Source organism: Streptomyces aurantiaciflavus (assembly GCF_049808595.1).
GTDB lineage: Bacteria > Actinomycetota > Actinomycetes > Streptomycetales > Streptomycetaceae > Streptomyces.
On the sequence record NZ_JBNCAQ010000038.1, the window covers coordinates 1 to 56,416 of the forward strand.

The following is a 56,416-nucleotide window of genomic DNA, read 5'->3' on the forward strand; positions in this document are numbered from 1 at the left end:
GCGTCGGCCCCCCGCGGGTGTGTCAGCCCCCGGCGGGCCGACGCGCGGGAGGCGGGGCATCTCCCGCCTCACCCATCCAGCAGTTCCTGCCTCGGTCCGGGCTCGCCCCGTCCCCGTCGGGAGAGCAGTCGTGTCACAGAGGGCCTCAGGGTCAGCGCCACCAGTGCTCCGGCCGCCGCGCCCGGCAGGGCCCACCACCATTGCGTGCCGTCCGCCGGGGCGGCGGCCCGGACCGATGTCTTCGGCGTGGCCGCGGCGCTCGGCGAGTCCTCCGGTGCCGCGCCGCCCAGTGCCCCACCGGCCCAGTCCGCCCCGGCGTCCTCGGGGAGGATCCCCGGGCCTCCCTCCGCGGAGGGCTTGCCCAGCAGACCCAGCTTGTCGAGCAGGGAACGGAGCTCCGGGGGCCGCTGCGCGCGGTGCCACACGCCGGTCCCCGACCCGGGGACATCGCTGATCGTGTGGATCCACACGGCGGAGCTGTCGGAGTCCGGGAAGACCCGGTCATAGCGCCACGGCGAGATGTCGTGCACCATCCAGGTGACGTTGATCTGCCGGGCGCCCGCCAGGTCGGCCGCGGGAGGCTTGCCCGGCGTGCCCGTGCCGGCATTGTCCGTGTCCGTCGCGCCGACCAGCAACTCCAGCTCTCTGTACTCCTTGTCCGTGGAATACAGAGCCGCCGTCTCCGCGCTCTGCGGCGAGACCAGCAGCACGCTCGTCGGCCCTCCGGCCGCGGCGGGCGGCGCACCCCACACCATCAGGGCGAGCGCCGCCGCCAACGCCCACGCCGGAGCCGACCTTCCCCGGATCCGGCCACCTGGTGTCCCGCTGCTCCACCTGTCCATGCGAACCCCTGACCCACAGTCCCCGTGCGGCCCGTCCCGCGAGCCGCCTGTCACTTCTGGTACACCGCCCGATCCGCCGGGGTTCCCACTCCGCCGGCGTCATTTCGAGGAATCCGCAGCGACTTGCGGTGTCTCCAGAGACCGGGCGATCTCCACGGCCCGCTCCTTCGACGCGACCCCCTCCAGCCGCAGCGTCAGGTCACCCTGATCCGGGCCCGAACCGGCACCAGCGCCCCCCGCCCCGTCCCCGCCCCCGGTATGGGTCCACAGCAAGGTGGGCCCGGCCGTCCGCGTCTCACGGACGTATCGCTCACCGCTGCCGTCGACCAGCCAGAAGCCCAGCAGATGGGGCCGCGGGAACCACAGGGCCTGGTCGCCGTCGGACAAGCCGCCGGATGCCTCGCCCTCGCCCAGCCGCAGCCATTCCGGCTGCTCGCGCAGGGTCTTGGTGAAGCCGGCGTCCAGGTGCGCCCGGTACTCGTCCAGCCGGATCGTGCGCCCCTCCTCAAGCCAGCACAGGCTGATCAGGAACCGCCCTTGCGGCTCCGCGGTCACCGTCGCCACGTCAGGGACCCCGAGCGCCCGCGGCACCAGCGGATCGAACCCGGCCCGCCGCTCGACCTCCGCGAACGGCACGGAGGGGCCGCAGCCGGGCACCTCGGCGCCGGGCGACGGCACCGCCGATGGGTCGTACCGCACCTCGACGCCGGCGAACTCGAACCAGTCCAGCACCGCGGCCCGCACCGGGGGTGTGAGGGCGAGGACCGCCAGCAGGCCGCACAGCGTCGCCGTCAGTGAACGCCACCGCAGCCGCGCCCAGCGCCGCGCCGCCCGCCACCGCTCCCCGAGGCCCGGCGGCTCGGGCTCCGGGACCGGCACCTGCTCGGCGAGTATCTGCGCCAGCACCCGCTCGACCATCGTCTCGGTCCCGTCGGCCGCACCGGCCCCGGACCCGCTCAGCGACCGGCCCAACGCCCGCAACTCCTCCGGCAGCCCGGAGGCGCCCCCGTGCGCGTCTTCACCAGCGCCGTCACCGTCGTATCCCTCGCCGTACGGCTTCTCGCCGTTCCGCTCACTCATGCTCGTCACCCCCTTCCCGAGGCTCGAAATCCGGCAGCAGGCGGCCCAGCTTCCGCAGAGCGCGGTTCAGGCGGGACTTCACCGTGCCCCGGGGCCATCCCAGGGCCTGGGCGGTCTCGGACTCGTCCATCTCCAGCAGATAGCGGTAGGTGACGACCAGGCGGTGTTCCTCGCTCAGCTTCTCCAGGGCCGCCAGCAGTGCCGCGCGGCGCTCCGCCGCGAGCGTTGCGACCGCCGGGTCGGCCGCGTCCGGTATCAGCGGCTCCGCCTCCACGAACGCCGCCTCGCGGCCTGCCAGCGTGCGCTGCCGCGCCGCGGTGCGCACGGTGTTCCTCGTCTCGTTGGCGACGATCGCGAGCAGCCACGGTTTGAACGCCGAGCCCTCCCTGAACCGCCCCAGCGAGCAGTAGGCCTTCACGAAGGCCTGCTGCACCACGTCCTCTGCGTCCGCGCCCGCCCCGAGTGCCGCGGCCGCCCGCAGCGCGATGCCCGTGTGGGCCCGCACCAGCTCCGCGTACGCCTCCGGCTCTCCGGCGCGTACGCGTGCGATCACCGCGGCCTCATCGACGATGCGGCCCCCCTCCCGCGTCCTCACATTCTTGGTACACCGCCCGCGCCCGATCGGTTCCCACCGCGTGACATCTGTTTCCGGCCGTGTCCGAAGCGGTGCCCCAGACCTGAGAGAATGGTGAGCATGGCCTCTGATCGACCCCGGGTGCTCTCCGGAATCCAGCCCACCGCAGGCTCGTTCCACCTCGGCAACTACCTCGGCGCCGTCCGCCAGTGGGTGGCCCTGCAGGAGTCCCACGACGCGTTCTACATGGTCGTCGACCTGCACGCGATCACGGTCCCGCAGGATCCGAAGGAGCTCAGCGCCAACACGCGACTGGCCGCCGCACAGCTGCTGGCGGCCGGGCTCGACCCGGACCGCTGCACGCTCTTCGTGCAGAGCCACGTCCCCGAGCACGCGCAGCTCGCCTGGGTCATGAACTGCCTCACCGGCTTCGGCGAGGCGTCCCGCATGACGCAGTTCAAGGACAAGTCCGCCAAGCAGGGCGCCGACCGCGCGAGCGTCGGCCTCTTCACCTACCCGATCCTCCAGGTCGCGGACATCCTGCTGTACCAGGCCCACGAGGTGCCCGTCGGCGAGGACCAGCGCCAGCACATCGAGCTCACCCGCGACCTCGCCGAGCGCTTCAACGGCCGCTTCGGCGAGACCTTCACGATCCCGAAGCCGTACATCCTCAAGGAGACGGCGAAGATCTACGACCTGCAGGAACCGTCGATCAAGATGAGCAAGTCGGCGTCCACGCCGAAGGGCCTCATCAACCTGCTCGACGAGCCGAAGGCGACCGCGAAGAAGGTCAAGAGCGCGGTCACCGACACCGACACGGTCATCCGCTACGACACCGAGAACAAGCCGGGCGTCAGCAACCTGCTGACCATCTACTCGACCCTGACCGGCACGAGCATCCCGGAGCTGGAGCAGCAGTACGAGGGCAAGCTCTACGGCGCGCTCAAGACGGACCTCGCCGACGTCGTCGTCGACTTCGTGACGCCGTTCCGGGACCGCACCCAGCAGTACCTGGACGACCCCGAGACGCTCGACTCGATCCTGGCCAAGGGAGCCGAGAAGGCGCGCGCCGTCGCCGCCGAGACGCTCTCCCAGGCGTACGAGAAGGTGGGCTTCCTGCCCGCGAAGCACTGAGCGGGCGGTGCGCGCTGCTCCGCAGGCGCACCACCGCACACAAGTTCCTCGGGCAGAGCGCTGCACATCACTCCGCTCGCGCCTGCCCACAACACGGCCGTGGCCGTACAGTCGATAGCCGTACGACTGAGTACGAACCCGGCACGGCATCCGGCAGCACAGCAGACAGCCCTTCCGGTACGACGACAGGAGACGACGTGGGGACCGTAACGATCGGCGTGTCGATCGCGGTCCCGGAGCCTCACGGCAGCCTGCTCCAGGAGCGGCGCGCGGGCTTCGGCGACGCCGCTGCTCACGGCATCCCCACGCATGTCACCCTGCTCCCGCCCACCGAGGTCGACGACACCGAGCTGCCGGCCGTCGAGGCGCATCTCAGCGAGGTCGCCTCGGCCGGCCGCCCGTTCCCCATGCGGCTGTCCGGCACGGGTACCTTCCGGCCCCTGTCACCGGTGGTGTACGTCCGGGTCGTCGAGGGCGCCGAGGCCTGCACCTGGCTGCAGAAGCAGGTCCGCGACGCCTCCGGGCCCGTCGCCCGCGAACTGCAGTTCCCCTATCACCCGCACGTCACCGTGGCGCACGGCATCGACGAGGCGGCGATGGACCGCGCGTTCGAGGAGCTCGCCGACTTCGAGGCCGAGTGGTCCTGCACCGGCTTCGCCCTCTACGAACAGGGCGCCGACGGCGTCTGGCGCAAGCTCCGCGAGTACGCCTTCGGCGGCCCGGTGGTACCCCCGCAGGCCGCCCACGTGGACCGCGGCTCCCTGCCCACCCGCTGAGCCCGAAGCGCTGGGCAGCCCGAAGCGCTGGGCCCAAGGCCTCCCGCGCCGTCCTGCCGCACGGTTGGACCCAGAGCGCTGGACGCTAGGCGTCAGACCGAAAGCGTCAGATCGGCAGCTTGCGGAACACCGGCCGCGGCATGTGCCGCAGCGCCGACATCACCACGCGCAGCGCTCCCGGCACCCACACCGTCTCCGAGCGGCGCCGCAGCCCCAGTTCGACGGCCGTCGCGACCGCCTCGGGGGTGGTCGCCAGCGGTGCCTCCGCCAGCCCGGCGGTCATCTTCGAGCGCACGAACCCGGGGCGTACGACCATCACGTGGACGCCCGTGCCGTGCAGCGCGTCGCCGAGGCCCTGGGCGAAGGCGTCCAGGGCGGCCTTGCTGGAGCCGTAGATGAAGTTGGCGCGGCGGGCGCGTTCGCCGGCGACGGAGGAGAGGACCACCAGGGAGCCGTGGCCCTGGGACCGCAGGGCGCCGGCGGCGACCAGTCCGGAGGAGACCGCGCCGGTGTAATTGGTCTGCGCGACTCGGACGGCGGCCACCGGCTCGCGCTCGTCGTGGGCCTGGTCGCCCAGGACGCCGAAGGCGAGCAGCACCAGGTCGATGTCGCCCTCCGCGAAGACCTTGCCGAGCACCGTCTCGTGGGACTCGGGGTCGAGGGCGTCGAAGGCGACGGTGTGCACGTCGGCGCCGAGGGTCCGCAACTCGGCGGCCGCCGACTCCAGCGCGGGCGAGGGGCGTCCCGCGAGCCACACGGTGCGGGTGCGGCGGGCGATCAGGCGGCGCGCGGTGGCCAGCGCGATCTCGGACGTGCCGCCGAGGACGAGAAGGGACTGGGGGAGACCGAAGGCGTCCTTCACGACAGCTCCTGGGGGCTCTGGGGCACTGGGGCTCTACGACTTTGGGGGTTCTGCGGCTTTGGGGCTCTGGGCTTGGGGGCTCTGGGCTCGGGGGTTCTGGGGCTCTGCGGGGCTCTAGAGGGAGAGACGGCGGGCGAGGTCGGACACGAACACCCCGCGCGGGTCCAGCTCCGCGCGCAGGGCGCGGAAGTCGTCCAGGCGCGGGTACATCGCGGTGAGCAGGTCGGGGCGCAGCCGGGAGTCCTTGGCGAGGTAGACGCGCCCGCCGGCCGCGGCGACCTCCTCGTCCAGTTCGTCGAGGAAGGCGCCGAGGCCGGGCAGGGCGGCCGGGATGTCCAGGGCCAGGGTCCAGCCCGGCCGGGGAAAGGAGAGCCAGCCGGGGTCGGCCTCCCCGAAGCGCTTGAGGACGGCAAGGAAGGACGGGCACCGGCGTCGCGCGATGCGGCCCACGATCCGGCGCAGGGCGTCCTCCTCGCCGTAGCCGACGACGAACTGGTACTGCACGAAACCGCTGCGGCCGTAGACGCGGTTCCAGTGCGGGACGCCGTCGAGGGGGTGGAAGAAGGCGGAGAGCTTCTGGAGTTCGCCGGTGCGTGCGCGGGGGGCCTTACGGAACCAGATTTCGTTGAACAATCCCACGGTCCTCCGATTGAGCAGTCCTCCCGGGACGAACGAGGGGGCAGGCGGGAGCTGTGAGGGGCGGAAGGACAGCGGGGCTCTGTGCGCGCGTGCGGGCAGTGCGCCGAGGGGTGCGTGGTCGCCGCGGGTCAGCACGGCGCGTCCGGTGGCCGCTCCGCGCGCGAGGAGGTCGATCCAGGCGACCGAGTAGCGGTAGAGGTGGTCGCCGGTCGTCAGGCGGGCCATGAGGTCGTCGAGGTCGCTCGCGCGCTCGGTGTCGACCGCCACGTAGGTCGTCTCGACCGGCTGGAGGCGGACGGTGGCCGCGAGGATCACCCCCGTGAGGCCCATGCCGCCTGCGGTCGCGTCGAACAGGGGGGTGCCGGGGGCGACCGTGCGGACCGAGCCGTCCGCGGTGAGCAGCTCCAGCGACAGGACGTGACGGGAGAAGGAGCCCGACACGTGGTGGTTCTTGCCGTGGATGTCGGCGCCGATCGCGCCGCCCACGGTCACATAGCGGGTGCCGGGCGTCACCGGCACGAACCAGCCGAGCGGCAGCAGGACCTCCATGAGTCGGTGCAGGGAGACGCCCGCGTCGCACCGGACGGTCCCGTCGGCCGCGTCGACGGCGAGGACGCGGTCCAGGCCCGTCATGTCGAACACCGCCCCGCCGGCGTTCTGCGCCGCGTCCCCGTACGCCCGCCCCAGGCCCCGGGGGATGCCTCCGCGCGCCCCGCATTCCCGGACGGCGCCCACGGCCTCCTCGTACGACCGGGGGCGGACCAGGCGGGCGGCGGAGGGAGCGGTGCGGCCCCATCCCGTGACGGCAACGGTCTCGGAAGCGGTCGCGGAAGCTCTCTCGGCAGGCATGTCGGCGACCGTATCGCCCCTGTATAAGCGATTACTTGCGAAACATTCCACTCTCCCCGAAATGGGTGATTAATTGGATGTCGCTCAATATTGCCGGTGTTCCGGCGGGCTCGGCATGAACAGTGAGTCCACATGGACCACCACCTGGACCACCACACGGACGACATCGATCACCGCATCCTGGCGGCGCTCCGCGCGCGTGGTGCGGATCCGCGCGTGGCGGGCGTCGCGCGCGCCCTGTCCTGGGCGGGCGAGCACGGCGCGCTGTGGCTCGCGGCGGGGCTCGTGGGGGCAGTCGTGGACGGCGCCCGGCGCGGCGCGTGGCTGCGCGCGACGGCGCTCACGGCGAGCGCGCACGCCGCCAGCATGGGCGTGAAACGGATTGTGCGCCGTCCGCGCCCCGCGCACGTCGAGCCCCTGGTGCGCACCGCCGGCCGGCACTCCTTCCCCAGCTCGCACGCGACCTCCGCGGCGGCCGCCGCCGTCGCCTACGGCGCCCTCGGGGCGCACCCCGTGCCCCCGCTCGCCGCCGCGATGTGCCTCTCGCGCCTGGTCGTCGGCGTCCATTACCCCTCCGACGTGGCGGCGGGCGCGGCCCTGGGGGCGCTCACGGCGCGCCTGGGAGCGCGCTGGATGAAAGAGGGCGCGCGCGGCGTGCACGGCGCGCCAAGGGGGCGTGCATGACTGAGGCCGCGCCCCTGACAGACATCGCCGGCGTCCCGGAAGCCCCCCTCCACGAGCAAGCCCCCCTCCACGAGCAAGCCCCCCTCCACGAGCAATCCACCCACCATGGGCAATCCACCCACCATGGGCAAGCCACCCACCATGGGCAAGCCACCCACCATGGGCAAGCCACCCACCATGGGCAAGCCACCCTCCACGAGCAGCGCACCCGGCGCGCCCGGTCGCGCCCGCCCCGGCTCGCGCCCCCGCGCAGGAGCCCCGGCGCCCTCCTCACGGGCCTTCTGCGCACCGCCCGCCCCAAGCAGTGGGTCAAGAACGTCCTCGTCGTGGCCGCACCCGCGGCCGCGGGCAAGCTGTTCTCCTGGCACGTCCTCACCGAACTCGCCCTGGTCTTCGCGCTGTTCACGGCCTGCGCCGCCGCCGTCTACCTGATCAACGACGCCCGCGACGCCGACGCCGACCGCGCCCACCCCACCAAACGGCACCGCCCGGTCGCCGCCGGACAGGTCCCGGTGCCCGTCGCGTACGCCGTGGGAGGCACCCTGGCGGTCCTCGCGCCGGCCGCCGCGGCCTGGCTGACCCAGCCCCTCGTCGCGGCCCTCCTGACGGCGTACCTCGGCATGCAACTGGCCTACTGCGTCAGCCTGAAGCACGTCCTGGTCGTCGATCTCGTCGTCGTCACGACCGGGTTCCTGATGCGGGCGATGGTCGGCGGACTCGCGCTCGGCATCCCGCTGTCGCGCTGGTTCCTGATCACCACCGGGTTCGGGGCGCTGTTCATGGTGTCGGCCAAGCGCTACTCCGAGGCCGTGCAGATGGCCGGTAAACGGGGCGCCACGCGCGCGTTGCTCACCGAGTACACCACCGGATACCTGCGCTTCGTGTGGCAGCTGGCGGCCGGGGTCGCCGTGCTCGGCTACTGCCTGTGGGCGCTGGAGGAGGGCGGTGTGCCGCACGCGAGCCTGCTGCCCTGGCGTCAGTTGTCGATGGTCGCCTTCATCCTGGCGGTCCTGCGCTACGCCGTCTTCGCCGACCGCGGCACCGCCGGCGAACCCGAGGAGGTCGTCCTCGGCGACCGTGCCCTCGCCCTCATCGGGCTGGCGTGGCTGGCCATGTACGGGCTGGCGGTGGCCAATTGGTAGGTGGCCGACGCGAGTTCCTGGGCTTCGCCGGTGTGGGACTCCTCGCCTACACCGCCGACCTGGCCCTCTTCACGTACCTGCGGGGGCCGGCCGGTGCCGGCCCGCTCACCGCCAAGGCCGTGTCCTTCCTCGCCGGCTGCACGATCGCGTACGCGGGCAACGCGCTCGGCACGTACCGGCACGCGCGCGTGAAGGGACTACGCCCCTACGCCGTGTTCGTCGCGGTGAACATCGCCGGGGCGCTCGTCCAACTCCTCTGTCTCGCCGTCAGTCACTACGGCCTCCGCCTCACCTCACAGCGCGCGGACACCGTCTCCGGCGCCGGGATCGGCATGGCACTCGCCACTGTCCTGCGGTTCTGGGGTACACGAACATGGGTGTTCGGCGGCGGCCGGAGTGCCGATCGAACCGTCGACAGGAGTGCCGAGCGGACTGCCGACGGGAGTGCCGAGCGGACTGCCGACGGGAGTGCCGAGCGGACTGCCGATCGGAGTGCCGAGCAGACTGTCGACCGGAGTGCCGAGCAGACTGTCGACCGGAGTGCCGGCCGGAGTATCAGTCGGATCTAGCGAGGGCAGGGTCTGATCATGGACTGGCTGAAAAAGCTCCCCGGAATCGGGCCGTACGCCACGCGACTGATGGCCACGCACGCGTGGCGGTCGTTCGAGCGGCTGGACCGGGTGAAGTGGACGCGGCTGGCCGCTGCGATGACGTTCACCAGTTTCGTCGCGCTCTTCCCGCTGCTGACCCTGGCCGCCGCGATCGCCGCCGCCACACTGAGCACGGAGCGCCAGCACACCCTGGAGGACAAGCTCGCCGAGCAGGTCCCCGGCATCTCCGACCAGTTGAACATCGACGGCCTGGTGCAGAACGCCGGCACCGTCGGCCTCATCGCCGCCACCGCTCTGCTGTTCACCGGCGTCGGCTGGGCGGGCTCGACGCGCGAGTGCCTGCGCGCGGTGTGGGAGCTGCCGGACGAGGAGGAGAACCCGGTCCTGCGCTACGTCAAGGACCTGGGCATCCTCGTCGGACTCGGCGGCGCCGTCCTCGTCACCCTCGCCGCCTCCACCGTCGCCTCCGCGCTCGTCGGCTGGATCACCCGGCAGCTCGGCGTCGACGAGGCCGGCTGGGGCGGGGTCCTGCTGCAGATCGCCGCCTTCGTCGTCGCCGTCCTCGCCGACCTCCTGCTGCTCCTCTACGTCCTGACGCTGCTGCCCGGCGTCGAGCCCGGGCGCCGCCGTCTGATCGTGGCCGCGCTGATCGGCGCGGTCGGCTTCGAGCTGCTGAAGCTGCTGATCAGCGGCTATCTGCAGGGCGTGGCCGCGAAGAGCATGTACGGCGCGTTCGGCGTGCCCATCGCCCTGCTGCTGTGGATCAACTTCACGGCGAAGCTGGTCCTGTACTGCGCCGCCTGGACGGCGACGGGCAGCAAGGACACCGAGGACACCGAACACACCAAGGACACCGAACACACCAAGGACACCGAAGACACCGACGAGGACGCCGCCGACGTCAGCGACGACGGCGTACCAGATCCGGCAGCGGCCAGCGGCGGTTGACCAGGAACGCGGCTCCCGCGAGCAGCACCACCACGCCACCGGTGATCGCCAGGGCGATGCCCATGCCGCCGGAGCCCTCCTCGGTCACCGCGCTCGCCACGGGCTTCTCGGACACGTTCCCGGCGCCCCCGGCCTGCCCGGAATCCTTGGCCCCCTCGGTGGAGTCCTTCGCGCCGGGCTGGGCGCTGACCTGCGCGCTCTTCGGCGGGACCAGCTCGCCCACTGGACGCACCTTGCCCGCGGCCTGGAAGCCCCAGTCGAACAGGGCGGCGGTCTCCTTGTAGACCTCGTTGTGGTCCGGCTTCTCCGGTTTCATCACGGTGACCAGCAGCACCCGGCCGTTGCGCTCGGCGACGCCGGTGAAGGTGGCGCCGGCGTTGGTGGTGTTGCCGTTCTTGACGCCGGCGATGCCCGGGTACTGCGAGATGTCGTAGTCGCCGGTCAGCAGCCGGTTGGTGTTCTGGATCTCGAAGGAACCGCGGGTGGTCTTGCCCTTCTTGTTCTTCGTCGTCGCGCCCGGGAACTTCGCCCGCAGCGTCGAGCAGTACTCCCGGAAGTCCTTCTTCTGCAGCCCGGAGCGGGCGAACAGCGTCAGGTCGTACGCCGAGGACACCTGGCCGGAGGCGTCGTAGCCGTCGGGGGAGACCACGTGGGTGTCGAGGGCCTGGAGCTCCTCGGCGTGCTCGTTCATCTCCGCCACCGTCTTGCCGACGCCGCCGTTCATCGACGACAGGACGTGCACGGCGTCGTTGCCGGAGCGGAGGAACACGCCGAGCCACAGGTCGTGGACGGAGTAGGTCTCGCCCTCCTTTATCCCGACCATGCTGGAGCCGGACCCGACGCCCTCCAGGTCCTTCGGCGCGACCTTGTACTGCTGGGTCCTGGGGAACCGCGGCAGCACGGTGTCGGCGAAGAGCATCTTCATCGTGCTCGCCGGGGGCAGCCGCCAGTGCGCGTTGTGCGCGGCGAGCACGTCGCCGGACTCGGCGTCCGCGACGATCCACGACCGGGCCGTCAGGTCCTTCGGCAGCACCGGCGCACCGCCCGCCAGGTCCACCTGCGTCCCGGCCTGCCCCAGGCGGGTGCCGCCGACGCTCGACATGTTCGCCGGAGGAGCGGCCGTCGGCTTGGCCGAGGCCGACGGTTTGCCCGACGGCGACGGTGACGGCTTGGCCGAGGCCGGCGCGGACGGCGACGGGCTCGGGGCCGCCAGGGACACGGGCGCGGTCAGCGCGAGGGACGCGAGGGTCGCGGAGGTGACCAGCAGGGTTCGCCTGGCGGTCTGCTTCAAGGGTGCGGGCACGACGGAGAAAGTACCTGGCAGCCGACGGGAAGTCGCGCGCCCCTCCCCACCCCCGTCACGGAACCGGACACCCGGCGGAGATACTGAAACCATGAAGCTCAGCCGCCCGGTGTCCTGGTTCCTGCTCGCCTTCGGGGTGTGGAGCTGGGTCATCTGGGTCACTTTCGTCAAAAACCTGATCAAGGACAGCAGCGGGCTCGCGTTCGAGGACGGCGATCCCACGGCGTACTTCTGGGTCCACCTGACGCTCGCTGTCGTTTCCTTCGTATTGGGGACGGCCATCGGGGTCATCGGGTTGCGTGGACTGCGCGCCCTGCGCCGCAAGTCATAGCCGGACCCATCGAGTCGACAACGGGGATTACGACACCGTGGCCATCCTTTTCGTGCTGCTCGCCCTGGCCGTCCTCGTGGCGGCCAACTGGTACCTGTGGCGTCGCCTGTTCCGCGACACCACCCGCGCGCCCGGCTGGGGCCGTCGCGGCGGTGCCGCGCTGGTCGCGGGCGGCTGGGCCATGGCCGTGGGCGCCCTCGTCGCCGAACGCACGGGCGCCCCCTTCTGGCTCCAGCGCACGCTGGCCTGGCCGGGCTTCCTGTGGCTGGCCCTGTCGATCTACCTGCTGCTGGCGGTGCTCGCGGGCGAGCTCGTACGACCGTTGCTGCGGCGGTACCTGGAGCGACGCGGGCCGGCCGGCGTGGCCGTGCGCCGTCCCGCGCCGACGCCGTCGGGCGCGCCCGACGAGGAGGCGCGGCCCGTGCCGGCGGACCGGCCGGGTGAGCAGACGGCGGCGGGAGCGGGCGGGACGTCCGGGGGAACCGTTTCGGCGGCCGGGGCGCCCGAGCAGACTGTTCCCGCGGGCCGGACGGTGCCCGAGGGAACCGTTTCCGCGGCCGTGGCGCCGGAGGAATCCGCCGCGCCGGGCGCCCGGTCGGCGTCCGGCGGGACACCCGCGGCGCGCGAGGGAGCCGCAGCCGCAGGCCCCGCGCCCGAAGGGGCCAAGGGGCCCACGGAGGCCAAGGGCGCGGAGGACTCCGCATCCGACGCCGACGCCGACGCCGACTCGGACGCCGACTCGGGCTCGGGCTCCTCCCCGCTGCTGGTGGCCGCACCCTCCCGTCGGCTCTTCGTCTCCCGCGTCGTCGCCGGTGCCGCGGCCGTGGCCGCCGCCGGGACCGTGGGCTACGGGACGTACGGCGTGCTGAGCGGGCCGAAGGTGAAGCGGGTCACCGTTCCGCTGGCCAAGCTGCCGCGGGCGGCGCACGGCTACCGGATCGCGGTGGTCAGCGACGTCCACCTGGGCCCGGTCCTCGGCCGGGGCTTCGCCCAGAGGGTCGTCGACACGATCAACGACACGCAGCCGGACCTGATCGCGGTCGTCGGTGACCTGGTCGACGGCAGTGTGAAGGACCTGGGCCCGGCGGCCGCCCCGCTCGCGCAGCTGAAGGCCCGTCACGGCAGTTTCTTCGTCACCGGCAACCACGAGTACTTCTCCGGCGCCGAGCAGTGGGTCGAGGAGGTGCGCCGGCTCGGCCTGCGCCCCCTGGAGAACGCCCGCACGGAACTCGACTGGTTCGACCTCGCCGGTGTCAACGACGTCGCGGGCGAGAGCGAGGGCCGGGGCCCCGACTTCGCCAAGGCGCTCGGCGACCGCGACACCACGCGCGCGTGCGTGCTCCTCGCCCACCAGCCGGTCCAGATCCACGACGCCGTCGACCACGGCGTCGACCTCCAGCTCTCCGGCCACACCCACGGCGGCCAGCTCTGGCCCGGCAACTTCCTCGCGGCCGCCGCGAACCCGACCGTGGCGGGCCTGGAGCGCTACGGCGACACCCAGCTGTACGTCTCCCGCGGCGCCGGCGCCTGGGGACCGCCCACGCGCGTGGGCGCTCCGTCGGACATCACGGTCATCGAACTGGCGTCGAAGCAGGCCTGACGGACACCCAGCCGAAAGCCGATCCGACGGACCGTCGGATCGGCTTTCGGCGGCGCGCTCATGACGCTCTTTGACTCCCCTTGGAAACAACCTGAGAACGAGCTGTGAAACCCACCCGAAACAGCCGATCGGTAAGGTCTTTCCCATCTCACCAGAATCCTCTTCCCCGGGTGAAACACGTGTGATTAGGTGAGCCCGCCGCCAAGGGGAGCGGCACGTGAAGTACTGGGCCCCGTGGGCCCCGGAAGGGCAGGGCACCACCATGCGCTCGGTTCGCATGCGCATTCTCGTGACGCTTCTGGTTCTCGCGGTCGTCGCGGTGGGCGGCTGGCAGTTGCTGCCGTCGCAGAGCAAGTCCGGCAAGACCATCAGGGTCGGCACGACGGACACCGTCACCTCGCTCGACCCCGCCGGCGCCTACGACGCCGGTTCCTGGGCGCTGTTCAGCAACGTCTTCCAGTCGCTGCTGACGTACGAGCCGGGTGGCGCCGACCCCGTGCCGGACGCGGCCAAGAGCTGTTCCTTCGAGGGCGGCGGGCTGACCACGTACGTGTGCGAGCTGCGCGACGACCTCACCTTCCCCAGCGGCCGCAAGCTCGACGCGCGGGACGTGAAGTACTCCTTCGACCGGGTCAAGAAGATCAACTCCGATGTCGGCCCGGCCTCTCTGCTCTCCACCCTGAAGTCGGTGGACGCCAAGGGCTCGACCGTCACCTTCCACCTGTCGGCGCCGGACGCCACCTTCCCGTTCAAGGTGGCCACCGGGGCGGGCTCGATCGTGGACCGCGAGCGCTACCCCGCGGACGCCCTGCGCACCGGCAACCGGGTCGACGGCACCGGACCGTACGAACTCACCGGGTACAGCAAGGGCAAGCGGGTCGATCTCACGCCCAACTCCCGCTACAAGGGCGCCGTGAGCACCGGCCGGCCCGTCGAACTGCGCTACTACTCCGACCCGGAGGCGCTGGAGAAGGCCTGGAAGGCCAAGGACGTCGACGCCGCCACGCGTCAGCTCCCGCCGAGCGTCCTCGCCGCACTCAACCCCAGCGACACGTCCCAGCGCGTCGCCGAGGCCGACAGCTCCGAGACCCGCAACCTGTACTTCAACACCCGCGCGGGCTCCCCGCTGCACAACACCGCCGTCCGCAAGGCGATGGCCTGGCTGATCGACCGCGAGCAGTTGGCCGCCACCGTCTACCAGGGCACGGTCGACCCGCTGTACTCGCTGATCCCGACCGGAATCACCGGCCACACCACCTCGTTCTTCGACGACTACCCGGACCAGAACCCCGAGAAGGCCCGCAAGCTCCTCGAGAAGGCCGGCGTCAGCATCCCCGTCAGCTTCACCTACGGCTACGGCCTGGGCAGTGGCGCCGCCGCCGCCGAGGCCCAGGAGCTCAAGCGGCAACTGGAGGCCGGCGGCCTGTTCAAGGTGACGGTCAAGGGCTACGAGTGGACCGACTTCCAGAAGCGCTGGGCGACCGGCAAGCTCGACGCGTACGCCGTCGGCTGGGTCGCCGACTACCCCGACGCGGACACCTTCGCGGGCCCGCTCGTCGGCACCGACTCCACCATGAACACCGGCTACAGCAGCAAGGTCGTCGACAAGTACATCCAGAGCAGCCGGCAGTTCGCCGATCGCGGCAGCGCCGCCGGTGACTTCCGCGACGTGCAGGAGGTCGTCGCCGAGGACGTGCCGGTCATCCCGCTGTGGCAGCGCAAGGAGTACGTGCTGAGCAGCGTGGACGTCGTCGGCGGCCAGTATCTGGTGGACGGCAACGGCGTGTTCCGGCTGTGGAAGCTGAACTGGATCTGAGCCGGCCGGGGCATGCCCCCGCGCGACACCGGGCAGTCACCCGACGGGGCACCATGTGGCGGAGGTGTGGAGGGGGTGAGGAGCAGACGTGTTGCGACGCAACTCCTTCCGGTTGCCCCGGCACCCGGCGTCCGTCGGCCTGGCCCGGCACCGGGTCCGTGACCACCTGTCCGACTGGGGCCACGCCCCCGAGGACCCGGCCCTCGAGGACACGGTCCTGCTCGTCTCCGAACTCGCCACCAACGTCGTACGCCACGGCCCTCTGCGCGAGCGCGAGTTCGAGGTGGCCGTCACCGCCCTCGCCGACGGCTCCTGCCTCATAGAGGTCTCCGACGAGGGCCGTCACGAACCCCGCCCGCGAGCCGTGGCCGACTGGGAGGAACACGGCCGGGGCCTGCACCTGGTGGAGCACATCGCCGCCGCGTGGGGCGTGTGGAGCCGGGGCCGCCACGGAAAGACGGTGTGGGCCCTGGTGACCGCGGCGAACGCACCCTGACCGCGGCCGCGGGAGCGAAGGGGAGCCCCTACGGGCACTTCTCCACCCGCCCCGGCAGCTCCACCGTCACCGCCATCCCCTCACCCGGAGCCGTCTCCACCCGCACCTCGCCGCCATGGGCCTCCACCACGCCCTGGACGATCGCCAGCCCCAGCCCGCTGCCCGCGCCCCCGCCTGCGCGGAAGAAGCGGTCGAAGACACGTGCCGCGTCCTCCGACGGCAGCCCGGGCCCCTTGTCCGCCACCAGCAGCCGTACGACACCGTCGGCGCGCTCCACGGCGAGCCGCACCGGCACATCGGCGGGCGTGTGCGTGCGCACATTGGCCAGGAGGTTGCCCAGCACCTGCCGCAGCCCCGACTCGTCGGCGCGGACCAGGACGGCGCCGTCGGCGTCGACGGTGAGCGGCCGGCCGGGCTGCTGGGCGCGCAGATCCTCCGCCGCGTCCCGCACCAGACGGCTCACGTCGACGTTGCGCAGCCGCAGCTCGGGCCGCTGGTCCAGCCGGGCCAGCGTGAGCAGCTCGTCGACGAGCCGGCCCATCCGGTCCACCTCGCCGTTCATCCGGTCCCAGGCGCGCCGCCGCTCCCCGGGCTCGCGCAGCATCCCCTGGTCGTACAGCTGGAGGTAACCGCGGATCGCGGAGAGCGGGGTGCGCAGCTCGTGCGAGGCGTCGGCGACGAAGCGGCGCAGCTGGGCCGCGCTGCGCTCGCGCGTGCGGTACGCCGTCTCCACCTGGTGCAGCATGGAGTTCAGGGCGAGCCGCAGCTGCTCGACCTCCTGGGTGGGATGGTGACGGGAGGGCACCCGCCGGGTCAGATCGCCCTCGGCTATCGCCGACGAGGTCTCCACCATGTCCTCCAGTGGCCGCATGTGCCGCCGCACGCTGAACAGCGTCACGCAGGCGAGCAGCGCCAGCAGCATCGCGCCGACGGCGACATCGAGCTTCAGCGCCTTCGCTATGCCCTTGTGCAGGGCGTCGGTGGAGGTGGCCAGCAGGACGTACGTGCTGTCGGAGAGCGATGTCGCGGTCGCCCGGTAGGTGGCGCCGTGCACGCTGACGTCGTGCGGGTCCTCGTCGCGGGCGAGAGCGGCGGGGTCGCCGACGGCCTCGGCCAGCCCGGTCTGGGCCTCGGTCGGCTGGACGCCGAAGACGGCCACCGCCCTGCCGCTCCCGTCGACGGCGGCGAAGACGGAGTCCGGCGCGGGCCGCTCGTCGGCGTACTCGGGTATCAGCCGGTCCCGTACGAAGCTCAGGACGCCGACCGAGTCGATCTGCCGCAGGGTCAGCCGCGAACCGCCCAGCGAGTCACGGGTCTTGAGCAGCTCGGAGTCCACCTGGTCCAGCAGGTAGTGCCGCATGCCCATCAGGCTGATGGCGGTCGCGGCGACGATGCCGAGCGCGAGCAGCGCCACATTGGCCGCCGTCAGCTTCCCGCGCAGGGAGTGCGCGCCGTGCCGGTGCAGCCGCCTCATGCCAGCCCGTACCCGACGCCTCGCCGCGTGGTGATCAGCGGCGGCCCCAGCACGTCCAGTTTGCGCCGCAGATAGCTGATGTAGGTCTCGACGACGGTCGACTCGGGCGGGGTGTGCTCGTACTGCCAGACGTGGCGCAGGAGTTGTTCCTTGGGCACGATCCGGCCGCCGTTGCGCACCAGGAAGCGCAGCAGCGCGTACTCGGTGGGGGTGAGCTCGACCGTGTGGCCCGCGCGGCGCACGCTGTACGTCGTCTCGTCCAGCTCCAGGTCGCCGTAGCGCAGTGGCGGCCGCTGCGGGAGGACGTCGGCCAGGGGGGCGCCCCCGCGCGGGTCGGTTCGAGCGTGGGGGAGCGTACGCCGCAGGACCGCCGTGATCCGGGCGACGACCACGTCGATGTCGAACGGCTTGGTGATGTAGTCGTCGCCGAAGCCGAGAGCGCCGACTATCTCGGCCGGCGCGTCCCGCGCGGTGAGGAAGACCAGGGCCAGACCGGGCCGCCGCGCGCGCAGTTCACGCCCCAGCGCCCGCCCGTCCCCGTCCGGCAGCATCACGTCCAGCAACGCCACGTCGGGCGGGGTCCGCCCGGCGAGGGCGAGGGCCTCGCGGACGGTGCCCGCGATCATGACCTCGAAGCGGTGGAAGCGCAGGGCGATGGCGAGCACGTCCGCGATGCTCGGCTCGTCCTCCACGAGCAGCACGGTGCCGGGAGCCGTCGTCATGCCCCCAGTATCGGCGGGCCCACTGACAACGGGGCCGATTCGCACTTTGGAGTTCCTTGAGAGTCATGGCCGTTCGGCACCACGCGTGCGTGCCGCCGCCAATTCTGGTGTCCAGGACCTGGGGGACCGACCGATCCGACTTTCGACGAAGGAGCTCGAGCGTGGCGGCATTGGCGCGATGGTGCTATCGGCACCGGCTGGTGGTCCTGTTGCTGTGGGTGGGGGCGCTGTTCGGCCTGGGATTCTCGGCCTCGACGGCGGGCACGGACTACGCGAACGTCTTCTCCCTCCCGGACACGGACTCCAAGAAGGCGTACGACCTGATGGAGAAGGCGTTCCCCGCACGCGCGGGCGACACCGACACGGTCGTCTGGAAGGTCGACGAGGGCTCGGTCCGGGACGAGGACGTACGGTCCCGGATGCAGCCCGCGCTCGACGAGATCGCGAAGATGAAGGGCGTCGGCAGTGTCGCCGGCCCCTACGCCGGGCCCGAGGGCGCGGCGCAGATCAGCCGTGACGGGCGGATCGCCTACGCCCAGGTCACCTTCACCGACCAGGCGAACGCCGTCCCCAAGGAGCTCGTCGAGGACGTCGTCGACACCGCGCGGGGCGCCGAACGCGACGGCCTGGAGGTCGAGCTCGGCGGCCAGGCGATCCAGCGTGTGCAGGAGCCGCCCACCGGCCTCGCCGAGATGGTCGGGCTCGCGGCCGCCGCGGTCGTGCTGTTCCTCGCCTTCGGCTCGCTGTTCGCGATGCTGCTGCCGATCGCCGTGGCGATCTTCGGTGTGGGCATGGGCCTGTTCGGCACCCAGCTCCTCAGCCATGTCACCGACATCCCCGACCTGGCCCCGCTGCTGTCCTCCCTGATCGGTCTGGGCGTCGGCATCGACTACGCGTTGTTCATCGTCACCCGCCACCGCAAGGGCATCCTGCGCGGCGCCGACCCCGAGGAGTCGGCGGTCACCGCCCTCAACACCTCCGGCCGGGCGGTGCTGTTCGCGGGCGGCACGGTGTGCATCGCCCTCGCCGGGATGCTGGTGACCAACCTGCGCTTCCTGGACGGCGTGGTCATCGGCACCTCGCTCACCGTCGTCCTCAGCGTGCTGGCCGCCACGACGCTGCTGCCGGCGCTCCTCGGCTTCCTCGGCCCGCGCGTGCTGAGCCGCAGGCAGCGCCGCCGGCTCGCGGAGCGGGGAGGGACCCAGGAGGAGACGGCGAGCGGCCCCGCGGCCCGCTGGTCGGCGGGCGTACAGCGCCGGCCCCGGACGATCGCCGCGCTCGCCCTGGCCGTCATGGCCGTCCTCGCCCTGCCCGTGCTCTCCCTGCGCCTCGGCGCCACCGACCAGGGCAACGACGACACCACCACGACCACCCGGCAGGCCTACGACCTGCTCGCCGAGGGCTTCGGGCCGGGCTTCAACGGCCCCCTCCAGGTGGTCGTGTCCGAGGGCGACACCACGGCCCTGGTGAAGGACATCGAGGACACCCGGGGCGTCGCCCGGGTCGCCGCGCTGCCGCCCGCCCAGGGCGTCACCGTCATCCAGGTCGTCCCCACGACCTCACCCCAGTCCGAGGAGACCGACACCCTCATCGACCGGCTGCGCGACGACGTGATCCCGCAGGCCGGGGCCGAGGCGCACGTCGGCGGCGTCACCGCAGTCTCCAAGGACTTCGCGACGGTCACCGGCGACCGCCTGCCCCTGTTCATCGCGACGATCATCGGCCTGGGCTTCCTGCTCCTGCTGGTCGCCTTCCGCTCCCTGGTGGTGCCGCTGACGGCCGCCGTGATGAACCTGATCGCCGCGGCGGCCTCCTTCGGCGTCCTCGTCGCGGTCTTCCAGTGGGGCTGGGGCCTGGACCTGCTCGGACTCGGCAAGGAGGGCCCGATCAACGCCTTCCTGCCCGTGATCATGCTGTCCCTCCTCTTCGGCCTGTCGATGGACTACCAGGTGTTCCTGGTCAGCCGGATGCACGAGGAGTGGGTGCACACGCGTGACAACGCGCGCGCGGTGCGCGTCGGCCTCGCCGAGACCAGCCGGGTCATCAACTCCGCGGCGCTCATCATGGTCTGTGTGTTCCTCGCGTTCGTGCTGAGCGGCGACTCGGGCGCGGCGATGGCGGGCGTGGGCCTCGCGGCCGCGGTCGCCCTGGACGCCTTCATCCTCCGCACGGCCCTCGTGCCGGCCGCGATGCATCTGCTCGGCAACTCCAACTGGTGGCTGCCCGAGGGGCTGGAGAAGCGGCTGCCGCATCTGGCGGTGGAGCCCAAGGAGGAGGAGCGGACGACGCCGGCGGAGGCCGCGCGTGGGGAGGACGGCGCCGCCTCGGCCGTCCACGGCTTCGTACGGGACCTGGACGGCCGTCCCGTCGAGGGCGCGGCGGTCACCCTGATGTCCAAGGGCGGACGCCAACTGGACGGCGTCACCACCCTCGCCGACGGCTCCTACATCGTCTCGGTCCCGTCCCCGGGCACGTACCTGCTGGCGACGACGGCCCCGTCGTACGCCTCCCGTGCGCGCCAGGTCCGGGTCGCCGACGAGCCACTGGTGTACGACGTGGAGCTGACGCAGCTCTCGGGGGACGAGGTGGACGCGGTCAACTAACCCTCCTGCGGACGGTCTCGGCCCTCCGGATTCGGCGTGTTCCTCTTCGCCGGGTCCGGCAGGGCCTTCGTCATCCCGGGCAGGAAGTCCGTGAACAGCTCGTGCACCTCGTGGACGAGCGGCCGCAGCACGCGGAAGCGGGACAGGGCGACCCCGCGCGCGGTGAGGCGCGCGCCCCGCTCCGCGAGCCGGTAACTGCGCTCACGCCCCGGCGTGCGGTCGAAGATCCAGTACAGGACGAGACCCATCTGGGAGAGCCACATCAACTCGGGCAGCGCCTCCCGCAGTTCCTCCGGCACCTTCGCCCTGGAGCCCGCGAGCACCTCCTTGTGGACGCCGATCGCCTCCACGCGCGCGTGCTCCGACTCCGGGGAGAAGGGGCTGAGCGGGCTGTCCGGATCGGCGGCGTTCTTGAAGAACTGCACGGCGAACTCGTGGTACGGCGTGGCCACGTCCAGCCATGTCCGCAGCACGCCCGCCAGCCGCGCCTCCAGGCTCGTCTCCCGCGCCAGGACCTCCCGGACCGCCTCCCCGTGCTCGGCGGCGAGACGGTCGTAGAAGCCCTGGATGAGGTGCTCCTTGCCGGCGAAGTAGTAGTACGCGTTGCCGACGGAGACACCGGCCTCCTGCGCGATGGCCCGCATCGTGGTCTTGTCGTAGCCGCGCTCCTGGAACAGCCGCATCGCCGTCTCCAGGATCAGCGCGCGGGTCTGCTCCGACTTGGACCGGGCGGCGGCCTCGTGGGGCTCGTTGGGGGGACCGGCCTCGGCGGGGCCGTCGTTGTTCGCGGGCACGGACAGAGAGCCTAGTCAGTGGCTACGCGCGCCCCAGCTCCGGCCGCTTGGAGTAGTCCGTGAAGCCCAGGACGTTCCCCCAGGGGTCGGCGACCTCGACGGTCCAGCCGGTGGCCACGGAGAACGGCTCGTCCAGCGGCGTGACACCGGCGCCCGCCAGCCGCCGCGCCGCCGCCCGGGCGTCCGGCACCTCCAGCCAGACGCGCGGGGAGGGCCACGGCGGCGGCCGGTGCCCCAGCCCGTCCTCCTCACGCAGCAGGATCCCGGGCGTCTCGCCCCCGACTCTCAGCAGCGCGATCCCGGCCTCGTCGAAGCGGAACGCCACCGCGAACCCGGCCCGCTCGTAGAACCCCACGGCCTCACCGAGATCCCCCACAGGCAGCAGCACATTGTCGAAACCGAGCAGGTCGTACGACTCGTCATCTGACATGTTGTCAGGTTAGGTAGGTCGCCGCGTGCCGCCGGCGGGCCTGCCCGACGGGGTCACCCGCCCGGCGGAGAAGCACCTCGACGGCATCCGGACCCCAAGCCTCCGGCCGCCGTTCCGCCCCGCGTCATCAGCCCGGCTTCTCACAGACCGCCCTTCTCCTGCAAGATGACCTGCACTCACCTCTTTGTGCAGTACATCCGATCATCTGGCCTCGGGAGAAACCACCTTGTCCGAACAGCCGCAGCAGCCGCAGCAGCCCCCTCAGCCCGGGTACGGGTACCCCCAGTCCGGTCCCAACCCGTACGCGGGCGGCCAGCCCGGCCCCTACGGGTACCCGCAGGCCGGCCAGCCCGGCCAGCCCGGCCAGCCCGGCCAGCCCGGTCAGCAGCCGGGTTACCCGCAGGCCGGTTACCCCGCCCCGGGGGCCTACCCGCCCCCCGGAGGCGGCTATGCCGGCGGGGACCCCAACGCGCCCTACGGGTACGACCCGTACGGGCGTCCCTACTCCGACAAGTCGAAGATCGTCGCGGGCATCCTCCAGCTCTTCCTGGGGACCTTCGGCGTCGGCCGGTTCTACATCGGCCACGTCGGTCTCGGCCTCGCCCAGCTGTTCACCTGCGGCGGCCTCGGCATCTGGGCGCTGGTCGACGGCATCATCCTGCTGACCAGCAACGACAAGACCGACGCCCAGGGGCGGATCCTGCGTGGCTGACGCGGTGGGCGGGGCGCGTACGTCCCCGCTGCGGCACCCGGCGGCGGCACCCCTCGCGGTGCTCGCCGCCGGGGCGGCCGGCTCCGCCTACCTCTACGTCACCGATCCTCACGACCCCGGGCATCTGCTCCCCCAGTGCCCGTTCCGGCTCGTCACGGGCCTGCTCTGCCCCGCCTGCGGCGGCACCCGTATGGCCTACGACCTGATGCACGGCCACTTCGCCGAGGCCTGGCTCGACAACCGGGCCCTGCTGCTCGCCTCGCCCTGGGCGCTGGCCCTCCTCGGGCGGTGGATGTGGGAGGGGCTGCACGGCCGCAGCTGGCAGCCCCGGCTCGGCCGGCCCGCCCAGGCCCTGATCCTCGGGCTCGCCGTGACCTGGACGGTCGTCCGCAATCTTTTCTAGAGGCGGTACGTCAAAGGGCCGAAACGGCCCTCAGGTTGGCGCGATTTGATCACGGAATCGGAACGATCGTTCCCTCGTACTCCCTTTCGCCCCACCGGCCTCTCTAGGCTCACGGCCACAGGGGGGCGTCCCCGCATGGCCGAGGCCGTGTGCGGACGTTGTCGACGCATGGCCGGCGCGAGCCCGGCACGGCCTCGGCGTACGTGCACTTCTCGTCGCGTCCCTCCTGGACTCCCCATTCCGGAGCAGGCCGCTCCGGTCTCTCGAAGTCATCCAGGAGCAGTACTCATGACCGTCCCCACCCCTGAGGCCCCCTACGGCGTCGACCCGCTGGGCCGCCCGTACTCCGACAAGTCGAAGATCGTCGCGGGCATCCTCCAGCTCTTCCTGGGCACCCTCGGCATCGGACGCTTCTACGTCGGTTCCGTCGGCGTGGGTGTCGCCCAGCTCCTGACCTGCGGTGGCCTCGGCTTCTGGGCGCTGATCGACGGCATCCTGTTCCTGACCAGCAACGACCGCACCGACAAGCAGGGCCGCATCCTGCGCGGCTGACGCCGGCGCGCACGGCGCGCGGCAACGCCGTCACCGGCGCTGTGCGCCGACGCCGCGCACCGACGCCGTGCAGCAACGGCGAGGGCCCCACTCCCGACCGGGAGCGGGGCCCTCGCCGTTGGCGTACCGGGCTCACCCGGCGGACGTCAGTAGCGGCGCGTGATCAGCGCCCGCTTGACCTCCTGGATCGCCTTGGTGACCTCGATACCGCGAGGGCAGGCGTCCGTGCAGTTGAACGTCGTGCGGCAACGCCACACGCCGTCCTTGTCGTTGAGGATCTCCAGGCGCTGCTCGCCGGCCTCGTCACGCGAGTCGAAGATGAAGCGGTGCGCGTTGACGATCGCGGCCGGGCCGAAGTACTGGCCGTCGTTCCAGAACACCGGGCACGAGGAGGTGCAGGCGGCGCACAGGATGCACTTCGTGGTGTCGTCGAAGCGCTCGCGGTCCTCCGCGGACTGCAGACGCTCGCGCGTCGGCTCGTTCGTGTCCTTCGTGATGAGGAAGGGCATGACGTCCCGGTACGCCTGGAAGAACGGCTCCATGTCCACGACCAGGTCCTTCAGGACCGTGAGGCCCTTTATGGGCTCGACCGTGATCGGCTTCTCGGGGTTGATGTCCTTGATCAGCGTCTTGCACGCGAGGCGGTTCTTGCCGTTGATCCGCATCGCGTCGGAGCCGCAGATGCCGTGCGCGCAGGAGCGGCGGAAGGTGAGCGTGCCGTCGACGTCCCACTTGATCTTGTGCAGGCCGTCGAGGACGCGCTCCTTGGGGTCGATCTCCAGCTGGAAGTCTTCCCAGGTCGCCTCCGCCGAGACCTCCGGGTTGAACCGGCGGACCCGGAAGGTGACGGTGATGTACGGAGAGGCCGCGGAATCCGCCTCGACCTTGTCCATGACAGGGGTAGCCATCAGTACTTACGCTCCATCGGCTGGTAGCGGGTCTGGACGACCGGCTTGTAGTCGAGGCGGACGGTCTCGGTGCCGTCGTCGCCGACCTCGCGGTACGCCATGGTGTGGCGCATGAAGTTGACGTCGTCGCGGTTCGGGTAGTCCTCGCGGTAGTGACCGCCGCGGGACTCCTTGCGGGCCAGCGCCGACACGGCCATGACCTCGGCGAGGTCGAGCAGGTTGCCCAGCTCGATGGCCTCCAGCAGGTCGGTGTTGAACCGCTTGCCCTTGTCCTGGATCGCCACGTTCTTGTAGCGCTCGCGCAGCTCGGCGATCTTCTCGACGGCCGTCTTGATCGTCTGCTCGGTGCGGAACACCATGACGTTGGCGTCCATGGTCTCCTGCAGCTCGCGCCGCAGCGTCGCCACCCGCTCGGTCCCTGTCGAGGTGCGCAGCCGCTCGATCTGCTCCTCCACCAGGGACGCCGGGTTCTCCGGCAGCTCGACGAAGTCGGCCTTCTGGGAGTACTCGGCGGCGGCGATGCCGGCGCGGCGGCCGAACACGTTGATGTCCAGCAGCGAGTTGGTGCCCAGACGGTTGGCGCCGTGCACCGACACACACGCGACCTCGCCGGCCGCGTACAGGCCCGGGACGACCGTGGTGTTGTCGGAGAGCACCTCACCCTCGACGTTCGTGGGGATGCCGCCCATCGCGTAGTGCGCGGTGGGCTGGATCGGGATCGGGTCGGTGTACGGCTCGATGCCCAGGTAGGTGCGCGCGAACTCGGTGATGTCCGGGAGCTTGGCGTCCAGCTGCTCCGGCGGGAGGTGCGTCAGGTCCAGGTAGACGTGGTCGCCCTCGGGACCGCAGCCGCGGCCCTCACGGATCTCCGTGTAGATGGAGCGGGAGACGACGTCACGGGACGCGAGGTCCTTCATGACCGGCGCGTACTTCTCCATGAAGCGCTCGCCGTCCTTGTTGCGCAGGATGCCGCCCTCACCACGGGCGCCCTCCGTCAGCAGGATGCCCATGCGCCAGATGCCGGTCGGGTGGAACTGGAAGAACTCCATGTCCTCCAGCGGCAGCCCGCGCCGGTACACGGCCGCCTGGCCGTCACCGGTCAGCGTGTGCGCGTTGGACGTCACCTTGAAGAACTTGCCGCAGCCGCCGGACGCGTAGATCACGGCCTTCGCCTGGAAGACGTGGATCTCACCGGTGGCCAGCTCGTAGGCGACCACACCGGCGGACTTCTTGACGCCGTCCTCCTCGGTGATCAGCTGGTCCAGGACGTAGAACTCGTTGAAGAACTCCACGCCCTCCTTCACGCAGTTCTGGTACAGCGTCTGGAGGATCATGTGGCCGGTGCGGTCGGCCGCGTAGCAGGAGCGGCGGACCGGGGCCTCGCCGTGGTTACGGCTGTGACCGCCGAAGCGGCGCTGGTCGATCGTCCCGTCGGGCGTCCGGTTGAACGGCAGGCCCATCTTCTCCAGGTCGAGGACGGAGTCGATGGCCTCCTTCGCCAGGATCTCGGCGGCGTCCTGGTCGACCAGGTAGTCACCGCCCTTGACCGTGTCGAAGGTGTGCCACTCCCAGTTGTCCTCCTCCACGTTGGCCAGCGCGGCGGCCATGCCGCCCTGCGCGGCGCCCGTGTGGGAGCGGGTGGGGTAGAGCTTCGTCAGGACCGCGGTGCGGCTGCGCTTCGTCGACTCGATGGCCGCGCGCATACCGGCGCCACCGGCGCCGACGATGACGGTGTCGTACTTGTGGATCTTCATGATTCTCGCAGCCCCGTGCCTAGCGGATGTTCGGGTCGAAGGTGAAGATCACCAGCGTGCCCAGCAGGATGGTGAACACCGTGGCGGTGTAGAGCAGGCCCTTCAGCCACAGCCGGGTGTTCGCGCGCTCCGCGTAGTCGTTGATGACCGTGCGCAGGCCGTTGGCGCCGTGCAGCATCGCGAGCCACAGCATCAGCAGGTCCCAGACCTGCCAGAACGGGGAGGCCCAGCGGCCGGCCACGAAGGCGAAGCCGATCTTCGAGACGCCGCCGTCGAGCACCAGCTGGATCAGCAGGTGGCCGATGACCAGGACGACCAGCACGATGCCGGACAGGCGCATGAACAGCCAGGCGGCCATCTCGAAGTTGCCCCGCGTGGACTTCGGGGTCTTCTTGGTGCGCTTGCGCGGGGCCTCGATCACGGGCGCCGGGTTGTCGACGTTGTAGACGGAACCGCCCTCGACGGGGCCGATCCCGGACGCGGTGGTTTCAGTGGTGGCCATCTGCCTCAGCTCCCGAAGACTTCACGAGCGGCGTGACCGAGGACGGGGTAGATCGCCCCGAGCATCAGCACGATCCAGACGATGGCGACGGCCCAGAACATCTGCTTCTGGTAGCGCGGCCCCTTCGACCAGAAGTCGACGGCGATGACGCGCAGGCCGTTGAGCGCGTGGAAGAGGATGGCGGCGACGAGGCCATACTCCAGCACGGCCACGATCGGCGTCTTGTACGTGGCTACGACCTTGTCGTAGTCCTCGGGGGAGACACGCACGAGAGCGGTGTCCAGCACGTGTACGAACAGGAAGAAGAAGATGAGGACGCCGGTGACTCGGTGAGCCACCCAGGACCACATTCCTTCCCGGCCGCGGTACAGCGTTCCAGCCGGCACGGAAGAACCCTCCGGGAGCGGGGACTGGGGCCTGCCGGCTTCGGTGTCGGACGGGCCCGGCCGGGTATGGTCCACCGGCCCCCAGCATCGTAGCGACGTGTTCCTGCGGCGCTGAGCGGGGGTCTCACGGTGTGATCAAAGTGGCACGCGTTTGGGTTACCGTCGGCGGCATCCGAGGTGGTGTGTCCTGTTATTTGCCGCCTGCGGGAGCGTTGTGGCTGGTCGCGACCACGCGGCGGTAGCCGCACATCGATTACAGCCCCGCGCCCCTGAGGGTCTCCGTCAACCGCCCCCTTGCGAGGCGCCGGAGTTCCTCTGCCGTGACCTCCCGTTCCTTCTCCGGATCGTTTGTCAATCGTGACCGGATGGCTTCCAGGGCGTGGTCGAGGGTTTCCTCGGGGGGTGTGTCGCCCAGGTAGAGGACGAAGGTGTGGCCGAAGCGGGACTCGTAGGCGGCGTGGGCCGCGTCGAGGGCCGTGTGGGCCGCTCCGTACGCGTCGGCCGGCAGGGCCGGGAGGGGCTCGCCTGCCAGGGCTTCCACCAGGTCGGCCGGGGTGAGGTCGTAGGAGGCCTCGTCGGACGCGGCGAGGAGGGCGTCCAGGGTGGGGTAGGGGCGGTGGGCCGTGATGCGCTGGGCCCACGGGTCGCTGCGGAGGCAGGTGAGGAGGGTGCGGTGGGCCTCTTCGGCGGGGGCCCTGTTGAACGCCTCCAGCGGGTTCGCGGAGGGCCGGGCCTGCTCAGGGAGCGTCGGTATGACGGCTCGGCCCGGGTGATGGGAGAGGCGGTGCGCAGGCAGCGTGGAATCCTCGCGTCACGTGTGGTGTGGCAGGGGATGTGGTGAAAGGTGTGACGTCACGTTATCGAGAGTGGTCATGACGTGTCCGTCGCTTGCCCGAATTTCACACGAAAGAGAGAGTTTCGGAAGGCGCGGTGGACCCCTTCCGCGCGCTTCGACCGGGCTGCGGTCGTAGGTTGGCTGGGTGAGCAGGCACAGGCACCGGCGCCGGGCGCCGGAGAGGAACCCGCAGGGAAAGGTGGTGCGGCGGGCCCTGCTGGCCGGCGGTCTCGTCGTCGTTCTCGGGGCAGGTGTGGGGGTGTGGGCCTCCGACGACGGCGACAGCCGGGCGCCGGCGGGGTCGGCCGCGGCGCGGCGGACCAGCGAGGCCGCGTCCGCACCGCAACGCGGCGAGCAGGCCGGGACCGGGACGGCGGCCACTCCCACGCCCACGCGGTCGTACGCCCTCTCGCAGGCCCCGCAGACCATTCCGGCCGTCCGCGCGCACACCCCGGCACGTGGTCCGGGGTGGCGGCCGGCCGGCGGGCACAGGGTGGTGGTGAGCGACGCGGACCTCGCCGACGAGGGGCGGCTGATCGCCGGTGAGCTGGGGATGAAGTACGCGGGGGAGCGCAACGACGTACGGGCCGGGGATCTGCGGCTGGCGCTGAACGACGACGAGGGGGCGAATCCGGAGTCGTACACCATGACCGTGCGCGGCGGGCGGGTGACCGTCAGCGGGCCGTCGGACGCGGGGGTGTTCTACGGCACCCGGACGCTGAAGCAGGAGGTGCGCGGCGGGGGTACGGCGCCGGAGGGGGTCGTGCGGGACGAGCCGGCCAAGGCGCAGCGCGGGCTCATGCTGGACATCGCGCGCAAGCACTTCACGGCCGACTGGATCGAGGACCGGATCCGGGAGCTGGGCGACCTGAAGTTCAACCAGCTCGGGCTGCACTTCTCCGACGACCAGGCCTTCCGCATCGAGTCCGACACGCACCCCGAGATCGTCTCCCCGCAGCACCTGACGAAGGCGCAGGTGAAGGGGATCGTCGACCTCGCGGCGAGCCGGCACATCACCGTCGTGCCCGAGATCGACTCGCCCGGGCATCTGGGCGCCGTCCTCGCCGCCCACCCCGAACTGCAGTTGCGCAACGCGCAGGGGGTGCCGACGCGCGGGGCGATCGACATCTCCAAGGACGCCTCCGCGGCCCTCCTGGACGACCTGCTGGACGAGTACGCCGGACTGTTCCCCGGCGGCCAGTGGCATCTCGGCGGCGACGAGTACCAGGCCCTGACGGTCTCCGACCCGGAGGCCTCCTACCCGCAGCTCGCCGCCGCCGCCCGCGAGGCCCACGGCTCCGGAGCGACCGTCGCCGACCTCGCCACCGGCTGGCTCAACGACCGCGCCGACACCGTCCGCGCCCACGACCGCACCATGCGGGCCTGGAACGACGGCTTCTTCCGGGGGACGTCGGTGAAGGCCGCCGACGACCTGGTGGTCGCGTACTGGACGGGCAAGGAGATCGGGGCGCGACCGCCGGCGGAGTACCTGAGCGCGGGGCGCAAGGTCGTCAACTACAACGACGAGTACCTGTACTACGTCCTCGGCGAGCCGCAGACCTTCGTCTACCCGACCGGCCGGCGCATCTACGAGCAGTGGACCCCGCGGGTCCTGCGCGGCACGACGCCCGTCCCGGCCCGGTACGACGGCCAGATCCTCGGCGCGACCTTCGCCGTCTGGTGCGACCTCGCGAACTCCCAGACGCAGGACCAGGTCGCGGCCGGCATCCGGATGCCGCTGCGGGCGACCGTGCAGAAACTGTGGGACCCGGGCCGGCCGACGCTGACCTGGGCGCAGTTCGGGGCGCTGGCGGACCGGCTGGGCTGAGCCGGAACCGGTGGACGCGCGGACCGGGTGAACCGCGGCGCGGGAAGGCGCCGCGGGGGCCGGTGCCGGCCGGTCGCTCATTGGCTGAAAAGCTTGCCCTGTCCGCGCTGTGACACTCCCGGGCTGTCGCACGCAGTAAGGGGAAGCGCGGGCTCCGTAAGGATGGCGCCCTGGACAGGGAGGCGTGAATGAGCCTGGTGGACCTCATAGCACGGGCCGACGAACGTGGGCTGGCCGCGAGCGGGCTGGCTTGTCTGGATCGGTGCGTGCCCCTCCTGGGCGGCGACGACGAGATCCTGCGCCCGCTGTGGGGGAACCTCACGGACGCCTCCGACGCGGCCGACTGGGGCGGGCTGCTGGAGCAGGTGCGCGGCAAGCTCGACGCCGGCGCGGACGTGTCCGGTGAGGACGGCGACGAGGCCGTGCTGCTCGCCCGGCGGATGCTCGAAGCGGCCCCCGCCGAGCGGACCGGCGCCGATCTGCGGATCTGGGCCGACGCCTGCTCGGTCGCCTCGCTCCAGATCCACCGGCTCCTCGACCCCGCCGACGACCCGTCCCCGCTCGACTCCCGCCGCGCGGGCGCCACGGAGGGCATGCCGCCGCTCGTCGCCGCCGAGCTGCGCCGTCAGGTCGCCGTCCTGGAGGTCCTCGCCGGGCACGGCGCGGGCGGACTGCGCCGGGCCCTGGAGGTGTCCACGGAGGGGCGGCGCGTGCTGCGGGCGGTGGTGTCGCGGCGGGCCCGCGGCCGGAAGTGACCCGTCGGCTCACCTGACGGCGACTCGTGTGCGGGCTCCCAAGGAGGGCCCCTGTGCGAGGGCGTCTACGTGCGCAGGCACTTCACCACCGCGTCGCCGTAGCGCGCGGTCGTCGTGTAGAAGGCCGTCAGATCGCGGTGCGCCGAGGCGAACACGGCCCGTGTGCGCGGTTCCTCGGCGGGGCCGCCGTAGCGGGGCAGCAGCTCGGCGCGGGCCGGGCGCCACAGCTCCTCGAAGTCGGCCGCGGCCAGGAACGCGGCCACCCTTGCCGTCTGGGCCGCCGTGAGCAGCAGGAACGGCGGCTGCTTCGGCTCGGTCGCGAACACCCGCTGGCCGCCGAGCACCACATGGGCGCCGGGGCCCGCGTCGGTGTGCTCGGGCAGGGCGTCGGCGTAGAGGAGCTGGTGGTCGCGGTAGTGGTCGTCCAGGACCTCCTCCCGGTGCCGGTCGACCCGGTCCCGCACGGTGGTCTCGTCGTCGGCGAAGAGCCTTCGCAGCCAGTTCGCGCTGTTGCGCAGTGCCGGGGACGGCACGGCACGGAGGTGGAGGTACGCGCTCATCACTGGGGGAGCGCACCGAGCCCCGGAAGTGTCACTCCCGTGTCCCTCGTGCGGGGGAGGTGGGTCGGTCCTGCGCCGGTCCTGGGGAAGGTCCGGAACGCCGGTAATAGAACAAGCACGCGTGACGCTTTTCCCTGTGTGACTGCCTACCCCACGAGCGCGACGCTCCGGCATGCCCAGCCCCAGCAGACGCGGCAGACCCAGCAGGGCCGGCCCCACGCCGCCGTGAAACCCGTGCGATGGGCGGCGGACGCCGTCGCCGTGCTCCGCGAGGGCGCGCGGCTGCACCTCGACCACTCGGCGCAGAGCCTGTGGCGCGTCGACCGGTTCATCGACGACCTGCGCCGCGAGGACACGCCGTACGCGGCCGTGGAGGGCGTGCTGCGCGGGCTCGGGGCGTACGCCGGTGAGGTGATCGTCCGGCAGACCGGCGCCGAGTGGTGGGCGACGGGCGGCGACCACTGGGTCCGCACCCCCGACGGCCGCCTCTGGGACCCGATCGACGAGGCCCGCCGCTGCTTCGCCGGCCACGGCTCCCTGCGCCTGCTGTGCCGGGACGCGATGGGCGGGGGCCGCAGATGACGCGCTCCCGGGCCTCGGCGGGCCCGCGCGTGTCGGCGGTCCTCCCGGAGCCCTCCGGCTACCCGGCGCCTCCGTCCGCCGCCGCCTCGGTGCACGGCGTCCCGGCCGAGCCGCTGCGGCGCGGGGGCGCCGCGGCCGTCGATCTCGCGATCGGCGTCGCTGTGGTCCTCGGCCCGCTGACCGCCCTGGACCGGGTGCTCGGCGCGCTGGACCTCGGCGACGCGTGGCTGGGAGCGGCGGCCGGATGGGCGCTCGCCTTCCTCCTGCTGTACTCCCCGCTGAGCGTGTCGCGGTGGGGCGCCACCCCGGGCAAGCGGCTCCTGGGCGTGGAGGTGGTCCGGGCCGCCGACGGGCAACGGCTCCGGTACGGGGCAGCCGTCGCACGTCACCTGAGCAACCTCTTCGTCAACGCGGTGCCGGTGCTCCTGGTCGTCCACGTCACCGCGATGAGGCTCGGCGACCGGCGGCAGGGGCTGCACGACAAGCTGGTGGGCAGTGTGGTGGTGCTACGGCGCCGCTGACGCCGTGGAACGGGAAGGGCCCCCGTGCGGGAAGCGCGGGGGCCCTGTCCGTGTCCGGTGCCGGAGGCTACGGCGTCAGGAACTGGCCCAGGCGGGCCGCCGCCGGGGTGCCCACGGCCGTTCGGCTCAGGGCCACGCTGTGGGCGTAGTCCAGGCCGGTGCTGCCGCTCGGGAGGTACGTGAGCAGGCCGTTGCCGGTGTCCTCGCCCTCCGCGCCGAAGGTGAGGTCGGCGCGGCCGTAGCCGGAGAGGTCGGTGAGGGTGACCGCCGAGCCGAACTTGTCGCTGGTCTCGGTGGAGCCGGGGATGCCGGAGGTGTCCTGCGAGACACGGATCGAACCGGAGCCGGTGAGGCCGGAGGCGGTGCCCTTGAAGAGATAGCCGTCGCCCGCGTCACCCCGGTTCACGCCGTCGCGGGCCAGGTCCTCGCCGGGGGCGCCGACGAGGGCGTCCGCGAAGCCGTCGGCGTTGAAGTCGCCGACCGAGACCGAGGCGCCGAACAGGTCGCCGGACTCGTTGACCTCGGACACGTAGGCCGTGTCCTGGTGGATCACGGCCATGCCGGTCGTGGTGAAGCCGGTGGCGGTGCCCTGGAGCATCGTCACCTGACCGCCCGACTTGGCGCCGGACTCGACGGCGACCGGCTGGCCGATGACGATGTCGTCGTAGCCGTTGCCGTTGATGTCACCGGCGGCGATCGAGCGGCCGCCCTTGACGGAGATCACGCCGGCCTTGGTCAGGCCGGTCTTCGAGCCGGCGAAGCGGACCACGCGGCCGATGCCGCCGGTGTCGCGGTAGTTGAGGGCGACGTCGGCGTAGCCGTCCCGGTTGAAGTCGCCGGTCGCCGCGTCCAGGTAGGCGACCGCGCCGGTGGCGGCGGTGAGCGTGCCGTACTGGGTGGCGCCGCCGGTCAGCCGGACGTTCCAGTTGCCGCCCCGGCCGGCGCCGGCCGCGAACACGTCGGCCTTGCCGTCGCCGTTGAAGTCGCCGACCGTGACGGCCGAGCCGAGCTTCGCGCCGGCCGCCGTGACGCCCGTGGTGGCGTACGAGAAGCCGGAGTTGAGGGCGGGGCCGTACAGCACGGTGACCGAGCCGCGGTCGGTGCCGGCGCCGTCGTCCTCGCCGGGCGCGCCGATCGCGAGGTCCGCGCGGCCGTCGCCGTTGACGTCGCCCCAGGCGGTCGCGGCGCCGAAGTTGTCACCGGACTCGGTGGCGCCGGGAACGCCCGCGCTGTTCTGGGTGATGGCCAGCCTCTTCGCCGCCGCCGGGCCGGTGAGGCTGCCCGGGACCACCGTCACCGAGTTGGCGCGCGGGGTGCCGGCGACCAGGTCGGCGATGCCGTCCCGGTTGTAGTCGGCGGTGGGCAGGGCGTGCGAGATGCCCGGGGTCTTGGCGAGCGCCCTGATCAGGCCGAGCTTCGGATACAGGTTCTTGCCCGGGCAGGCCGTGGCGTTGGTGTCGCGGTGGCCGAGGACGCGCGGGACGGTGATCGAGGTGCCCTTCTCGACGAGGTTGCCGTCGACGCCCTTGGCGCTGCCGGAGGTCAGCGTGACCGTGCCGGTCGGGTCGATCCCGTACATCCCGAACTTCCACGCGACGATCCGGGCGATCGCGTCGAGGCCGGCCCGGCTCGGGGTGGCCGTCTCGTAGTTGCCGAGGTAGGAGATGCCGACCGTGTTGGTGTTGAAGCCGATGTCGTGGGCGCCGATCACCGGCAGGTCGACGCCGCCGCTGCGGCCCTCGAAGATCTGACCGCACTTGTCGACGACGAAGTTGTAGCCGATGTCGAAGTAGCCCTGGGCGATGTGCGCCTGCTGGATGGAGCGCAGCCGGGCCGCCGACTCGGCGCAGGAGATCGTGTTGTCGCTGCTCACACCGGTGTGGTGGATGACGGCGGCCTTGATCTCCGTGCCGTAGCTCGGTGTGCCGTCGTAGTTCGTGCCGGCGCCCCACTGCGCCTGGGTGATGATCGGCGGCTTCGCCACCGTGGAGGGGCGGGGCGCCGGGACCGTGGCGGTGGGGGAGGGCGAGGCGGAGCCCGAGGGCGAGCCGGAGGCGGACGGCGAGGCGCTGTCGGCGGGGCTCGCGGAGTCGGTCGGCGAGGCCGAGTCCGTCGGCGCGGCGGAGTCGCTCGGCGCGGCGGAGTCGGTGGGCGTGCCGCTGTCGCCCGGCGAGACGGAATCCGACGGCGAGGCGGTGTCCGTGGGATCGGTCGTCCCGTCCGCCACGAAGGCGGCGGGTGTCAGGGCGGACGTACCCGTGCCCTTCGGGTCGGTGCCGGGGTCGATCAGACGGATGTCCATCCCGGTGGGCTGGCCGGCCGCCTCGGTGCCGTCGGCGTTCACCACGCGCACCTCGACGCCGTCGGAGTCACCGGTCCACACCGACTCGGTGGCGCCGCGCAGGGCCACCCGCTCGCCCTCGGCGCCGTCGGCCTGGTTCGGGTCCGGGGGCAGCTTCTGCCAGTCGGACCAGGCGCCGGTCTCCAGGTCCCGGGTGCGGACCTCCGGCGTGCCCTTCGCCCTGGCGCGCTCGTCGTTCCAGGTCACGACGACGGCGCTGAAACGTTCCGTCTCCCGCTGACCCAGTCCCCTGCGGCCACCGCCGTGATCCTTGAGCTTCAACGTGTGCATGGCGGGCTTACGGCCCGCCTCCTTGCCGCCGCCGGCCTGCGTACCCGGATCGGCGATGGCGTACGTGACGACACCGGCGCCGCTCAGCAGGACCGCGCCCACCGTCAGCCAGGCTCGGCGCTTCATGCTCATCGGTCTGTACGCACGCGTGCTGCGTGGACTCAACTACCCCACCCCTAGAAACCGTGCACAAGGACACCGCCTGTCACACAGGCGGCACTCCTACAGCGCTGAGCTGCCCCGGAGTGTCACTCCGCGGGCGGGACGACCGTGGAACGGGTGAGCGGACGTCGAGGCGTCGCACGCACGGAGGCTTTTTTCGGAGAGCCGCGGGAGCCGTGAGAGCACTGCTCGGCGCGTTCGCGCTGGTCGCCGACCTGCTGGTGACGGCGGGCCCGGCCCAGGCGGACCCCGCCCGAGCTGCCCGGCGGCAAGCAGAACTGGGTGGTGTCGGTCGGCGGCCTCGACACGGCGGCGGGCAATGACTACCGCAACTGGGTACGCCTCGGGTACTTGAGCGACCTGCTGACCGACCCCGTGTACAGCACCGAGCGCTACCAGGTCGCGTTGGTCGTGGCCGAGCAGGGCGTCGTGGGCCGCGAGGGCGTGGGCGGCGACGCGGGGACAACCCGGCGGTCCGTGGAAGCGGTGCTCGGGTGCCCAGTGCGTCGTCTCCCAGGTCCGGGCACCCACCACGTCGTCAGCGGCGGCCGGTACGCGGAGGCGGTTGGCAGCCGGGTCGTCCGGTTCCTACAGCGCGGCCGGCACGGTTCTGCAGGGCAGCCGGGGTGGGAGCTGCGTCTGACGCGTGCCTCGCCGCCAGGGCGGCGGCCACCCAGCGGTGCCGCCATTGGTGCTTATGGGTGGCTGCACCGACTCCCCCTGTGACCTGCCGCACATGCGAGCCGTTGGCCACGGCGCGTCAGGCGCCTTTCGTAGGGAGAAGTTGTGCGACGACTCAAGAACGCGGCCGCGGTGACTCTGGTGGGAAGCGCTGTGTTGTTCGCCAGTCTCAAAACCGCTTACGCCCACACCGGGGACGCCGAGGCGCAGGGCGGTGACGGTGTCGCGGTGCAGCAGCAGGACACGGCACAGAACGCCAAGCAGGTCAATCACTGTGAGCAACCGCTCGAATCAGCTGATCTGACGACCATGTTTCCTGAGCTCAACCGGCATGACCAGGCGACGACCACCGGGTGTGGAAACGCCGACCTTTCGAAAAACCGTGGCGGTTTGTCCAGCAGGAACGGTGACGCGAGTGCCCAGGGGGGCGACGCCGCGGCCGGTGACCTGTTCCAGCAGAACACCGCCCAAAGCGCGCAGCAGGCCAACGCCTGCGCCAACCCCGTTGAGGTGCTCAGCGGGGAGGCCACGTCCGACAGCGAGCGGGAAGCACAGTGCCGCAACTTCGACGCGTCACGATCCGAGGGCGCCGCATCCCGAACCAGTACCGCACACGCACAGGGCGGTGACAGCGCGACCGGTGACCTGATCCAGCAGAACACCGCCCAAAGCGCCAAGCAGGCCAACGCCTGCGCCAGCCCCGTCAACTCTGTCAACGCGACGTTCGAGGACTTCTCCTCCAGCTCCGACGTGCACGCCGATACCTCATGCCGCAATGCCGATGTCTCACACAACGGCAGGGGATCCTCTACCGACGCCGGTGCCGTCACAGCCGAAGGCGGTGACCGCCAGTTCGGAGTGATTCAGCAGAACAACGCGCAGAGTGCCAAGCAGGCCAACGCCTGCGCCGACCGCCAAGAGAGCGTGGGCACCAGAAGTCGTATCGATCAGGAGGCGAGTGCTTCCTGCTTGAACGCCGATGCGTCCCGCAACGGAAAGGGATCCTCTGTTTCTTCCGGGGGCGCAACCGCTCAGGGCGGCGATGGGGCATCCCATCAGCAGAACACCGCCCAGAGCGGCAAACAGGCCAACGCCTGCGCCAATCCGCAAGAACTGTTCTCTCCTGCCATCGCCGCTCAGAAGTTCTCGTCAACGTGTGTGAACGCTGATGCGTCCCGCAACGGAAAGGGATCCTCTGTGTCTGCCGGCGGTGCCACCGCTCACGGCGGCGACGGGGTGCTCCTTCAGCAGAACACCGCCCAGAGCGGAAAGCAGCTCAACTCCTGCGAAAATCCACACCAGAACGTCAGGAGCAGTCCGTTCACCGGCTCGTTTGTCGACCGGGAGCGGAGCAGCAGGTGCGTGAACGCTGATGATTCCCACAACGGGAAGGGCTCGTCGTTCACTTCCGGCGGCGCCGCCGCCGAGGGTGGTGGCGGCTCAGTCGGCGACGCCCAGCAGAACACGGCCCAAAGCGGCAGGCAGGCCAATGCCTGCGCCAACCCGCTCCGAGGGCCGGTCCTCGAATCCAGGATCGACGAGACGTCGGACGCGTCGTGCGTGAACAAGGATGGTTCGCGCAACGGGGCGGGCTCATCCACGAGCACGGGGCATGCTCAGGTCGAAGGCGGCGACGCGACAGGAGATCTGACGCAACAGAACACCGCGCAGAGCGCCAAGCAGGCCAACGCCTGCGCCGGCCCCTCACAGACCCTGACCGATTCCGAAGTGACCGATCAGACGCGCACTTCCTGCGTGAACGCCGATTTCTCGCGCAACGGGAAGAAGACCTCGTTCACGACCGGAGACGCCAAGGTCGTGGGTGGCGATGCGGCCGGTGATCTGTTCCAGCAGAACACCGCACAGAGCGGCAAGCAACTGAACTCCTGTGGGAACTCGTCCGAGTTCCTGGACAGCGTCGGGTCCAGTCGTGACTCCAGCGTCCAGTGCGGAAATCTCGATCTTTCCGAAAACGACGGCCCGGGCCACCACCATCACGGCTATGAGGAGCCCGGTTCTGACAAGGGCCGGCATGAAGACCGGCGGGCTCGCCCGTGAAGCACCGGAAAGTCAGGGCGCGCCGAGCGGTGCGGCCCGCGCTGCTCGTGCTGGTCGCCGGGGTGCCGTTGGTCACCTCCAGTGCTCCAGCCAGTGCTCTGGGCGCCGTCGTCTCCATGGCTGGGGAACTCAACACGGTTCAGCAGGGGCAGCAGAACCGGGACTGCGGCAACTCCGCGGATCTAGTCACTGTCAACGTCGCAGGCGACATGGTGCGGCGCGCCCGCTGTGTGGAGGACGACCACCCAGTCGACAGGACCGACAGTGGACACGGCTCGGGGCACGAGCTGCCCACCGTCCTCGGCGGCAACTCGGCAGGGTCGCAGATCAACACGGCTCAGCGGGGCAGGCAGAACCTGCACTGCGGCAACAGCGCGGACACCGTCACCGTCAATCTCCTGGGCACCATCGAGGAGGAGACGGAGTGCAGGGCAACAGCCCCACCCCGTCGGTCCGGCCGGTCCGAAGCCCCCTCGCCGAAGGCGGTATCCGACGATGCCGTCAGGACCGAGGGCGGCGTTTCCGGCGGATCGCAGATCAACACCGCCCAGAGCGGTAGGCAGAACCTGCACTGCGGCAACAGCGCGGACACCGTCACCGTCAACCTGGGCGCCATCCGCAAGAAGGTCACCTGCGTCGCGGAGGACACACCTCACAACGGCGCCCGCTACGACGAGGAACGGCATCGCGTACAGGCCGAGAGCGGAACCTCACCGGTATCGGAATCCAGCACGGCCCAGAACGGCTGGCAGAACGTGCGCTGCGGTAACAAGTCCGACCTGCTCGACCCGCTTGGCAAGACCGAGCGGACCACCGTCTGCCTGAACAAGCTCGAACCACATCACTGACACCGAACCGCCGTGCCGGCGCCTGTCACGTGCGTCACACGCGAGGGGTGTGCTGGTCCAGGACGGCCCGCAGCCGGTCGAGGTCCCCGGCGTCCCGCACTCCCCGCTTGGGCAGGACATCGAGGCACATGATGTTGGGGTCCCGGCTGAGCAGGACGAAGTGGCGGGCCGTCTCCCGGTAACCCTGGAAGACGGACCACTGCTGGACCAGCGTGCTGTGGTCGCTGCGGCAGGTGATCCCGGTCGGGGACACGGTGGCGCGGTAGTCGCCCTGCCATCCGATGAGCCGCTGCACGTGGGCGGCCTGGAGCCGCGGATACCCCCACACCACCAGGACGACGAACAAGAACAGAACGGTCGAGACCACGTCGACACTCCCGCGGCCCACGGTGGAGACCAGCCACTGCCCCATCCACAGTGCGAGGAACACGCTCCTCAGCAGTAGCCCGATCCCTCCCTGGTACGAAACCGCGCGGACCCTACCGAGGCTCAGTGCTCGGGCGGACGGCTGCCGTGGCGGGGCAGGTGGCGGTCGAGGATGCCGCGCAGCCGGTCGGTGTCGTCCTTGGTCATGGCACGCTTCGGCAGATAGTGCCCGACGAGCAGGTACGGCGCGGGTGTCAGCAGGACGAATCCGGCGGCGGACTCCACGTACCCGCCGAGGCTCTTCCAGCCCCGGCGGGTCACCAGGTCCGTGCCGGCGATCCGCACAGCGTCGTCGGAGTCGGCGACGGTCACGGTCCAGGGCCCCAGCGGAGCGCTCATCCTGGCATGCCGCGCGGCCAGGACGCCGGCCCGCAGGACGAGGCCGAACAGACCGCCGAGGACGGTGACCGCCGCGATCAGGACGCTGTCGGTGAGCACCCACGCCGCCACCGCGAGGAGCCCCGGCGGGAGCAGTCCGCGCAGTCGGCCCTTGATCCCCCGGGCCCGCGCGCGTGCGTTCAATGCGTCGGACCAGTCCGGCTGCCCCAGCTCGTATCTCAGCTCGACGACGGCCTCCGCCGCCGCGCTCAGCTCCTCCGCCATGGCCCCTCCCCGGTGCTTGCCCGCTGACGAGCGGTGAGCGTAGTGCAGCTCTCCCGACGTCGAGCAGGGCCCTGGACGCCCAGCACAGGTCACTCGCAGCAGGGCCCTGGACCCCAGGACAGGTCACCCGTCGGAGGCGTCCGGATGGTGAGCCGACGGATCACCACGGACGATGGTGCCTGGGTCCGGCCGCGGTCGCGTCAGCGCCGCCGGCCCAGCGCGTACGGGCTGCGGCGTCAGGAGGTGATCACGTGAGAGCTCCCCTCGGGTCCTACGTCGGCTCGCGCCTGCGGGCGTTACGGATCCCGCCGAGCCCCAGAGGGCCACTGACGGTCATGGTGGGGATCGTGCTGGTCCTCCTGCTGTCGGCGTTCCTGATGGGCCGGTTCGGCGTCGAGAACCTGAGCTGGGCCCTGACCTACACGGGGCGCATCACCGGTGCCGTCCTCATCGCGGCCGCGATCACCACGGTGCTGGGCGCCGCCGCGGTCATGGACCACTGGTACTGGAACGGCTTCGCCTACTCAGGGCTGGTCGCGCTGATCGGCACGGTCGTGGCACTGATGGCCAACGTGATGCTCCTGCTCGAGACATTCGACGGAGATTCCCTGGCCTACCGAGTGCTGTGGGCCCTGCTCACGGCGGGCTGCCTGTGGGCCGCCTTCGCGCTGTGGCGGACATCGGTCGTGATCCCCGCTCCCAAGCGGGTGGCCGCTGCAGTGGTCGTCTCCTCGGCTCTCGCGCTGGCCAACTTCGGCTACCAGAGCCTCTACAAGCCGTACCAGCACGGGGCCAAGCCGGTCATCAAGATGACCGTGGGCGAGCCGATGCTGAGAAAGGACCGCGAGGCGTTCTCGGTGCCGGTCGACATCAAGCTCGAGAACCAGAGCGATCTCGGGTTCTACGTGCTCGGCGCCGAGTTCCACGCCATGGGGGAACGGGTGCTGCTGAGCGCGAGGGACCGGCTCCGCGCGCAGTGGCGTGCCGACGCCGAGCAGTGGGGCAAGTCGCAGTTGGAGACACACCCGCTGTCCCGCAGGGAGATCCACCAGCCCGGCCAGTTGGTGGCGGCGCAACCGTGGATGCCCGTCGGGCACTGGATCGAGGCCAGTGACGAGTTCGTCACCCGAACCGTCGTGGAACTGCCCATCGACACGCCGTACGACCAGTTGGCGTTCTACGCCACCGCGAGCTTCGCGCGCAAGGACCGGCTCGGCCTGGAGAGGGTCTCCCCGAAGGGGAACTCCTGGTCCGGCGGCAAGGTGCCGCAGTGGATGAAGTCGCAGAAGGACATCGACTCCGTCATCTACCGCGGCAGGGTGCGTGAGAACAACGCGATCGCCGAACAGACGAGGGACCCACGCTTCCTCACTGTCTACTGGACATTCGGCCCGCACGGCGCGGACGTTGTCGAGACCATCACGCGGAACGGCGAGGAGGACCACGTCATAAGCGACGCGGAATCCCGCGCGTTGGTGACTCGGTACGGCATCGTCGAGGCCGAGACGGGCCCGTTCGAACGGACGCTGTGGGACATCAAGGCCCCACCATGACCGATGCGGCCGCGCCCCGCTCGCGCCGGCCCAGTCCCTCCAGCCACCCCACCAGGGCGAGAGAACCGTTCACGCGGTCCCAGGAGTGGGCGTCCCCCACGCCGAGCAGCGCCTCCCGCACCGCCCGGCACAGCGTCTCGACGTCGAACATCTCCGCGACCAGGGGATGCCGTGCGGTGCGGCACAGGTCGACGAGTTCCTCGCCGTGTGTGCGCAGGCCGCGGGCGTAGACCTCGTCGAAGGGAACCTTGACCGTCCGGCCGTGGATCCGGGGCGGCAGCAGATCCGCCATGGCCTCCCGCAGCACCGCCTTCGGGCGGCCCGGACGGAACGTGGCCTCGGCGGGGAGGCGGCGCATCGTGGCGATGACCTCCGGATCGAGGAAGGGATGCGAGAGGAAGAAGCCGTTTTGCCGAGCGTGGCGCCAGGACAGCGGGTCGGGAGCGGCGAGGTAGTTGGCCGCGTCGTACAGGGACTGTTCGGGCGCGCGCCCGAAGACGAAGCGGCTCTCCGCGACGCCGGCCTCACGGTAGCCGTGGGCCCGCGCGAATGCGGGTCGCAGCCACGGGGGGCGGGTGAAGGTGCCGAGGCCGCCGAGCACCGTTCCGCGACGGCGGACCAGCGCTGTGACGCGTTCGGCTGCCATCGGAAGGGTCGGCTGTACGACGTAGGCGGAGACGATGTCCCGCACGCCCCGTTCGCTGCCCGCGGCCCAGGCACGTGCCTGCCGCGTCATCCGCCGGAACTGTCCCGTGCGGGCCAGCCCGTGCAGATGGAGCGGGTTGGCGTCCGCGATCGGATCGGCTCCGCAGCCGGTCAGGAGGACGTCACAGCCCAGTTCCGCCGCCACGGCATGAAGCCTGCTCCAGAACGGGGCGCGGAAGGCGTGCGCATGGGGCTCGTCCGGATCTTCCGCGTGGTGCCGGAAGTCGTCGAAGTCGGCCACGTCGTCGACGTCGACCACGACCGGGTGCGCCGCGGGTGCGTGACGGCGGATCTCCTCCATCGCCTCGTCGAGGTACGGCCGCTCCCCGGCCAGTTCTCCCCCGGCGTAGCGCCCGGCGAGCAGGACCAGGTCGCCAGGGTGGCCCGGTCCCCCAGTGAGCAGACGCGCTGCCAGCAACGCGACGCTGGTGGAGTCGGTGCCGCCGGAGACATGGCATGCCGTCGTCTCGCCCATACGGCGCCCGACCGCGTTCTCCAGGGCGAGGCGCAGGTCCTTCGCGGCCTCGCTCAAGCCGTGTCCCTCCGGCACCGGCGGCGACGGGTCGTCAGCCTGACGGGCGTTTGGCGACACTCGACCGCTGTTTCGTGAGACCCGCCCGCGCATCTGCCCGGTGAGCGAGAGCTCCACCACCTCGCCGCCGAGGACGCGGTGCACTCCGGCGAACGGGGTGAGTTCGCAGTGCGGTTGGGCCAGGTTCCCCGTCAGGTACCGGCAGAAGTAGCGACGTTCCAGCTCCGCCGCGTCGCCCAGGCGGCGCGCCGAGGTGCTCACCGCGCCCACTCGGCCACCGGACTCCCTGAAGAACAGGGGGATGCGCGCCTGCTCGTCCCGCATCAGCAGGACGCGGTCGCGACACACCAGGACAGCCGCGTAGTCGCCGGTCGGCACAGGCGGTGGGGCGCCCGGCCGGCCGAAGTCGTCGAGGAGGCGGCGCGCTCCCGCCACACGGTCACGCAACGAGCCGACCCAGCCGACGACCGCCGCCGTGCCGCCCGGTGAGGAGACCGTCGTCACGAGTCCCTGACGCGCCATGGCCTCGGCCACCCAGAGCCTCGGTACGCCCTCGGCCCACTCCAGGCCGAGTGCCTCCACGTCACTGCCCTCCGCCGTCGATCGACAGCACCGGCGCGAACGCGTGCCCGCGCGGATCGGCGTCCGGGATGCACAGGCCGGCCGACGACGTCCAGGCGTGCAGGGCGAACGGGTGCTCGCGCACACCGACGTGCAGCACCGCCTTCAGGCCGCGCCGCCGCAGCAGCACGAAAGCCGTCACGGCCTCCGCCTTGCAGTCGTCGTTCACGAACCAGCTTCTCCGGCTGTGCGCCATCACTGCCCGCTTGAGCCGTGCGACGTCCTCCGCCGAAGGGGGATCCGCCCGGGCGTACTCCGGGGCAGCCAAGGCCAGAAGCCGAAGCGCGCGCCCGAATCCCATCGTCCGGATCAGCAGGTGCACTCCGCGCAGCCACACTCCGACCTCGGTGTCGGAATGCTCCCTCGGGCGAGCCGTGGCACACCCCGCGCGCAGGAGATCGGTGAGCAGTTCCGCGCGTTCCTCAGGGCTCCCGTCAGTGAGCTTCCGGACGTCCGCGGTCGCCATTCCGAGAAAACGGGTCCGCTTCCAGTCCGCGATCAGCGCTCCGCTCGACATTCTGGTGACACGGCAGTGCGGTGACAGGATCCGCGCCATGCCTACCAGGGCATCGGTGTCCTCTGCCACCGCACCATCTCCAGACGCGTGGGGTCAGCCCAGGTATCCGTGACCGTCGTACATGCTGCCGCTGGCGCCCCTGATCAGACGGCCCGTGCCGAGAAGGACGAGCCCACGCGGCATACGACGGCGCAGCAGTCGGAGAAACATTCGCCTACCTCCAGAATCAGGCAGCCGTCGGCGTAATTTCAGGCTACTCCGCCCGATATGCCCCGCAACCGGGGTTCTGCTTCAGGGCCTCGACGAAGGCGGTGAAGGCCGGGGCGGGGAAGGTGAGGGTGGCGCGGGTGGGGGCTTTGGAGTCGCGGACGGCTATGTGGGGGTGGCGGTGGGCGACCTCGATGCAGGCGTTGCCCTCGCCGCCGCCGGAGAAGGACGACTTCTGCCAGGTGTCGGGGGTCATCATGTCCTCACAGCTCCTTGGCCAGCCTGTGGATGAAGTCTCGCGAACGCTCGGGTTCGAGTGACACCGCTTCCAGCCTACGGAAGAGTGTTCGGAAGCGGCTGAGTTGGGCTTGGGCGTCGATAAACGCCGTGCCGTGGGGGTCGTCGCGTACGGCGGTGTCCAATTCGGGAACGGGGCCGCCCGCGTACACCATGGCGCTGTCGGCTCCGCCGAAGTCCTCCAGGTCGAATGGGATGACGCGGACCGTGATGTTGTCGGCCTCGGAGAGGTCCAGGACGCGGGTGAGTTGGGCCCGTGCTGCGGCAGTGCCGCCGACTTTGATGCGCAGTGCCGCTTCGTGGATCACGGCCTCATAGGGGATGGGGTGGGGTCGCTCGATGATGACCCTCCGTTTCATCCGGTGCTCCACCCAGCGCTCGACCTCGCTGTCCGGGAATTCCGGGTTCACGTAGGAGAAGAGGGCACGGGCGTAGTTCCCGGTCTGAAGGAGGCCCGGGATGTGCAAGAAGTCCACGTCCCAGCGATAGCTGGCGTGGTGCTCCAGCTCGGACAGATCCAGGAACGGCGTGGGCAGGTGGCCTCGGTACTCCTCCCACCAGCCGCGCGTCCGGTCGGTTGCCATGGCCACCAGTGCGGCGACCAACTCCGGGTCCGCGCAGGAGTAATGCCCAGCAAGGCGTCGTACGCGTTCCGCGCTCACGCCCGCGACCCCGGACTCGATCTGACTCATCTGGACCGAGTCGGCTCCGAGCAGTGCCGCGGCCTCACGCGCCTTGAGCCCGGCTGCTTCGCGTAGTTTGCGCAGCTCAAGACCCAGGCGTGCCTGACGGGCGGTGGGCTGCTTGCGACGCCCCATGCGCTTCCTCCTTCACCCCCAACTACCGGGAGACCCCGACTCGTTCGGGGGCAAGATTACGGCAACAGCTTGCACGGACCTAAATGTAGGACCTACCGTCAGTGACGCGACGCACACGCTGCGGAAACGTCGGGACCCCCGGAAGCGCACCGCCCCGTCCTGCCATGACGGGCGCGGCAATGACACCGCCCGTCGACCGCATTCCCTCCGCAACCCCGCACCACCTGAACGGAGTTGACCCATGCCCGAAATCCGGCCCGACCGGCTCGGCGACCACCCGACCGCCGCCACCGACTCCTGGGAGTACTGCCTCTACATCCCCAACGACCCACGTGCCGTCACCGTCAGTCGCCGCACCCTCCGTCTCGTCCTGACCCTGCACGGACTCATCGGCCTCGTCGACACCGCCGAACTGCTCGCCGCCGAGTTGGTCGGCAACGCCGTGCGGCATCAGAAGGGGCCCGCCGCGTTGCGGGTGCGGTGGCGGGAGGGGGTGTTGCGGATCGGGGCGTGGGACGCGGATCCGGAGCCGCCCGAGCCGCCGGGGAGGTTCGAGGAGCTGGAGGGGGCGGAGGAGGGGCGGGGGCTGGCCCTCGTGCGGGCCTGCTCCGATCTCTGGGGCTGGCAGCCGCTGTCCAGGTTCGGCAACCGGGGCAAGGTCGTGTGGTGCGAGATCGGCGTTCCGGGAGCGCGTACGCCGGTGTGACCACTGACACAGCTGTGACCCGTGATGCCGACGGCCTCCGATCCGCTGGGGCAGGCGGGGGGAACTGGCAGTCCGTTCCCTCCACCCGAACGAGGGGGGAACGGACCTGTGGAAGACGCGGGTGGGATGAGAGCGTGTGCGGCCGGATTCGTCGCGCGGGTCACCGCGCGCAACCGGCTGCCGTTGGACTACTCCGTCGCCAGCCTGCGGGTCGTCGACTTCCTGGTCGACGGGTTGCGCAAGGGCGGCGCGGACCGGGAGCGCGCGCACGACACGCTGGTGGGGCTGGGGGCGTACGTCGGTGAGGTGCTCGTCCGGCGGGCGGGCGCCCAGTGGGTGGATCTCGACGCGTACCAGCAGACGTGTTTCGGCCAGCCGGTCGGCGTGCGGATGCCGGACGGGCGGGTCTGGAACCCCCTCGGGAAGGTCGTCAACCGGTTCGAGGCGGGCGGGACCGAGGAGTCCCTGCACACCTTCTATCTGACTCTGCACGGCAGGGCCCGCAGGGCGCCGGCCAGGAGGAGGGCGGCGGCCTGACCGGGGGACACGCCGCCGGTACCGGCACGGTCCCACGAGGGTGGACCGCGCCGGGCCCGCCGCTGCCCTGTGACACATCTGTGAGCCGTGACGCTGATGACCGTGGGGGCGTGAACCCGGCTGGAACGTCCGCTCGGAGCGGACGTCACGCACCCGCCACGAACTCCGCACGAACGAGGACAGTCTTGGGCCAGGGAGGGGAACCCCGGCGCGCGCACGCGTACGACGGGGAACTGGGCGCGGCCGTAGCACGGGCTCAGGACGGCGACGAGGCCGCGTTCGCGGTCGCGTACCGGATCGTGCAACCGGGACTGCTCGGCTATCTGCGCGGAATCGTCGGCGACGACGCCGAGGACGTCGCCTCCGACGCCTGGCTGGAGATCGCCCGGGACCTCGGGCGGTTCAAGGGCGACGGGGCGGGCTTCCGGGGCTGGACGGCGACCATCGCCCGGCACCGGGCGCTGGACCATCTGCGCAGGATGCGGGTACGGCCCCGGTCGGCGACGCTCGAACAGGACGTGCTCGACCTGCCGGGGACGCACAGCACCCACGACCAGGCCCTGGAGACCCTCTCCACGGAGCGGGCCCTGGAACTGGTGCGGGGGCTGCCGCGCGACCAGGCCGAGGCGGTCCTGCTGAGGGTCGTGGTCGGACTGGACGGACCGGCCGCGGCTCGCGTCCTCGGCAAGCGGCCCGGCGCGGTCCGTACGGCCGCCCACCGGGGGCTGAAGCGGCTCGCCAGGCAGCTCGGCGTCGAGGGTGTGACGGATGACGGCCGCAGGACGCTTGGGGAGTCGAAATGAACGGTGACGGCCGCAGCCCGTATGGATCAGCGAATGGATCAGGGGCGGCGGACGTTCCCGAAGGCAACATCAGCAACGAAGTGGACAGGCGGGACCAGGCATGGGTGAACGGATGAGCGACGGCGGGGACCTCGGCCGCCGGCGTGCACACCCTGATGGCACCGTCTCCGGATCGCACGGATCGCACGGATCGCACGGATCGCACGGATCGCACGGATCGCAAGGACCGCGTGGATCGCACGGCTCCCATCGATCGCCCGGGTCGTACGGATCCGTCGGCGGCGGCGGTGTGGAGGAACTGCTCGCGGCCGCCCTGCGGACCGGCACCGCCACCGACGCCGACGAGGGCGAGCGGCGTGCCGTCGCCGCCTTCCGGGCCGCCCGGGACTCCGGCGCCCACCAGGCCCGTACCCGGCGCCGGGACGACTGGCGTCCCCGCGGGCAGCGGCACGCCTCCCGTTCGCTGAAGGCCACGCTCTCCGTCCTCGTCGCGAGCCTCGCCCTGGGCGGGGTCGCGGTCGCCGCGATCGGCTCCGCCGGGTCCTCCACGGACGCCCGCGACGACGGCGGGCGTCCGCGTCAGTCGGCGAGCGCGCCCGACGCGTCCGGCACGTCGCAGGCCGCGGGCTCCGGCACGGCGTCCACCTCTCCCTCCGACTCCGCCTCCGCCGACCGGGACCGGCCGGTGAACGCGCAGGACGTCGAGGCGCACTGCCGGGCCTACGAGCAGGTCAAGGGGCGCGGCAAGGCGCTGGACTCCACGGCCTGGCAGCGGCTGGTCACCGCCGCCGGAGGCGAGGAGAACGTCACCGCTTTCTGCGCGGCGCAGACCGCGTCCGCCTCCGCCGCCCCTTCCTCCGGTTCTTCCGGAGCCCCGTCCGCGGGCAATGGCCAGGACAAGGGCGGCAAAACGGGCGAGAACTCCGGCGACGGGAACGGCCAGCAGAAGCCGGAGACCGAGAAGACCCCTGAGGCCAAGGGCAAGAACCAGTAAAGCCCGGCGGGCTGCTCACCTGCCCCGGCGGGCTCAGTAGCCCCCGAACCGCCCGGTGCGGCTCAGTGCCCCGGAGAGCTCCGGAAGCACAGTGGCTGCCGGCGGTCCGGCAGAGATCCGTGGACGGTCCGGCAGTGGCCGTGGACCCGGTTTCCAAGGCGCGCCCGCCACAGCAACGGCCGGAGCCGCCACCCCCCACAGGAGAGGCCCCGGCCGTCGCGCGGCACGGGCCGCGCGGCGACCCGTACTTCCTACAGCGCCGAGAGTGCGTTTTCTGTCACACCCCGGGTCGGCGAACCCCGTCACGAGTTGGTTGCATCCCGTACGGACGTGGACGACCAGCGGTTTCAGGTCGTAACGTGCCTTTCGCGCCGGACGGCGCAGCGGCTGGAGCACCATGACCACTGCAGCACCGTGACCAACCGGGGGCCGCGACCGTTGAGGGCCGGGACCATGTGCGGTCGGTGACACCGCAACCATCAACCGAGGAACCACGACGTGGGGGACGACGCGGAGCTGACAGCCGCGGTGCTTGCGGCACAGGACGGAGACGAGACCGCGTTCCGGGCTGTGTACCGCGCGGTGCACCCGCGGCTCCTCGGGTATGTCCGCACCCTCGTCGGCGACCTCGACGCCGAGGACGTGGCCTCCGAGGCCTGGCTGCAGATCGCCCGTGACCTGGAGCGGTTCACCGGCGACGCGGACCGCTTCCGCGGCTGGGCCGCCCGGATCGCCCGCAACCGGGCCCTCGACCACGTCCGTATGCGCGGGCGGCGCCCCGCGATCGGCGGCGACGAGACGGAGCTGACCGGGCGGGCCGCCGAGTCCGACACCGCGGGCGAGGCCATCGAGGCGCTCGCCACCGGTCGCACCCTCGACCTCATCGCCCGTCTGCCGCAGGACCAGGCCGAGGCCGTCGTCCTGCGGGTCGTCGTGGGCCTGGACGCCAAGACGGCCGCCGAGACGCTCGGCAAGCGGCCCGGTGCCGTACGGACGGCCGCGCATCGTGGACTGAAGAAGCTCGCCGAGCTGCTCGGCGAGGATCCGGAAACGGCCGGTGTGCTCGACGCACTCCCGCCCCAGCGAGGACCGCGCTCGGGCGCGGTGACGTCCGCCGGTGTGACGCATGTGCGCGCGCGGACGCAGAAGGACATGTGATGGCCGACGAGCGCTGTGACTTCCCGGGAGACGCGGAGTCCCAGGACGCGGACTCCCCCAGCGGACCGGCCTCGGGCCGGGCCCGCGGCCGATGGCTGGACCGGGCGACCGCGGAGCGTCTGCTGAGCGGGGAGACACCGGACAACGCCGTCCCCCCGGCCCACCGCGCCGAGGCCGACCGGCTCGCCGGCACCCTGAACGCCCTCGCCGCCCTCTCCGCCGACCGGACCCCGTCCGACGAGGAACTCCCCGGCGAGGCCGCCGCACTGGCCGCCTTCCGCAAGGCGCGCGCCGAACGTGCCGACATCGCCGCCGAGTCGGCGGCCACGGCCCGGGACGCACGCCAGGGGGAGGGGGCCGCGCTCGCGGCTTTCCGCCGGGCCCGCGGTGAGCGCGCGGTCGAGCCCGTGACCGGCGAGGGCTTCGGCGAGGGCGGGCCCGGCGAGTCCGCCGCGCTCGCGGCCTTCCGCGCGGCGCGCGCCGGGCGCGCCGACGGTGCCGAGCGCGCCGACCGTGCCGCCGAGCCGAGCGCACCCGACGCCGACGCCGGGCTCGTCCACATCGATGCCCGGGCGACGGCCGGCGCTCGCCCCCGTTGGACGCGGCCCGCCCGGCTGGGGCTGGCCGCCGCGCTCGCCGTCGGGATGGTCGGCGGAGTCGCCGTCGCCGCCGGGACCGGGGTACTGCCGACGCCGTTCGACCGGGCCGAGCCGGAGCCCGCGGCCTCCGTGTCGGCCACCGCCTCGCCCGAATCCAACCGGCCGCTCTCCTCACCCTCCCCGGGCGCGACCACGGGCGGCGGAGCGGGTGAGGCGACTCCCGACGGCGGCCCGAGCGGGACTCCGGCGCCGAACGCCACGGGGAACGCCAAGGGCGGCGCCGGCGACGACCCGGCCGACCGTGGCGGCGCCGGGGTGCCGGGCGCGGTGGCCTCGGCCTGCCGGGACGTCCGCGACGGCAAGACGTTGAACACCGAGCGCCGCCACACCCTGGAGGACGCCGCGGGCGGCTCCTCGCGCGTGCCGGCGTACTGCGCGCAGGTCCTCGACCCGGTCGGCGGCCGGCTCGGCGGCGTCACCGGCGGACAGAAGGACCACGACGAGCGGGGCGGCTGGACCGGCGGGGACGGCGACGACTCCACCGGCGGCAAGACCGGCAAGGGCGGCGCGGGCGGCAAGGGCGGAAGCGGCGGCAAGACCGGGAAGGACGGCAAGGGCGGAACCGGGAAGAACGGGAACGGCGGGAAGGGCGACGCCTCCGGCGGCAACGGCGGCGCGGGCGGCTCCGGCAGCGGTCACCACCCGAACGGCATCGCCGCGCCCTCCGCCCCGTCCGCCCCCTCCCCGTCGACCTCCTCCCCCCTGCCCGAGCGGTCCGACCAGGAGAAGGACCCGTCGCCCCAGCCGACGAACAGCGCCCTCTGAGCAGATTCGCGCCCCCTCTGACCTGCGGCTTTGAAAGTCGCAGAAATTTCTTCGCGACGGGTGTGACGTTTTTGGCGTCCCCGACGCAGTAAGAAGTGAGCCGACTGGTCATCGGCCCTCGCACTGAGCCGGGGTTCCCCCCGTACCTACGGCTCGTGCACCTGGCGCGGGCGGGACACGTTCCCCCGGTCCCGCCCGCGCCCCAACGCCTCACCAGGAGACGACGACCTTGTCCCCCGCTGCCCGGGGGGGGCGCCCCGGGGGGGGGGGGGCCCCGGCCCCCCCCGCCCCCCCCCCCGCCCCAACGCCTCACCAGGAGACGACGACCTTGTCGCCGCTCCTCACTTCCGCGAACAGATCCGCGATCGCCGCCTCGTCCCGTACGTTGACGCAGCCGTGCGAGGCCCCGGCGTATCCCCGGGCCGCGAAGTCCGACGAGTAGTGCACCGCCTGCCCGCCGCTGAAGAACATCGCGTACGGCATCGGCGAGTCGTAGAGCGTGGACACATGGTGGCGGGACTTCCAGTAGACGCGGAACACACCCTCCCGGGTGGGCGTGTACTGGGAGCCGAACCGGACCGACATCGTCGACCGGGTCCGGCCGTCGATCATCCAGCGCAGCGTCCGGCTCGTCTTGTCGATGCACAGCACCCGCCCGGTCAGGCACCGCGGATCGGGTTCGGCGGCCGGCTGACCGCCCATCAGGTACAACTCCCACTGCCCCGGCTCGTACGTCATCCCGAGCAGCCGCTCCCAGGTGACGGTGTCCGTCCTCCCGGTCCGCGGCAGCCCCCGCTTGCCCTGGAACCCCGCCACCGCCTCCTCGGTCGCCTCGTCGTACGTCCCCGTCGGCCCCTCGAACAGCCAGGCCACCTGTTGCAGCCGGGCCTGGAGCTCACGGACCTCGCGCCCGGTGTCGCCGCGGGACCAGAGGACGCGGGCGGGCTCGGGCGGCTCCGAGGGCTCGGGGGAGGCGGTGGGGGCGGCGCTCCGCGCCTCGCCGTCGCCGGGCGCCGCCGGGGGCGTACGGGTCGTGGGGGCCGTACGGCTTCCGGTGCCCGTGGGGTTGACGTCGATGTGGACGGGCGCGCGTGCCTTGCCCTCCGCGTCCGTCGTCTGCGCCGTGCAGCCGCACATCGTCACCAGAGCCGCCGTACCCGCCGCGACAGCGAGTGATCTTCGCATCGTCATGCCCGAGATGTTCCCCCCGGACGGCGGCTCGCGAACGGAGCCGATGTGGTGTGCCCTGGACTTGTGACGGGGACCGCAACCACTCTGTGAGGAAGGTCCCAGCGTGCTCCCCTCCACCGGGTGCACGCCCGCCGCTACAGTCCGTCGAAGGGTCGGGTCTGTACTGGCGAGTAACCGGCGTAACTCGAGCAACTGCTCAGCGGGAGGCATCACACCATGGCGCGCGAGTCGGAGTCCGGACTGCCCATCGAGCCGGTCTACGGACCGGACGCTCTCAAGGGCTGGGACCCGGCCGACAAGCTGGGCGATCCGGGCTCGTACCCCTTCACGCGGGGTGTGTACCCGTCGATGTACACCGGCCGCCCCTGGACGATGCGCCAGTACGCGGGCTTCGGCACGGCGGTGGAGTCCAACGCCCGCTACAAGCAGCTGATCGCCAACGGCACGATGGGCCTGTCGGTCGCCTTCGACCTGCCCACCCAGATGGGCCACGACTCCGACGCCCCGATCGCGCACGGCGAGGTCGGCAAGGTGGGTGTCGCGATCGACTCGGTGGACGACATGCGGGTGCTGTTCGGCGGGATCCCGCTGGACAAGGTCTCCACGTCGATGACGATCAACGCGCCCGCCGCCCTCCTGCTGCTGATGTACCAGCTGGTCGGCGAGGAACAGGGCGTCCCCGCCTCCCAGCTCACCGGCACCATCCAGAACGACGTGCTGAAGGAGTACATCGCGCGGGGGACGTACATCTTCCCGCCGAAGCCGTCGCTGCGTCTGATCGCGGACATCTTCAAGTACTGCAAGGCCGAGATCCCGAAGTGGAACACGATCTCGATCTCCGGCTACCACATGGCGGAGGCGGGCGCCTCGCCCGCGCAGGAGATCGCGTTCACGCTGGCGGACGGTATCGAGTACGTGCGCACGGCGGTCGCGGCCGGCATGGACGTCGACGACTTCGCCCCCCGGCTGTCCTTCTTCTTCGTGGCGCGGACGACGATCCTCGAGGAGGTCGCCAAGTTCCGTGCCGCCCGGCGCATCTGGGCACGGGTGATGAAGGAGGAGTTCGGCGCGAAGAACCCCAAGTCCCTGATGCTGCGCTTCCACACCCAGACGGCCGGGGTGCAGCTGACCGCCCAGCAGCCCGAGGTGAACCTGGTGCGCGTGGCGGTGCAGGGCCTGGCCGCGGTCCTCGGCGGCACGCAGTCCCTGCACACGAACTCCTTCGACGAGGCGATCGCGCTGCCGACGGACAAGTCCGCGCGGCTGGCGCTGCGCACCCAGCAGGTGCTGGCGTACGAGACGGACGTGACGGCGACCGTCGACCCCTTCGCCGGGTCCTATGTCATCGAGAAGATGACCGACGAGGTCGAGACGGCCGCGCTGGAGCTGATGGGCAAGGTCGAGGACCTCGGCGGCGCGGTCTCCGCGATCGAACACGGCTTCCAGAAGAACGAGATCGAACGCAACGCGTATCGGATCGCTCAGGAGACGGACTCCGGTGAGCGGGTCGTCGTCGGCGTCAACCGCTTCCAGCTGGACGAGGAGGAGCCGTACGAGCCCCTCCGCGTCGACCCGGCCATCGAGGCCCAGCAGGCGGAGCGGCTCGCCAAGCTGCGGGTCGAGCGCGACCAGGCCGCGGTGGACACCGCCCTGTCCGCCCTGAAGAAGGCGGCCGAGGGCGAGGACAACGTCCTCTACCCGATGAAGGACGCGCTGAAGGCCCGGGCGACGGTGGGCGAGGTGTGCAACGCCCTGCGGGAGGTCTGGGGGACTTACGTGCCTTCGGATGCGTTCTGAGCTGGGCGATTACCCCGTTTGAGTGATCACGGGCGGAATGTGCCCGTTCCCGGTTACTCTCGTGAAGAGTGCTCCCCGAAAGGAGGTTGCCGTGGCTGTGATAGAGCGCGAGATGACGATCGCTGAGGCCGCCGAACGTGTCTCCAGCTGGCTGCCCGGACACCGCGTGGAGATCCTTCGAGGGAGCCTTATCGTGACGCCGCCGCCGGACGCGCCGCATCAACTGACGCTGGCCGACGTGATCTACGAGTTCCGGCGGGCCGGATGCAACGAGGTCGGACTTCGAGTAGGTCCTGGGATCGGCTTGTGGTTGCCTACCGGATCGGCCGACTACGCGATCCCGGACCTGTCCGTCGTTGACGCGGACTTCCGGGACGCGCTCGTCGAGAAGAACTGTTACGCGCCGCACGTCTTCCGTCTGGTGCTGGAGGTGACCTCTTCGAACTGGGCAGACGACACGCTCAACAAGGTCGAGATCTACGCCGAGACCGGCATCCCGGTCTACATCGTCGCCGACCGCAAACACGACGAGGTCCTCCTCTACACCGACCCGGCCGACGGCAAGTACCCCGACCCCCTCCGCTACAAGCGAGGCCAGACCGTCCCCGTCCCCGAGTCCGTCGGCGTCGCCCTCGAACTCTCTGTCGACACCCTCCTCGACGGCGACGACTAACGAAGCCCGAGCCGCGTGACGTAGTCGTCGAGTCGCGTCGGCGAGTCGCCGGCCCAGCCGACGTACCCGTCCGGTCGTACGAGGAACAGGCCGGTCCCGTACGTCTCGTGGGCCGGGCCGCGCACCACGGGCACCGTCTCCCCGAGGTCCGGTTCCTGCGTGGTGCCCAGCGCGAGCAGCGTCCATCCCGGTCCCCGGAAGACGTCGAACAGCCGCGTGCCGGACACGACCGCGTCCGGGGCGCGATCACCGGCCCGCACCCTTCCCGGCGCCTCACGCGTCTCCTCCGCCAGGCTCGACTCCCGGTAGCCCAGCCCCAGTTGGCGTGTCGCCTCTCCGCGCCGCGCCTCCCCCCGGTGCACGCTCGTCGACAGCCCCAGCATGTGCGCCGCGACGGGCCGCCGTTCCTCCTCGTAGGTGTCCAGCAGCGCGGCGTCCGCGCCGTGCCGCAGGACCGCGCCCAGCTTCCAGCCCAGGTTGTACGCGTCCTGGACGCTGGTGTTGAGGCCCTGGCCGCCGGCCGGTGAGTGGACGTGGGCCGCGTCACCGGTCAGGAAGACCCGTCCGCAGCGGAAGCGGTCCGCCAGGGCCGCCCGGGGGCGGAAGTCCGAGGCCCAGCGGACCTCGGTCACGGCCTCGGGGGCGAGGTGCGAGCGGGCGGCGACCAGCTCGCGGACGGCGGCGAGGGAGACGTCCACCGACGCCCCCTCCGGGAACCGGGCCACCAGCTGGAAGTCCTCCGTCCCGGCCAGCGGGCAGATCGCCAGGAAGCCGTCGCCCTCGCCGCTCGGCGGGAAGATGTGCCAGTTCTCGCGGTCCAGGCCGCTCACCCGGACGTCGGCCACCAGCATCGGGCTCGGGTCGACCGTCTCGCCCGTCATGCCGATGCCGAGCGTCCGGCGCACGGTGGAGCGGCCGCCGTCGGCGGCGACCACGTAGCGGGCGCGGACGCCGGCGCCCGACGCGAAGTGCGCGGTCACGCCGTCCTCGTCCTGGTCGAGCCCGACCAGCTCCCGTCCGAACGCGACCTTTCCGCCCAGCTCCTCCAGCCGCGCCAGAAGGATCTCCTGCGTGCGCCACTGCGGCACCATCCACGGTTCGGCGTACGGCGAGTCCTCCGTCGCCTCGGCCGGGTCGAACATCCGGTGTTCGCCCGCGCGCTCGCCGTTCTGCCAGATCATCCCGACCGGGTAACCGCCGCCCGCCGCGCGGATCGCGTCGAGGACGCCGAGGTCGTCGAAGACCTCCATCGTGCGCGGCTGGATCCCCTTGCCGCGCGAGCCGGGGAAGAGGCCGCCGGCCCGCTCCACCACGAGCGCGTCCACCCCGCGCCGGGCGAGATCGATGCCCGCCGTCAGCCCGCTCGGCCCCGCGCCCACCACCAGTACGTCCACATGAGTCGTCATACGACCACCTGTCCTTAACGCTGTTAAGTGCCGTTGTCCGCCAGCGTGTCCTTAACGGCGTTAAGCTGTCAAGCGTGAACCCCGAACGACGCGCCCCCCTCGACCGGAAACGGGTGGCCGACACCGCGCTGCGGCTCCTGAACGACGTGGGCCTGGACGGCCTCACCCTGCGGGCCATCGCCAAGGAGCTCGACGTCAAGGCCCCCGCCCTGTACTGGCACTTCAAGGACAAGCAGGCGCTGCTCGACGAGATGGCGACGGAGATGTACCGCCGGATGGTCGCCGGTGCGCCCCTCGCCCCGGCCGACACCTGGCGGGAGCGGCTGCTGAAGGCCAACCGGGGGCTGCGGGCGACGCTGCTCGGCTACCGCGACGGCGCCAGGGTCTTCAGCGGCTCACGCTTCACCGGCATCGAGCACGCCGAGCAGATGGAGGACACCCTGCGCCTGTTCACGGGCTGCGGATTCACCCTCGCCCAGGCGGTCCGCGCGACCTCCACGACGTACCTGTACACACTCGGCTTCGTCATCGAGGAACAGGGCGTCCAACCCCTCCCCGGCGAACGGCGCGAGGGCTTCGACGTCGAGGAACGCGCCCGTCTCATGAGCGCGTTCCCCCTGGCCGCGAAGGCGGGCGCGGAAATCTTCACCGATTACGAACAGCACTTCGAGGAGGGGCTGAAGATCGTCATCGACGGAATCGCGGCACGGTACGGGCGCGAATAGCGATCCCGTTTCGGCGATCGAGAAGGGTCGCGTCAGGCCGAGTTAACCGGTCGACAATTCTGGATCCGTATTCCGTACACGAGGTAATGGCCGAACGGCGTATGTCGCTTCACCGCATCTCACCCCTCATCACGCGTTCGAGTCGCGTTCACAGAGCGCCCCTACGTTCGCCGAATGCCAGACATATCCAGCCGGGTGCAGGCCTCCCGCGTCCCCCGTCAGCGCGGTGGCGCCGCGCTCGTCTCATATGTGTTGCCCGTCTTCAACGAACAGGACGGGATCCGCCACTTCCACGAGGAGCTAGTGGCGGCATTGGGTGAACGCCCCGAGTTCA

General features: G+C 71.4%; 54 protein-coding genes and 2 pseudogenes (1 of these 56 cut by a window edge). 31 read left to right on the forward strand and 25 right to left on the reverse strand.

The window, feature by feature from the left end; translation table 11 throughout:
- Window positions 1-68 precede the first annotated feature (68 nt).
- The 3 genes from ACPT94_RS34170 to ACPT94_RS34180 form a co-directional block, all read right to left on the reverse strand.
- Window positions 69-842: a hypothetical protein gene (locus ACPT94_RS34170; protein WP_360334979.1), complete on the reverse strand. Its 774-nt coding sequence runs from the start codon at window positions 840-842 to the stop codon at window positions 69-71.
- Between the two features lie 99 nt (window positions 843-941).
- Window positions 942-1,922, reverse strand: coding sequence for a hypothetical protein (locus ACPT94_RS34175; protein ID WP_360334977.1), 981 nt, complete (start codon window positions 1,920-1,922; stop codon window positions 942-944).
- Window positions 1,915-2,517 (reverse strand): RNA polymerase sigma factor, encoded by a 603-nt coding sequence (locus ACPT94_RS34180; RefSeq protein ID WP_360334975.1) that lies wholly within the window; start codon window positions 2,515-2,517, stop codon window positions 1,915-1,917. Before ACPT94_RS34180 ends, ACPT94_RS34175 begins: the two co-directional genes overlap by 8 nt.
- A gap of 99 nt (window positions 2,518-2,616) precedes the next feature.
- On the opposite strand from ACPT94_RS34180, the gene trpS reads away from it, so the two are divergent.
- Window positions 2,617-3,630 (forward strand): tryptophan--tRNA ligase, encoded by a 1,014-nt coding sequence (gene trpS, locus ACPT94_RS34185; protein WP_360334973.1) that lies wholly within the window; start codon window positions 2,617-2,619, stop codon window positions 3,628-3,630.
- Between the two features lie 197 nt (window positions 3,631-3,827).
- A complete protein-coding gene (locus ACPT94_RS34190; protein ID WP_360334971.1) occupies window positions 3,828-4,406 on the forward strand; it encodes a 2'-5' RNA ligase family protein in 579 nt (192 codons plus the stop codon).
- 106 nt (window positions 4,407-4,512) lie between these two features.
- Here ACPT94_RS34190 and dprE2 read toward each other — a convergent pair whose 3' ends face one another.
- Window positions 4,513-5,268, reverse strand: coding sequence for a decaprenylphospho-beta-D-erythro-pentofuranosid-2-ulose 2-reductase (dprE2, locus tag ACPT94_RS34195; RefSeq protein ID WP_360334969.1), 756 nt, complete (start codon window positions 5,266-5,268; stop codon window positions 4,513-4,515).
- A gap of 114 nt (window positions 5,269-5,382) precedes the next feature.
- A complete protein-coding gene (gene dprE1, locus ACPT94_RS34200; RefSeq protein WP_425247626.1) occupies window positions 5,383-6,756 on the reverse strand; it encodes a decaprenylphosphoryl-beta-D-ribose oxidase in 1,374 nt (457 codons plus the stop codon).
- A gap of 132 nt (window positions 6,757-6,888) precedes the next feature.
- Here dprE1 and ACPT94_RS34205 point away from each other — a divergent pair, with 132 nt between their 5' ends.
- From ACPT94_RS34205 to ACPT94_RS34220, 4 genes and pseudogenes are all read left to right on the forward strand, one after another.
- Window positions 6,889-7,440, forward strand: a complete 552-nt coding sequence (locus tag ACPT94_RS34205; protein ID WP_425247627.1) for a phosphatase PAP2 family protein — start codon at window positions 6,889-6,891, stop codon at window positions 7,438-7,440.
- A 233-nt stretch (window positions 7,441-7,673) separates the two neighbouring features.
- Window positions 7,674-8,582 (forward strand): annotated as a pseudogene (locus tag ACPT94_RS34210) (decaprenyl-phosphate phosphoribosyltransferase); the annotation flags it as partial.
- Window positions 8,576-8,965, forward strand: a pseudogene (locus ACPT94_RS34215) (GtrA family protein); the annotation flags it as partial. The pseudogenes ACPT94_RS34210 and ACPT94_RS34215, both read left to right, overlap by 7 nt.
- 204 nt (window positions 8,966-9,169) lie before the next feature.
- Window positions 9,170-10,141 (forward strand): YihY/virulence factor BrkB family protein, encoded by a 972-nt coding sequence (locus tag ACPT94_RS34220; RefSeq protein WP_425247628.1) that lies wholly within the window; start codon window positions 9,170-9,172, stop codon window positions 10,139-10,141.
- On the opposite strand, the gene ACPT94_RS34225 is transcribed toward ACPT94_RS34220, so the two are convergent.
- Complete coding sequence (locus ACPT94_RS34225; RefSeq protein ID WP_425247629.1) at window positions 10,095-11,444, reverse strand: D-alanyl-D-alanine carboxypeptidase family protein; 1,350 nt, start codon at window positions 11,442-11,444, stop codon at window positions 10,095-10,097. The two genes, ACPT94_RS34220 and ACPT94_RS34225, sit on opposite strands and share 47 nt — an antisense overlap.
- Window positions 11,445-11,535: 91 nt before the next feature.
- On the opposite strand from ACPT94_RS34225, the gene ACPT94_RS34230 reads away from it, so the two are divergent.
- The 4 genes from ACPT94_RS34230 (at window position 11,536) to ACPT94_RS34245 (ending at window position 15,687) form a co-directional block, all read left to right on the forward strand.
- Window positions 11,536-11,775 (forward strand): SCO4848 family membrane protein, encoded by a 240-nt coding sequence (locus tag ACPT94_RS34230; protein WP_360334955.1) that lies wholly within the window; start codon window positions 11,536-11,538, stop codon window positions 11,773-11,775.
- A 37-nt stretch (window positions 11,776-11,812) separates the two neighbouring features.
- Window positions 11,813-13,375, forward strand: a complete 1,563-nt coding sequence (locus tag ACPT94_RS34235) for a metallophosphoesterase (protein WP_425247630.1) — start codon at window positions 11,813-11,815, stop codon at window positions 13,373-13,375.
- Window positions 13,376-13,652: 277 nt separating this feature from the next.
- Window positions 13,653-15,191: an ABC transporter substrate-binding protein gene (locus tag ACPT94_RS34240; protein WP_360334951.1), complete on the forward strand. Its 1,539-nt coding sequence runs from the start codon at window positions 13,653-13,655 to the stop codon at window positions 15,189-15,191.
- A gap of 88 nt (window positions 15,192-15,279) precedes the next feature.
- Entirely contained in the window at window positions 15,280-15,687 is a 408-nt protein-coding gene (locus ACPT94_RS34245; protein ID WP_360334949.1) for an ATP-binding protein, read from the forward strand.
- Window positions 15,688-15,715: 28 nt separating this feature from the next.
- Here the strand turns inward: ACPT94_RS34245 and ACPT94_RS34250 are convergent, their stop codons facing one another.
- Entirely contained in the window at window positions 15,716-17,161 is a 1,446-nt protein-coding gene (locus tag ACPT94_RS34250; RefSeq protein WP_360334947.1) for a sensor histidine kinase, read from the reverse strand.
- A complete protein-coding gene (locus tag ACPT94_RS34255) occupies window positions 17,158-17,883 on the reverse strand; it encodes a response regulator transcription factor (RefSeq protein WP_360334945.1) in 726 nt (241 codons plus the stop codon). The genes ACPT94_RS34250 and ACPT94_RS34255 overlap by 4 nt, the downstream gene beginning before the upstream one ends.
- A gap of 170 nt (window positions 17,884-18,053) precedes the next feature.
- Between ACPT94_RS34255 and ACPT94_RS34260 the strand changes: the two genes are divergently transcribed.
- Window positions 18,054-20,486 (forward strand): MMPL family transporter, encoded by a 2,433-nt coding sequence (locus ACPT94_RS34260; protein ID WP_360335218.1) that lies wholly within the window; start codon window positions 18,054-18,056, stop codon window positions 20,484-20,486.
- On the opposite strand, the gene ACPT94_RS34265 is transcribed toward ACPT94_RS34260, so the two are convergent.
- Both ACPT94_RS34265 and ACPT94_RS34270 read right to left on the reverse strand, forming a co-directional pair.
- On the reverse strand, window positions 20,483-21,280 hold the full coding sequence (locus tag ACPT94_RS34265) for a TetR/AcrR family transcriptional regulator (protein WP_425247631.1): 798 nt from the start codon (window positions 21,278-21,280) through the stop codon (window positions 20,483-20,485). The genes ACPT94_RS34260 and ACPT94_RS34265 overlap by 4 nt on opposite strands.
- A gap of 22 nt (window positions 21,281-21,302) precedes the next feature.
- Window positions 21,303-21,710, reverse strand: coding sequence for a VOC family protein (locus tag ACPT94_RS34270; RefSeq protein WP_360334941.1), 408 nt, complete (start codon window positions 21,708-21,710; stop codon window positions 21,303-21,305).
- A 226-nt stretch (window positions 21,711-21,936) separates the two neighbouring features.
- Here ACPT94_RS34270 and ACPT94_RS34275 point away from each other — a divergent pair, with 226 nt between their 5' ends.
- The 3 genes from ACPT94_RS34275 (at window position 21,937) to ACPT94_RS34285 (ending at window position 23,377) form a co-directional block, all read left to right on the forward strand.
- Window positions 21,937-22,422, forward strand: coding sequence for a TM2 domain-containing protein (locus ACPT94_RS34275; RefSeq protein ID WP_425247632.1), 486 nt, complete (start codon window positions 21,937-21,939; stop codon window positions 22,420-22,422).
- Window positions 22,415-22,825: a DUF2752 domain-containing protein gene (locus ACPT94_RS34280; protein WP_360334937.1), complete on the forward strand. Its 411-nt coding sequence runs from the start codon at window positions 22,415-22,417 to the stop codon at window positions 22,823-22,825. Before ACPT94_RS34275 ends, ACPT94_RS34280 begins: the two co-directional genes overlap by 8 nt.
- 288 nt (window positions 22,826-23,113) lie before the next feature.
- Window positions 23,114-23,377 carry a TM2 domain-containing protein gene (locus tag ACPT94_RS34285; protein ID WP_360334936.1) on the forward strand — a complete coding sequence of 88 codons (264 nt, stop codon included), beginning with the start codon at window positions 23,114-23,116 and terminating at the stop codon, window positions 23,375-23,377.
- 146 nt (window positions 23,378-23,523) lie between these two features.
- Here the strand turns inward: ACPT94_RS34285 and ACPT94_RS34290 are convergent, their stop codons facing one another.
- The 5 genes from ACPT94_RS34290 to ACPT94_RS34310 form a co-directional block, all read right to left on the reverse strand.
- Window positions 23,524-24,285, reverse strand: a complete 762-nt coding sequence (locus tag ACPT94_RS34290) for a succinate dehydrogenase iron-sulfur subunit (protein WP_360334934.1) — start codon at window positions 24,283-24,285, stop codon at window positions 23,524-23,526.
- Complete coding sequence (gene sdhA, locus ACPT94_RS34295) at window positions 24,285-26,039, reverse strand: succinate dehydrogenase flavoprotein subunit (protein ID WP_360334932.1); 1,755 nt, start codon at window positions 26,037-26,039, stop codon at window positions 24,285-24,287. The genes ACPT94_RS34290 and sdhA overlap by 1 nt, the downstream gene beginning before the upstream one ends.
- A gap of 19 nt (window positions 26,040-26,058) precedes the next feature.
- Window positions 26,059-26,541, reverse strand: coding sequence for a succinate dehydrogenase hydrophobic membrane anchor subunit (locus ACPT94_RS34300; RefSeq protein ID WP_360334930.1), 483 nt, complete (start codon window positions 26,539-26,541; stop codon window positions 26,059-26,061).
- Between the two features lie 5 nt (window positions 26,542-26,546).
- Window positions 26,547-26,927: a succinate dehydrogenase, cytochrome b556 subunit gene (gene sdhC, locus ACPT94_RS34305; protein WP_360334928.1), complete on the reverse strand. Its 381-nt coding sequence runs from the start codon at window positions 26,925-26,927 to the stop codon at window positions 26,547-26,549.
- 253 nt (window positions 26,928-27,180) lie between these two features.
- Window positions 27,181-27,723, reverse strand: a complete 543-nt coding sequence (locus tag ACPT94_RS34310; RefSeq protein ID WP_425247669.1) for a 2-oxo-4-hydroxy-4-carboxy-5-ureidoimidazoline decarboxylase — start codon at window positions 27,721-27,723, stop codon at window positions 27,181-27,183.
- A 256-nt stretch (window positions 27,724-27,979) separates the two neighbouring features.
- On the opposite strand from ACPT94_RS34310, the gene ACPT94_RS34315 reads away from it, so the two are divergent.
- Both ACPT94_RS34315 and ACPT94_RS34320 read left to right on the forward strand, forming a co-directional pair.
- Window positions 27,980-29,590 carry a beta-N-acetylhexosaminidase gene (locus ACPT94_RS34315; protein WP_425247670.1) on the forward strand — a complete coding sequence of 537 codons (1,611 nt, stop codon included), beginning with the start codon at window positions 27,980-27,982 and terminating at the stop codon, window positions 29,588-29,590.
- Between the two features lie 188 nt (window positions 29,591-29,778).
- A complete protein-coding gene (locus ACPT94_RS34320) occupies window positions 29,779-30,345 on the forward strand; it encodes a hypothetical protein (protein ID WP_425247633.1) in 567 nt (188 codons plus the stop codon).
- 65 nt (window positions 30,346-30,410) lie between these two features.
- Here ACPT94_RS34320 and ACPT94_RS34325 read toward each other — a convergent pair whose 3' ends face one another.
- Window positions 30,411-30,905, reverse strand: a complete 495-nt coding sequence (locus ACPT94_RS34325) for a DUF1877 family protein (protein WP_360334924.1) — start codon at window positions 30,903-30,905, stop codon at window positions 30,411-30,413.
- Between the two features lie 225 nt (window positions 30,906-31,130).
- On the opposite strand from ACPT94_RS34325, the gene ACPT94_RS34330 reads away from it, so the two are divergent.
- Both ACPT94_RS34330 and ACPT94_RS34335 read left to right on the forward strand, forming a co-directional pair.
- The gene (locus ACPT94_RS34330) at window positions 31,131-31,487 is read left to right on the forward strand and encodes a hypothetical protein (RefSeq protein ID WP_360335212.1); all 357 of its coding nucleotides are present in this window, start codon (window positions 31,131-31,133) and stop codon (window positions 31,485-31,487) included.
- Entirely contained in the window at window positions 31,484-32,008 is a 525-nt protein-coding gene (locus ACPT94_RS34335; RefSeq protein WP_360334922.1) for an RDD family protein, read from the forward strand. Before ACPT94_RS34330 ends, ACPT94_RS34335 begins: the two co-directional genes overlap by 4 nt.
- Before the next feature lie 67 nt (window positions 32,009-32,075).
- Here ACPT94_RS34335 and ACPT94_RS34340 read toward each other — a convergent pair whose 3' ends face one another.
- On the reverse strand, window positions 32,076-34,766 hold the full coding sequence (locus ACPT94_RS34340) for an FG-GAP-like repeat-containing protein (protein WP_425247634.1): 2,691 nt from the start codon (window positions 34,764-34,766) through the stop codon (window positions 32,076-32,078).
- 822 nt (window positions 34,767-35,588) lie between these two features.
- Between ACPT94_RS34340 and ACPT94_RS34345 the strand changes: the two genes are divergently transcribed.
- Complete coding sequence (locus ACPT94_RS34345) at window positions 35,589-37,541, forward strand: hypothetical protein (RefSeq protein WP_425247635.1); 1,953 nt, start codon at window positions 35,589-35,591, stop codon at window positions 37,539-37,541.
- Window positions 37,538-38,389 carry a hypothetical protein gene (locus ACPT94_RS34350; protein WP_425247636.1) on the forward strand — a complete coding sequence of 284 codons (852 nt, stop codon included), beginning with the start codon at window positions 37,538-37,540 and terminating at the stop codon, window positions 38,387-38,389. Before ACPT94_RS34345 ends, ACPT94_RS34350 begins: the two co-directional genes overlap by 4 nt.
- Window positions 38,390-38,423: 34 nt before the next feature.
- Here the strand turns inward: ACPT94_RS34350 and ACPT94_RS34355 are convergent, their stop codons facing one another.
- Window positions 38,424-38,819, reverse strand: coding sequence for a YcxB family protein (locus tag ACPT94_RS34355; RefSeq protein ID WP_425247637.1), 396 nt, complete (start codon window positions 38,817-38,819; stop codon window positions 38,424-38,426).
- 59 nt (window positions 38,820-38,878) lie between these two features.
- Complete coding sequence (locus ACPT94_RS34360) at window positions 38,879-39,418, reverse strand: YcxB family protein (RefSeq protein ID WP_425247638.1); 540 nt, start codon at window positions 39,416-39,418, stop codon at window positions 38,879-38,881.
- Window positions 39,419-39,669: 251 nt separating this feature from the next.
- On the opposite strand from ACPT94_RS34360, the gene ACPT94_RS34365 reads away from it, so the two are divergent.
- Entirely contained in the window at window positions 39,670-40,971 is a 1,302-nt protein-coding gene (locus ACPT94_RS34365; RefSeq protein ID WP_425247639.1) for a hypothetical protein, read from the forward strand.
- On the opposite strand, the gene ACPT94_RS34370 is transcribed toward ACPT94_RS34365, so the two are convergent.
- The 4 genes from ACPT94_RS34370 to ACPT94_RS34385 all read right to left on the reverse strand — a co-directional run bounded on the left by ACPT94_RS34370 (window position 40,955) and on the right by ACPT94_RS34385 (window position 44,668).
- Window positions 40,955-42,790: an asparagine synthase-related protein gene (locus ACPT94_RS34370; protein WP_425247640.1), complete on the reverse strand. Its 1,836-nt coding sequence runs from the start codon at window positions 42,788-42,790 to the stop codon at window positions 40,955-40,957. The two genes, ACPT94_RS34365 and ACPT94_RS34370, sit on opposite strands and share 17 nt — an antisense overlap.
- 1 nt (window position 42,791) lies before the next feature.
- Window positions 42,792-43,151, reverse strand: a complete 360-nt coding sequence (locus ACPT94_RS34375) for a lasso peptide biosynthesis B2 protein (RefSeq protein ID WP_425247641.1) — start codon at window positions 43,149-43,151, stop codon at window positions 42,792-42,794.
- 448 nt (window positions 43,152-43,599) lie between these two features.
- Complete coding sequence (locus ACPT94_RS34380; RefSeq protein ID WP_425247642.1) at window positions 43,600-43,812, reverse strand: DUF397 domain-containing protein; 213 nt, start codon at window positions 43,810-43,812, stop codon at window positions 43,600-43,602.
- A 4-nt stretch (window positions 43,813-43,816) separates the two neighbouring features.
- On the reverse strand, window positions 43,817-44,668 hold the full coding sequence (locus ACPT94_RS34385; protein ID WP_425247643.1) for a helix-turn-helix domain-containing protein: 852 nt from the start codon (window positions 44,666-44,668) through the stop codon (window positions 43,817-43,819).
- A gap of 241 nt (window positions 44,669-44,909) precedes the next feature.
- Here ACPT94_RS34385 and ACPT94_RS34390 point away from each other — a divergent pair, with 241 nt between their 5' ends.
- The 6 genes from ACPT94_RS34390 (at window position 44,910) to ACPT94_RS34415 (ending at window position 50,290) form a co-directional block, all read left to right on the forward strand.
- Entirely contained in the window at window positions 44,910-45,374 is a 465-nt protein-coding gene (locus tag ACPT94_RS34390) for an ATP-binding protein (protein WP_425247644.1), read from the forward strand.
- Between the two features lie 126 nt (window positions 45,375-45,500).
- Window positions 45,501-45,911, forward strand: a complete 411-nt coding sequence (locus ACPT94_RS34395; protein ID WP_425247645.1) for a hypothetical protein — start codon at window positions 45,501-45,503, stop codon at window positions 45,909-45,911.
- A gap of 185 nt (window positions 45,912-46,096) precedes the next feature.
- A complete protein-coding gene (locus ACPT94_RS34400; RefSeq protein WP_360334903.1) occupies window positions 46,097-46,714 on the forward strand; it encodes an RNA polymerase sigma factor in 618 nt (205 codons plus the stop codon).
- Window positions 46,715-47,003: 289 nt separating this feature from the next.
- Window positions 47,004-47,708, forward strand: a complete 705-nt coding sequence (locus tag ACPT94_RS34405; protein ID WP_425247646.1) for a hypothetical protein — start codon at window positions 47,004-47,006, stop codon at window positions 47,706-47,708.
- A 498-nt stretch (window positions 47,709-48,206) separates the two neighbouring features.
- Entirely contained in the window at window positions 48,207-48,866 is a 660-nt protein-coding gene (locus ACPT94_RS34410; protein WP_360334899.1) for an RNA polymerase sigma factor, read from the forward strand.
- The gene (locus ACPT94_RS34415; RefSeq protein ID WP_425247647.1) at window positions 48,866-50,290 is read left to right on the forward strand and encodes a hypothetical protein; all 1,425 of its coding nucleotides are present in this window, start codon (window positions 48,866-48,868) and stop codon (window positions 50,288-50,290) included. Before ACPT94_RS34410 ends, ACPT94_RS34415 begins: the two co-directional genes overlap by 1 nt.
- 309 nt (window positions 50,291-50,599) lie before the next feature.
- Here ACPT94_RS34415 and ACPT94_RS34420 read toward each other — a convergent pair whose 3' ends face one another.
- A complete protein-coding gene (locus ACPT94_RS34420) occupies window positions 50,600-51,481 on the reverse strand; it encodes a L,D-transpeptidase family protein (RefSeq protein WP_425247648.1) in 882 nt (293 codons plus the stop codon).
- Between the two features lie 216 nt (window positions 51,482-51,697).
- Here ACPT94_RS34420 and ACPT94_RS34425 point away from each other — a divergent pair, with 216 nt between their 5' ends.
- Both ACPT94_RS34425 and ACPT94_RS34430 read left to right on the forward strand, forming a co-directional pair.
- Window positions 51,698-53,278, forward strand: a complete 1,581-nt coding sequence (locus ACPT94_RS34425; protein ID WP_425247649.1) for an acyl-CoA mutase large subunit family protein — start codon at window positions 51,698-51,700, stop codon at window positions 53,276-53,278.
- Window positions 53,279-53,369: 91 nt separating this feature from the next.
- Window positions 53,370-53,951, forward strand: coding sequence for a Uma2 family endonuclease (locus ACPT94_RS34430; RefSeq protein WP_425247650.1), 582 nt, complete (start codon window positions 53,370-53,372; stop codon window positions 53,949-53,951).
- On the opposite strand, the gene ACPT94_RS34435 is transcribed toward ACPT94_RS34430, so the two are convergent.
- Window positions 53,948-55,357 carry an FAD-dependent oxidoreductase gene (locus ACPT94_RS34435; protein ID WP_360334887.1) on the reverse strand — a complete coding sequence of 470 codons (1,410 nt, stop codon included), beginning with the start codon at window positions 55,355-55,357 and terminating at the stop codon, window positions 53,948-53,950. The genes ACPT94_RS34430 and ACPT94_RS34435 overlap by 4 nt on opposite strands.
- Window positions 55,358-55,431: 74 nt before the next feature.
- Here ACPT94_RS34435 and ACPT94_RS34440 point away from each other — a divergent pair, with 74 nt between their 5' ends.
- Complete coding sequence (locus ACPT94_RS34440) at window positions 55,432-56,082, forward strand: TetR/AcrR family transcriptional regulator (protein WP_360334884.1); 651 nt, start codon at window positions 55,432-55,434, stop codon at window positions 56,080-56,082.
- A gap of 174 nt (window positions 56,083-56,256) precedes the next feature.
- Window positions 56,257-56,416, forward strand: partial view of a glycosyltransferase family 2 protein gene (locus ACPT94_RS34445; protein ID WP_360334881.1) — the 5' end (the start) only. It continues 866 nt past the right edge of the window; 160 of the gene's 1,026 nt are visible here — the first part of the coding sequence; its start codon is at window positions 56,257-56,259; the stop codon falls past the right edge of the window.

Bases quoted from the DNA above. Each gene is read 5' to 3' on its own strand.
- ACPT94_RS34170 (WP_360334979.1), bottom strand. From the start codon at position 842: ATGGACAGGTGGAGCAGCGGGACACCAGGTGGCCGGATCCGGGGAAGG.
- ACPT94_RS34175 (WP_360334977.1), bottom strand. From the start codon at position 1,922: ATGAGTGAGCGGAACGGCGAGAAGCCGTACGGCGAGGGATACGACGGT.
- trpS (WP_360334973.1), top strand. From the start codon at position 2,617: ATGGCCTCTGATCGACCCCGGGTGCTCTCCGGAATCCAGCCCACCGCA.
- dprE1 (WP_425247626.1), bottom strand. From the start codon at position 6,756: ATGCCTGCCGAGAGAGCTTCCGCGACCGCTTCCGAGACCGTTGCCGTC.
- ACPT94_RS34205 (WP_425247627.1), top strand. From the start codon at position 6,889: ATGGACCACCACCTGGACCACCACACGGACGACATCGATCACCGCATC.
- ACPT94_RS34220 (WP_425247628.1), top strand. From the start codon at position 9,170: ATGGACTGGCTGAAAAAGCTCCCCGGAATCGGGCCGTACGCCACGCGA.
- ACPT94_RS34230 (WP_360334955.1), top strand. From the start codon at position 11,536: ATGAAGCTCAGCCGCCCGGTGTCCTGGTTCCTGCTCGCCTTCGGGGTG.
- ACPT94_RS34240 (WP_360334951.1), top strand. From the start codon at position 13,653: ATGCGCATTCTCGTGACGCTTCTGGTTCTCGCGGTCGTCGCGGTGGGC.
- ACPT94_RS34250 (WP_360334947.1), bottom strand. From the start codon at position 17,161: ATGAGGCGGCTGCACCGGCACGGCGCGCACTCCCTGCGCGGGAAGCTG.
- ACPT94_RS34255 (WP_360334945.1), bottom strand. From the start codon at position 17,883: ATGACGACGGCTCCCGGCACCGTGCTGCTCGTGGAGGACGAGCCGAGC.
- ACPT94_RS34270 (WP_360334941.1), bottom strand. From the start codon at position 21,710: ATGTCAGATGACGAGTCGTACGACCTGCTCGGTTTCGACAATGTGCTG.
- ACPT94_RS34285 (WP_360334936.1), top strand. From the start codon at position 23,114: ATGACCGTCCCCACCCCTGAGGCCCCCTACGGCGTCGACCCGCTGGGC.
- ACPT94_RS34290 (WP_360334934.1), bottom strand. From the start codon at position 24,285: ATGGCTACCCCTGTCATGGACAAGGTCGAGGCGGATTCCGCGGCCTCT.
- sdhA (WP_360334932.1), bottom strand. From the start codon at position 26,039: ATGAAGATCCACAAGTACGACACCGTCATCGTCGGCGCCGGTGGCGCC.
- ACPT94_RS34300 (WP_360334930.1), bottom strand. From the start codon at position 26,541: ATGGCCACCACTGAAACCACCGCGTCCGGGATCGGCCCCGTCGAGGGC.
- ACPT94_RS34320 (WP_425247633.1), top strand. From the start codon at position 29,779: ATGAGCCTGGTGGACCTCATAGCACGGGCCGACGAACGTGGGCTGGCC.
- ACPT94_RS34325 (WP_360334924.1), bottom strand. From the start codon at position 30,905: ATGAGCGCGTACCTCCACCTCCGTGCCGTGCCGTCCCCGGCACTGCGC.
- ACPT94_RS34335 (WP_360334922.1), top strand. From the start codon at position 31,484: ATGACGCGCTCCCGGGCCTCGGCGGGCCCGCGCGTGTCGGCGGTCCTC.
- ACPT94_RS34340 (WP_425247634.1), bottom strand. From the start codon at position 34,766: ATGAAGCGCCGAGCCTGGCTGACGGTGGGCGCGGTCCTGCTGAGCGGC.
- ACPT94_RS34360 (WP_425247638.1), bottom strand. From the start codon at position 39,418: ATGGCGGAGGAGCTGAGCGCGGCGGCGGAGGCCGTCGTCGAGCTGAGA.
- ACPT94_RS34380 (WP_425247642.1), bottom strand. From the start codon at position 43,812: ATGATGACCCCCGACACCTGGCAGAAGTCGTCCTTCTCCGGCGGCGGC.
- ACPT94_RS34385 (WP_425247643.1), bottom strand. From the start codon at position 44,668: ATGGGGCGTCGCAAGCAGCCCACCGCCCGTCAGGCACGCCTGGGTCTT.
- ACPT94_RS34390 (WP_425247644.1), top strand. From the start codon at position 44,910: ATGCCCGAAATCCGGCCCGACCGGCTCGGCGACCACCCGACCGCCGCC.
- ACPT94_RS34395 (WP_425247645.1), top strand. From the start codon at position 45,501: ATGAGAGCGTGTGCGGCCGGATTCGTCGCGCGGGTCACCGCGCGCAAC.
- ACPT94_RS34415 (WP_425247647.1), top strand. From the start codon at position 48,866: ATGGCCGACGAGCGCTGTGACTTCCCGGGAGACGCGGAGTCCCAGGAC.
- ACPT94_RS34420 (WP_425247648.1), bottom strand. From the start codon at position 51,481: ATGACGATGCGAAGATCACTCGCTGTCGCGGCGGGTACGGCGGCTCTG.
- ACPT94_RS34425 (WP_425247649.1), top strand. From the start codon at position 51,698: ATGGCGCGCGAGTCGGAGTCCGGACTGCCCATCGAGCCGGTCTACGGA.
- ACPT94_RS34435 (WP_360334887.1), bottom strand. From the start codon at position 55,357: ATGACGACTCATGTGGACGTACTGGTGGTGGGCGCGGGGCCGAGCGGG.